Consider the following 57,671-nt stretch of genomic DNA (forward strand, 5'->3'; position numbering starts at 1 on the left):
TCAGTTCACTAGCAGAAATGCGGGAAGTACTGCATGATTACGTTTACTGGTTCAATCATATTAGAAGATCAAACAAACTAAAATACACGACCCCGATCAAATATCGAAATCGTGCATTGAGTCTTGCATAATATTAAAATGTCTAACTTTTTAGTTGCACTTCAATTTAGGACAAATTTGGGGTATTTTTGTGACTTTTTACATTTAGCCTCTTACTTTTGGCCTTTTTATCAATCACATTGTTTTTAATTAGAAAAAGTACTGCACAAACAATCGTACTTTTTGTGTTTACTTCATTGCTATTTTAGCTTTGGTAATATTTTTTTTTTAAAAAATAAAGATTATCGATTTTTATAAAACTAAAACTCACATTATTCTTTATCAAAATTACTTTTTATTCTCTTATTTATAAAAGCCCTTCCAAAATTGTAAGTGCAGTGTTAAACTGTACATGCACAATATTATAAAGTGCTTACATAATTTAAGAAAGGTGTAATTACAATGAAAAGTTTCATGAACGACAAAGTCTTGCCTAAAATAATGAAATTTGTTAATACTCGCCCAATTAAAGCAATTAAAGATGGAATGATCTATCCTATTCCATTTATAATTGTTGGTGCTATTTTTTTAATTTTAGGACAGTTCCCTATACAATCTGTTCAAGATTATTTAAACAAAATTGGTATCGGTCCTGTTTTAATGCAAGCAAGTAATGCCTCATTTGGAATTATGGCACTTTTTGCTGTTTTCGGAATTGCATACTGCTGGGTTAAGGATGCTGGCTTTGATGCTGCACCAGCAGGACTCTTGGCTGTTACTGTCGATATTATATTGCAGCCTGATACAATAAAAACCGTCACTAATATTGCAAATCCTAGTAGGACATCAACTTCTTGGCAAGCAACTAACTTAATAGATAAAAATTGGTTAGGTGGCAAGGGAATGGTAATAGCCCTAATAGTTGGCTTATTTGTTGGTTGGCTTTATTCATGGTTTATGAAACATCAGTTAGTTATTAAAATGCCAGAACAGGTTCCAGCTAACGTTGCTGCTTCTTTTACTGCTTTAGTGCCAGCTGCCGCAATTATTACTATTGCTGCAATTGTTTGCGGAATCTTTAGTCTTGGTTTTCATACCACATTGGCAGAGTGGATTTATAAAGTAATCCAAATTCCACTACAACATGCAACTGATGGCATTGGTGGAATGTTAATTATTTCTATTTTACCGGTTTTCTTATGGTTCTTTGGTGTTCATGGCTCAACTATTGTTGGTGGCATTATGACCCCACTTTTAATGTCTAATAATGCTGATAATTCAGCATTGTATAAAGCAGGAAAGCTTACTTTAGCTAATGGTGCACACATTATAACGCAATCTTTTATGGATCAATGCTTAACCGTTACTGGAGCCGGAATGACAATTGGATTAGTTGTATTTATGTGTTTAAATGCTAAATCAGTTCAAATGAAAACTTTAGGTAAGTTGGAAATAGTACCTGCTATTTTTAATATTAACGAACCAATTCTTTTTGGTCTTCCAATCGTTTTAAATCCATTAATGTTAGTGCCGTTTGTCTTAACACCTTTTCTTTCAGGTAGTGCAACTTATGCTGCAATTGCTTTAGGTATCATCCCACCATTTAATGGAGTTTATGTGCCTTGGACAACTCCAGCAGTGCTTTCTGGATTAATAGTTGGCGGATGGAAAACTGCACTATGGCAACTTTTAATGTTAGTAATGAGTTTCTTTATATACTATCCATTTGCCAAAAATTATGACAAAATCTTAATTGCCCAAGAAAAAGCCAAAGTAGGAAAATAAGTCAAGGAAAATTATGCTAAAGTATGAACAAATTGCTAAAAGTCTTGTTAAGATAATAAAAAACAATCATTTAAAACAAGGCGACAAACTACCAAGTTTAAATGAGTTAGGTATCCAATTTAAAGCAAGTAAAACAACACTGTTAAAAGCATTGTCAGAATTAGAAAGCGAAGGATTAATTTATCAAATTCAAGGTAGCGGAATATATGTAAGAAAGCTACCAAAAGATGATTATATTAATTTCAGCAAAACTAATCATGGCTGGACTAATGAACTCATGAACGAGCAAGTAGAAAATGCTAACGCTTCTTTAGAGCTAATCACACCAAACTTAGACTTAGCTCAGAAATTAAAATGCACAACTAATACTAAAGTATACAAGGTACACAGGAAAAAAATGTTACATAAAAAAATCTTGTGTATTGAAACTTCTTATTACAATTCACAACTCGTACCTTTTTTGAATCAGTCTATTATTGAGGGATCAATTTTTAACTTTTTAGCACAAGCGTATAAAATTCATGTTGGTTTTTCTGATAAATACTTTTACATTCGCAAACTAACAGATCAAGAAACTTCTGAACTCGACCTAGAAACTAATAGTTTTGGCCTAATTGTTGACGAAATCTTTTATTCTACTAGTGGCACTATATTTGACTACTCACAAAATATTTTTAATTATCAAAATTCAAAATTCTATTTGTAATCTTAAAGATAGTTACCATATTTAAAAAAGCTGGAAGTTGTTGTTATCTGGTTAAATCCTATTTATAACCTCCAGATATTGTCAACGACCATGAGATAGCAGATAACAAGTCAATTCAGCCAAGATATGGAAAAATGCAGAATTTTAACTCATTAATAGGTACAATACAAAAACGGGATGAATTTACCATTTTTTCTTCATTTACCTAATTTGGTCATTCGAAACTGCTCCTAAATTTTAAAAAAACAAGTTAAACAAAAACATAATATAAAAAGCTAATAGGTCAGAATAGGCTCTGATTTATTAGCTTTTTTAAATTATAAATATTATAGAATACAGTTAAAACAATATACTAGCCATCATATCGGACTCTTTGCATTTGCTTGATTTGACTAAATACCTGACCGCGACGGCCTGCATCAAGAGTTAAAACAAGAGAATCACCAGCTTTAATTATCGATTGACCGTTAGGAACTACATACTTACCATCACGATATATTGCTTTAACTAAAGTATGCTTAGGCCACTTGATCTGCATGATTTCCTTTCCTGCAAGCTGGCTGTCTTCATAAATAGGCACAGTTAGCTGGTCAGTTTTGCCGGAAACTACAGATGAATGTTTTTTATTTTTTACAGACATTGCGCGAGCAAGCGTACCGTAAATGGGATCACCATTGAGCAGTTCATCAACCAGCAGTGCAACAAAAGCTACCACAGCCAGCGGCATTAAATGAAGCAAAGACCCAACCATTTCCGTAATAAGTATGATGGCAGTAAAAGGAGCCCTAATTACGGCGGCGAAATAGCCAGCCATTGCGAAAATAACCAAATTGATTACCAATTTTGCTGGCAATAAATGTAATTGCACCAAAATAAGACCGTAGCTGGCACCAATTACTGCACCCATTGTCAATATCGGTAAGAAAATACCACTTGGTAGTCCTGAATCGTAAGAGATAATAGAAAACACAATTCTAACAACAAAGAAAAATAAGAGTAAGCCTACTATTTTCCAACTACTTTGTTTAATAATTTGCGGTAACGCTAAAATTAAGCGGTTGCCCGGACCAGTAATTAAGGGGTAAAAATAAGCAATTGGTATTAATAAAGTAAGAGGTATTAGTCCGTATAACCAACTTGGTAAAAAAGTAATTTTCGCATATAATTTTTTCACTTTAAATAAGCCAGTTTTATAAAAATGACCTAGTAAACCCAAAATTAAGCCCAGGATGAGTAGATAACCGTACAGCCTAACGGGAAAAGTATGACGATAAACAAGAGATAGTGATGGCTTTTGACCAAATATATTTGAAACCACAAAATCTGACACTAGCGCACCTGCAAGTGCATTTAGCCACACCCGTGGCGAAAAGTTATGAAATACTTCTTCAAGCACAAATAATGCACCACTTAATGGCGCACCAAAGGCTGCAGCTAAACCGCTAGCCGCTCCAGTAGCTAGTAGTACTCTAGCATTCGTTTTTGACTCTTTAGTACCTTCTCCAACACCTTGACCGATAGTTGAACCGATCTGCAAAGAAGGCCCCTCAGGCCCTAAAAATAAGCCTGTACTGATAACTAAAATGCCACCAATAACTTTGCGCCATAATGTGGGCCACCACTGTAGAGTTAAATTTCCTTCCAGCTGTAGTTTTACTTCCGGTATACCAGAGCCGCCAACGTGAGGATATTGCTTAACAAAATAACCAGCAATTAAGCCTACTAAAATGAGTCCCAAAATGATTGGAATAAACCAGAATGCATTTTGATGTGCCACGTGAAACAGTCTAAGCCACAATTCTGTCATTTTTTGAATACCAAAGCGAAAAAAGCCTACTACTATCCCACTTGCAAGACCCACTAGCATTGCTTCCAACAACAGCTTTATTTGTACTTTTTTATCCCTCATAATACCTCTATTTTTTCAATATAATTAGCACTACTAAAAAACCAGTTAAGTTTTAACTTTAACTGGTTTTTAGTGTTACACGTGTAACAACTTATTTTTCTTCATACCACTCAGTGTGATAAACGCCTTCACGGTCATTTCTAAAGTAAGTATGAGCCCCAAAGTAATCACGTTGTCCTTGAATTAAGTTTGCCGGCAGACTTGGATTAAAAATTGATTCCAAGTAATTCAGTGATGCGCTCAATGTCGGAGTAGGAATACCTGCTCTAGTGGCGAGTTCAATTACTGCACGCAAAGCAGCGATATTCTTATTCATTAAGTCCTTGAAATATGGATCTTGGAACATGTTATCAAGTTTCTTACCTTCAGAAAATGCCTTTTCAATGTCTTTTAACATTGATGAGCGAATGATACAACCTGCTTCCCACGATTGAGCAATTGCTGGATAGCGCAAGTCCCAGTTATAGGCATCCGCAGCCATTTTCAGTTGTTGAAATCCTTGAGCATAAGCTACAGCTTGGCTTAGTTGTAAAGCTTGACCAAGATTATCAATCAAATCTGCTGGTACATCACCACTCCATTTTATTTCTTTACCCTCGCGCGTAGTCGCTTTAGACATAAAACGGCTAATTACAGCTTCTGCAATAACGCTGATTGGAGCACCCAGATGTACACCATCTTCAAGCATCCAGTTACCAGTACCTTTATAAGAAGCAACGTTTAAAATATGATCAATGACATGGTCGGGAGTTAAATTATCCTTTTGCTTTAGCACTTCAGCAGTAATTTCACTTAAATAGGCTTGAACCAATCCTTCATTCCAGTGCGCAAAAATGGCTGACATCTCATCATTTGTTTTACCCGCAACCTTACGCAAAATATCGTAAACTTCGGAAAATTCCTGCATAATGCCGTATTCGATACCATTGTGGACCATCTTGACATAGTGACCACTGCCTTCAGGTCCAATAAAGCTGACACATGGATGGCCTTCGGAATTCTTAGCTGCAATTGCTTCTAATATTGGTGCAACCTTTTTATAGGCATCTTCATCACCGCCTGGCATCAATGCGGGACCTTTTAAAGCACCCTCTTCTCCACCAGAAACACCCATACCAATAAAGTGAATACCGTGTTGTTCCATTTCATGATAGCGCCGATTAGTGTCATGAAAGTTCGAATTACCACCATCAAGCAAAATATCGCCTTTATCTAGTAGTGGCAGTAGTCTTTGTAAAGTTTCATCTACCGGTTTACCAGCCGCAATTTGAATTAAAATCTTTCGTGGCTTCTCTAAAGAATTAACAAATTCTTCCCAAGAATATGTTGGCTTTAATTTATCATCTTCATATTTAGCAAAAGCATCTACTTCCGGCTTATCAATTGAAAAACCGGAAACGGAAAAGCCGTTATTTCTCACATTCAAAGCAAGGTTCTTACCCATTACTGATAAGCCTATAACACCGAACTGTTGCATTTATAGTCCTCCATCATTTAATTTTTTTCTTAATTACTAGTATACCTGTTTTAGCGTGTTTGCGCACAACTTGCTTCATTGACTAGACCTAATATCATCTTTTACCAAAAACTGTAAATTTAATGGTCATTCAACCGCTAACCATTCTTCTGTCATCAATTGCCTTACTTTGTTCCACTTCTTTTCTAAGGCCACATAAATGCCATGATTATGGGAATTAACGTGAAAAACTTTTGCTATTTTCAATTCTTGTTGAATCACTAGTGGTGAAGCAATTATTTTTAAGCTTATCATCGCCAAAATGGCAGCTCCTAAAGCGGATGCTTCAACTGATTCAGGCACATAAACTTTGTAACCCGTTATGTCTGCCAATAACTGATCAAAGAATTGGTTTTTAGCCATCCCTCCTACTAATACCAAGGCATCAGGCTTTTGTTCATTAAATTGATTGAGTTCCTTTATGATCAAATTTATATTATAAAGTTCCCCTTCCAATACTGCTCTGGCTAGATCTTTATTTGTATTAATTGCAGTTAATCCCATAAAGCCACCAGAAGCATCAGGATTCCAAATTGGTGCACGTTCACCAAAAATATAAGGCACAAAGAATAGTCCTTTAGCACCCACAGGGCTTTTTTCGGCTAAATCATTTAGTTCCTCAAAAGTAGCTAAATTGAAAATCTTATCTTTTAGCCACTGCCACACATCACCAGCATTATTAGTGGGTGCACCAACCACCCAATTATTATGGTACTGATAATATGTAAATAATTTACGATTTTGACATAGTTTCAATCTATCAATATTAGTTCTGACGGCCGCAGAAGTCCCACAGCTGACGGTATAAAATCGTTCATCAATTTGCGGATTGCTTAAATTTGCCAGAGTCCCATCAGAACCGCCAATTACAAGGGGTACTTTGATGCTACTTTCAAAATTTGGCACTTGAAAAGTTGTGTCTACTAACTGAGGGAGCTGTTCCTTTTTTATATTCAAATATTGCAGGATATTATCATCCCAATTTTTGGTATAGGCATTAAACAGCCCTGAAGCATTCGCAGTTGCAAAGTCAACATAGTAGTGCTGAGAAAACTGATACAAAATATAGCTTTTAATATCAACAATAAAATCAGTCTTCTCCCATACCTTTTTATTCTTTTCTTTAAGCCATAACAATTTACCTAAAGGGAGCATGGGATGTAATGGTGCACCGGTATTTTTTGTCAGATCAAACAAGTCGTCTTTGATAATATCTTTTTTAAATGTATCCGTTGCCCTATTATCTGCCCAAGTATAGACATTAGTCAGAGGATGATTATTTTTATCAATTAAGATTAAAGTATGCATAGCAGAGGAAAAGCCTATACCTTTAAGTTCAAAAATAGCAATTTTACTTTGTACCTCTGTTAAGCCCAGCTTAACCGCTCTTAAAATATCTTGAGGTCTTTCCTCCGCCTGACCTGTTTCTTCGGTAATTAACGGATAATCGTAGCTAGTTTGATAAATTATATGACCCAGTTCATCAAAAGCAATGGTTTTTGTACTTGTTGTCCCAATATCTACACCTATTACAATGGACATTTGTTACTTACTCTTCTTGATCCCTTCTATTAATCCGTATAAATATTCTTCAGCTAATGCTCGGTCAAATAAGCCGTAACCTGGCATAGCTTTTTCATCCCAGATTGCTCGACCATGATCCGGCCTGATATAGCCGGTAAAATTATTATCAACTAATATTTTCATCAACTCATACATATCTAAGTCACCATCTTCTGATAAATGAGATGTTTCATGAAAATCGTACTTAGAAGTAAATTTAATATTGCGAGCATGAACAAAGGCTACTCTATTTTTTCTAACAAATTTTTCTAAAATATGTGGTACGTTATTTTGAGGATTAGAGGCCAAGCTGCCACAACAAATAGTTAAAGCATTCGCCGGACTATCGACCATTGAAACAATTCGTTCCAAATCATTTTCGCTTTTACAAATTCTAGGTAAACCAAAAATATCCTGGGCTGGATCATCTGGATGAATTGCCATTTTTATTCCTACTTCTTCACACACTGGAATAATTTGCTGCAAAAAATATTTCAGATTATCTGCCAAGTCAGCACTTGTTTTGCCAGCATATGCAGAAAACAATTCTTTTATTTTTGCCAGCCTTTCTGGTTCCCATCCTGGCATCACAAAGCCGTTATTATTGGACTCCACTTTTTTAATCAGTTCCTGTGGATTTTCTTGAACTAATTCTCTTTGAAAAGCTAAAGCAGTCGATCCATCTGGCAGTTTATAATCTAAAGAAGTCCTTGTCCAGTCAAATATTGGCATAAAGTTGTAGCAAATAACTTTAACATCAGCTTTTGCCAGATTACGAATTGTTTCTTGATAGTTTTTGATATATTTTGCTCTTGAAGGTAATCCCAGTTTTATGTCTTCATGTACATTAACTGACTCGATCACGTCCATTTTTAATCCCGCAGCAGTTATTTCTTTTTTTAAATTTAAAATTTTTGATAGAGGCCAAGTTTCTCCAACAGGAATATCATAAAGCGTGGCAACCACTTGGTGAACTCCTGGAATTTGTCGTATTTGCTTTAGGCTTACTGAATCAGCGTTTGTACCAAACCATCTAAAGCTTAATTTCATTGTTTATTCTCCTCAAAGGTTGATTTATACGAATATGCGCTATCATCAGGTAATGTCCTCTTTGAGATAAGATCTGCATACCAATATCCCGACTTTTTCATTCTTCTTTTTAGATTATTTTCTAGGTCAATTTCTACTAAACCATACCTGTTTTTAAACGCATTCATAGGAGATACATTATCTGTAAATGCCCACAACATATATCCTTGACAGTTTGCGCCATCATTAACCGCTTTTATTAGCCAATAAAGATTTTCCCGGATGTAATTAATTCTATAGTCATCTTGAATTATTCCATCAGAGTTCTTATATTTTTGCTCATTTTCTATTCCCATTCCATTTTCACTAATAAACCAAGGAAAATTGTGGTAATCAATTTTCATGACCATTGCAAGATCGTACATCATCGGAGGATAGATTTCCCATCCCCGAGAAGCGTTATATTTTCTACCCGGTAGATCGAAATCACTGTAATATTTTTTAATACTAAATGGTGAATTATTATTCCACTCGTATTCGCGCTGCTTGACCCTGGCTGGTTTATACAGATTTAAACCAATATAGTCAATAGTATTATTTTTAATGAGTTGCTGATCCTCTGAATGATATCTAAACATAATATTATTTTCTTTTAAAAGTGCTATTAATTCTTGAGAATAACTACCCTTAACTAATGGATCTACAAAAATTCTGTTATTAAGCAAATCAAACCTGTGTGCTGCTAAAACATCTGGATCATATGTTTTTGATCTTGGGTATGCAAATTCCCAATTATGAATAACACCGATCTTGCCACCTTGGTTCATTTGATGATAAATTGCTACTGTTTTCGCCGTAGCAAGCACCTTATGATAATTCCACTGCATCCATTGCTGAGGATCAACTATATGTGGGTATCTCACAGCATCTAAATAAATCCTGGTTTGGGGTACTATCGGCTCGTTGAAAGTAAACCAGTCTTTTACTCGATCACCATATCGTTCAAACAAAATTTTGGCATATTTTACATATAGATCTACGACTTTTCGTGAATTCCAGCCACCGTACTTATTCTGTAAATATTGGGGTACATCATAGTGCTCAATAGCTATCATCGGCCTAACGTTAGCTTTTATCAAAGCATTTATTACATCGTCAATATGTTTAGCATATTCTTCATCAACAGTAAGATTGTCATAATCTGTAAAGAACCTTGACCAATTAACCGAAGTTCTGTATGAATTTAAGCCGATTTTTTTCATTAAATCTATGTCTTCTTGATAACGATTCATAAAATCAGTTGCTACATCCGGTCCTTTGCCATCATGCCAAACGAAGTATTCGTTTTTAAACCAATCATCAAGGTATGAGTCCTGGCCATCTTTTTTTCCACTCCATCCTTCTGTTTGCCAAGCAGATGAGGCTGCACCTAAATTAAAATTTTCAGGTATTTTCATTTTTATACTCCTTTAATACAAAAAAGGCTGAATAATTATTCAACCTTTCAACAAATTAATTTTCTACTGAAGGTTTTTGGGTTTCAGAAATTTTAACAAATGGTAAGTAAATTAAAACTGCAACAACAATACATACAGCTTGGGTAATCACTGCGCCCCAATTACCACCAGTTGCCAAAAACCCGCTAATTAATGGCGGTGTTGGCCATGGAGTATAAACATATGCTCTAGCAGCAAAGCCCGTTGCCGTTGCGAAATAGCCAATTGTACCAGTTACTAATGGAGTAACAATAAATGGAATAGCAAGGATAGGATTTAGTACAATCGGCAAGCCAAAGATAACTGGTTCATTAATATTAAAAATACCAGGTGCTAATGACAATTTCGCAATAGCTTTAATATCAGCCCTTTTCTTTGTGACTAAAAATATGGCTATCAATAAACCAATTGTGACACCTGAGCCACCCATGCTCATATACATATCCCAAAATGGCATAGTAATAATATTAGGCAATGGTTTGCCAGCCGCATGTGCTTCTGTATTAGCTGCAATCGCGGCAATTAATAGCGGTTCACGAATCGGTTTAATCATTTGATTACCATGAATACCTATTATCCAGAATAATTGTGCCACTAACATTAACAGTAGGATCCCTGGCAGTCCCTGAACCACATTTTGCAATGGCTTTTGTACCAAACTGTAAATAATATCAAACAAAGACATATGTGTGATTAGGGTAATTATTACTCCAACAGCAGAAATTATAGCTACTGTAATCATTGTCGGGAATAAAGCAGAAAAGCTTCTGGAAACATTAGATGGTACACTATCCGGCATTTTCAATTGCAGTGCTTTTTGCTTACTTAACCAAGCATAAAGTTGTACAGAAAGGATTGCAATTAACATTCCTAAAAACAATCCTTTTGTATCAGTATACTGTTTCGCAAAAACATCTGTTACCTGAATCGTCTGTTTCTTAGCCGTAATAAAATTATAAACACTAGGATTAACTGAAACATAGCTCATTAAAGCAATGATCCCCGGGAAATAGCCCTTTAAATTGTTTTTCTTACCCATTTCAATACCGATAATGAATACAGCATAAATGGTAAAAAAACTTAATGTGGCATAATTAATACCATTCGCAATGGGTTGCAAATTAACCAGCCAGTGCAGTCCATTTATTTGAGCCAAGCCTTGTTTATCATCAAAGACCATACTGGAAAATAAAGTTGCAAACGCGCCAGTAATAATAATCGGAATCAATGAATAGAATGCATCTTTTATGGATGATATATATTTGTTGCCATTTATGACAGCAGCAAATTTATTCATTGCTGAGACAAATTTTTGTCCTTTTTTCATTTTACTCCCTCCAACTGATATATTAGTATATTTGATTACGTTTTCATTATAGTATGCAGCTTTCGTAAAAGTCAACAGAAGTTGTATACTAATATATATGCTTTAAGGAGAAAAATATGTTGCCAGATATTAGAAACATGCAAACAATCGCATATGATAAATTAAAAGAAATGATTGTCACATTGGAATTAAAGCCGGGAGAAAAAATAACTTTAAATAAGATTATTGATACTTTAGGTATTGGTAGGACTCCCATTCGTGAAGCAATTATCAAGTTTAAAGATCAAAATTTAGTTAAAGTTATACCTCAGAGTGGAACTTATATCTCTAAAATAGATCTGAAACAAGCTGAAGATGCAATGTTTGTTAGAAAACTTATTGAAAAGAAAATAGTCGCTATGGCAATTAATAAAGACGATGACGATCTTAAAAATAAACTAGCTAAAATATTGGATTTCGCTAAAGTAAAAGAAAATCAGCAAGATAAAAGAAATTTTTTTCATTTTGATAATGAATTTCATAAATCTTTTTATACTGCCGTTGATAAAGAAGACATTTGGAATTGGATGCAAACTCTAAATGTTCAACTAGAAAGATTCAGATATTTACGTTTATCAGTTGAGGATCTACAATGGTCTACTATAATTGAGCAACATGAATCAATTTTTAATACAGTTATTAATAAAGATATTCCTTTAGGTACTCATGAAATTGAAAAACATCTTAGTATGATGTTTAAAGAAGAAAATGAGCTTATTAGTGCTTATCCTGATTATTTTACAAATTTGATCAAATAAAAAGAACGCCCTATTGGACGTTCTTTTTTTAGGTTTTACACTTAATTAGTGAGCTGAAGCACCTGAAGTTGTGTCAGGTTCTGGTTCTGGCTCTGGCTCAGGTTCTTCTTCAGCTTCTGAAGCACCTGAAGCAGCATCTTCTACTAAGCCATACTTGTCAGCAAAGTAACTAAATGGTTTCAAGCCTTCAGCTTGATACTTCTTAACAAATTCTGGGTCATCAAGAGTATTCAATTCAGTTGAGTAAGGCATATCATGAGTGAACTTAATGTCAACTAACATTGGTCCATCCATTTCCTTGAATTCTTTAACTGCGTCTTCGAATTCTTTCTTAGTACGTACAGTTACACCTTTTACATTCATACCTTCAGCAACTTTAGCCCAGTCGTTGTTTGGCAGAATAACACCTGATAATGGTTGGTGTGATTCATCAACTTGTTCAGCTTCAATGTAACCTAAAGTATCATTAGTGAAGACAACGTTCATAATGTGCATATTGTAACGAGCTTGAGTCAACAACTCTTGGTTCATCATGGCAAAGCCACCGTCACCACTTAAGTTCCAAACTTCACGCTCTGGGTGAGCAGTTGCTGCTGCAAGTGCAGCTGGTGAACCAAAGCCCATAGTTGCGTACAAGCCTGAAGTTGCCCAAGTTTGGTCATCATGCAAGTTTACTAAACGTTGGAAGTCAATGTTAATGTTACCAACATCAATAGCAAATTGTGCATCATCATCAGCATATTTATTGATAATGTCAAAGATTGGTTCACGACGAATTGGCATTTCGTCTGAATCATCAAAGCTGTGTTCCCATTCTTCCCAGTTTTGACGGTCAGCAATAGCAGCCTTGTAAATTGGTGATTCTTCACGAGCTTGACCTGCGTCAATCATAGCTTGTAAAGTCTTAGCACCATCAGCCAAAATTGGAACATCAACAGCGTGACGCTTGCCTAATTTTTCTGAGTCAACATCAATTTGGACAACTTTAGCCTTAGGATCAAAGAAGAATAATGAGAATGGTGAGTCATTACCAACCCAGATAACTGCATCAGCATAAGTTTGGATATCATCACTTGGCTTAGGTGCAACACGACCAATTGAACCCATGTAAGCTGGGCACTTATCTTCAACAACACCTTTAGCCATAACTGAGGACATCAATGGGGTCTTGAATTTTTCAGCGAATTTTTCTAAGACATCGCCATGACCCTTCATACCTAGACCAAAGTAAACAACCGGGTTCTTTGCTTCTTCAAGAAGCTTAACAGCTGCTTCAACTTCATCTTTCTTAGGAGCTGCATAGTTTGGAACAGCTTTCATTGCATTGTAATTTACACGGTAATTGTCATCAATCTTGTCCCAGCCAAAATCCTTAGGAAGAATTAAGACAGCTGGACCCTTCTTAGCATAAGCTTGGCGAATTGCTTCATCCATCATTGAAGGGATTTGCTCTGCACGCTTAATTTGGTGGTTCCAAACAGCAACCGGATCAAACCAAGGCTTCTCGTCAAAAGCTTGGAAGAAGTCCATATCCTGACGACCAGTTGGAACGTTAGCTACAATAGCTACCATAGGAACTTTGTCGTATTTTGCATCGTACAAGCCGTTCATCAAGTGAACAGCACCAGGGCCAGCAGAACCGAAGCATACACCGATCTTGCCAGTAAATTTATATTCAGCTGAAGCTGCTAAAGCACCAGCCTCCTCGTGCCGAACTTCAATATACTTTAACTTACCCTTAAAGTCGTGGATAGCGTTCATTGTTGAGTCAAATGAGCCACCCGGAAAACCATAAATATGATCAATATGCCAGTCCAACAAAACTTGGAGCATGGCATTTGCGCCATTAATTTTTGCCATTTTAAAGTGCATCTCCTTAAATACATGTTTACTTACATATTGTATTAAAACATATAATTTCACAATTTCAAGTAAGCAAAATTAGTTATTAGCACAACATGTAAGCGCTTTGTAAAAATATTATCTTCACAAAGTTAAGCGCTATATTGATAACATTCAGATAACAGCAATAATTCCATTTGTGATTATCTGATCATAACGACCAAATTTGTGCATTTTTTGGTGTATTTAATCCTCAGAAAATATTTTTTATAAAGTTTAAATTTTTACTAAATTTAATGTTGAATTTTCTGATAACGACCATTTTGCACGTAAACGCTTAAAATGGCCATATCTGCTGGATTAACTCCTGAAATACGTTCAGCTTGTGCTATTGTTTCAGGTCTGATTTTGGCAAATTTCTCTCGTGCTTCTGTTGCTAAGCCATCTATTGCACTGTAATCAATGTCCACAGGGATTTTCTTTGCCTCCTGCCGGTGCAGTTTATCAATTTGTTGCTGTTCCTTTTTGATATAACCGGCATACTTAACGTTAATTTCAATCTGCTCTCTGACGTAGCGCTCATTTGAAATATGCATCCCTGTCAAACGCTCTATATCAGTCACCTTAACCTTAGGTCTTCTTAGGAAAACATCGGCCTTCACGCCAGCCTTTAGCTTTTCTTCTCCAATACTTGCAAGATACTCCTGAACTTCTTCAGTAGGATGAACCGTGATCTTTTTAACAGCTTGAGCAGCTTGAGCAATTTGTTCTTTCTTTGCTAAGAACTTAGAGTAACGTTCTTCAGAAATTAAACCAAGTTTAAACCCATAATCCGTCAAACGTAAATCAGCATTATCATGACGTAAAATCAAACGATATTCTGCTCGTGAGGTCAATAAACGGTATGGTTCTTCTGTTCCTTTAGTAACTAGATCGTCAATTAAAACGCCGATATAGGCTTCATCGCGGCCTAAAGTAAATCCCGGCTGACCAGCAGCCCGCAAAGCTGCATTAATGCCAGCAATCAGTCCCTGTCCTGCTGCTTCTTCATAGCCGGAAGTTCCGTTCATCTGCCCCGCAGTAAACAAGTTTTTAATATTTTTGGTTTCTAAAGTATGCTTTAACTGCCAGGGATCAATCACATCATACTCAATAGCGTATCCGGGCCGCATCAATTCCGCATTTTCAAGTCCAGCTACCGAGTGCAGCATTTTTAACTGAATTTCTTCAGGCATTGAGGTTGAAAAATCGCCAACATAAACTTCTTTAGTATTTTTACCCTCCGGCTCCAAGAAAATCTGATGACGCGGCTTATCCGCAAAACGAACTACCTTAGTTTCAATTGACGGACAATAGCGCGGTCCTACACCCTTGATTTCTCCTGAAAACATAGGTGAACGGTTTAGATTTTGGTTAATTATTTTATGCGTGGTTTTATTTGTATATGTCATCCAGCATGAAACCTGATTCTTGAGATAATCTTCATCTTTAGTTTCATAGGAAAAATGACGCGGAATTTTATCGCCAGGTTCTTCCTCAGTTTTAGAATAGTCAATGGTATTACTGTTAACGCGTGGCGGTGTTCCCGTTTTAAAACGGCGTAATTTGAATCCCAGTTTTTCTAAATTTTCTGAAAGCTTAATTGCCGGTATAGTGTTATTGGGACCGGATGAGTAATTCAATTCGCCAATAAAAATACGTCCGCGAGCTGATGTTCCTGTTGTGAGTACAACGCTTTTAGCATGATACCTAGCTCCTGTATTGGTAATTAACCCTCTGCAAACCCCATCTTCAACAATTAATTCATCAACTGTCGCCTGTCTCAAAGTCAAATTAGGGGTATCCTCAATCACTTTTTTCATCTGTTCGTGATACTGCCACTTATCGGCTTGTGCACGCAGTGCCCGTACAGCTGGCCCTTTACCTGTATTTAGCATCCGCATTTGAATATAGGTAGCGTCAATATTTTTACCCATTTGACCGCCCAAGGCATCAATCTCACGCACCACTGTTCCTTTAGCTGGGCCTCCCACTGAAGGATTACACGGCATAAAAGCTACCATATCAAGGCTAATCGTCAAAAGTAACGTTTTTTGACCCATTCTGGCACTCGCCAAGGCTGCTTCACTGCCCGCGTGACCTGCACCAACAACAATGACATCATAATCATTTGAGTCATAATTTTTAATCATTAATTTTCACACCTATTTTCCCAAACAAAATTGACTAAACAATTCATTAACTAACTCATCAGGACTGCTTTCACCCGTAATTTGGCCTAGAGTGTCCCAGGCGCCGTTGAAATCAATTTGGGCAATGTCTAGAGGAACTTCATCTTTTAATGCCTGAACAACGTCTTGAAGCTGCTTTTTGGCCTTTTCCAGTAAACCAACCTGTCTTTGATTAGTTACCATAACCTGGTCATTTGAGTTCTCAATACCCTTGAAAAACAGTTCTTTGATTGTTTTTTCTAATTGGTCAAGATTTTGTTTTTGCAAAATTGATATGGCAATAACCGGACTCTTGGTCAAATTTGTTATTTCAGCGGCAGAAATTTTTTGTCCCAAGTCGGTCTTATTTAAAATAACAATGCGCTTTTTCTCAGCAGTAGCTTCAATCAAGGAATAATCTTCTGGAGTTAACTCCTTACTTGCATCAAACAACAGCAAAACTAAATCTGCCTTTGCCAGTGCTTTTTTGGAACGCTCAACCCCAATTTTTTCCACCTTATTATCAGTGTGCCTGATACCTGCAGTATCAATTAATTCTAAAGGTACACCTTTAACAGAAACATATTCTTCCAAAGTATCACGGGTCGTACCGGCAACATCGGTAACGATCGCCGTATCGCTTTGAGTCAGATAATTAAGTAAAGATGATTTACCCACATTCGGCTGGCCAATAATCGCAGTAGCCAAGCCGTTACGTAACGCCGTTCCTTCACTTGCCGTTTTGAGCAATTTATCTATTTTAGCAATAACAGACTGAGAAACACTCACCATTTGCTTGGCCGTGACAGTATCAGCATCATATTCTGGATAATCAATATTAACTTCGACATTGGCTAGCGTATCCAAAATTTCCTGTCTCATGGCCCTGATTTTCTCAAGCAGACCGCCTTCCAGCTGCTTTTCTGCCACTTGCCGGGCCTTATCAGTTTTAGCGCGCACAATATCCATTACGCTTTCAGCCTGAGTTAAGTCAATGCGACCATTAACAAACGCCCTTTTAGTAAATTCACCGGGATCTGCCATGCGCGCACCATTTTTTAATAATAATTGCAAAATATGGTTGGTGACGACAATGCCGCCATGACAATTAATTTCAACAATGTCCTCTCTGGTAAAAGTCTTAGGAGCCAGCATTACAGATACCATAACTTCATCGACTACTTGTTGATTTTCAGGATCAACTATATGTCCATAATGAATAGTATGAGTCGGTACCTTAGTTAAATTTGCACCCTTAAAAACCTGATTGGCAATTTTAACAGCTTCTTCACCAGACATACGGACAATAGAAATTCCACCTTCACCAATTGGCGTTGAAATCGCTGCAATTGTATCAAACTCCGTTAAAGTTTGTGCCATGATTTTCTCCTTTTCAATAAAAAAAGCGCATTATTCCACCATGAATAATCATGATGGATAAAGCACTTTGACTACTTTAGCTAAATCACTAATTTAGATTAATATTATTTTCTGCGTTTTAACCGTTTATACGTTCTTCTCAGTTGCCGTTTACGTTCACGCTCCTGGCGCTCTTTTTCTTCCTGCTCACGCCGATATTTAATTGGGTTCTGCAGAATAAAAGTCTGAACTACCTGGAATAAATTAGAAATTACCCAGTAAACAACAATAGCTGACTGGAAGTAAATCCCCATTACACCAACCATAATTGCCATACCATAAGTCATAATCTTAGTTGACAAGGTTTGTGATTCTTTTGGCGTAGATAATTGACTGATATAAGTCGATATAAAAGTCAAGACCATAGACAAAATTGGCATAATAAAGTATGGGTCCGGCTTACCTAAATCCATCCACATAAAGTGGCCAGTTTGCAGTTGTGGCGTTTGCCAAATCGCACCATACAAAGCATACATAACCGGTAACTGAATAATTAAAGGCAAACAACCAGCATAAGGATTAATTCCTGCCTCTTTATAGAGCTTATTTGTTTCTTGCGAAAGCAAAGTTCGCGATTCTGTATCACTACCGGGATACTTTTTACGTAAAGCGTCTATTTCCGGCTGAATTTTCTGCATCTTGGTAGTACTCTTAATCTGAATAGCACTAAGCGGATACAAAATAAGACGTACTATAATAGTAAAGATAATAATTGCCCAACCATAGTTGTTGCCCACCAGCTTCGATAGCCACAACAAAAACGTGGACATGTAATAAATGACCCAGCGATTCCACCAGCTGCCGCTTGTATGTGAAACAGGTTCTGGCTTGCCGTTTGATGCACATCCTGTTAAGACAACCGCTAATGCAACTACTGTCAGCAGTACAAGTAGACGCTTGACATTCTTTTTAGTTAAAATGTCTTTCACTCTAATCTTCCTCAACTTTATTCGGTATCTCTTCAATTATATTGGCTAAAAAGAGTGCATGCAAGAGATTCTTATGAACATCATCCCATTTAAAATCGCGCGCATATGGTCTAGCAATGACTAAAAAATCAATATGTGGTTTAATTAAAGGTTTATTTTCAGTAAGAACAGCGCGAATATAACGTTTGAGGCGATTACGCACTACAGCGGTGTGTCCGACCTTTTTACCAACAGAAATGCCAACACGAAAATGCTTGTTTTCCGGTTTGTCCATTTGATAAATCACAAAAGCACGATTTGCTACTGAATTGCCTGACTTAAAAACTGTCTGAAAATCATTTTCTGTTTTAACACGATAAGACTTTCTCAAAACGTTTCATTCCACTCTTAAAAATTAAAAAAACCACTGGGATTTCAGTGGTTTAAGCAGATAAGACTTTTCTACCCTTTGCGCGGCGTCTAGCCAAAACCTTACGGCCATTTGATGTACTCATCCGTTTCATAAAGCCGTGAACTCTTGAACGGTGACGCTTTTTAGGTTGGTAAGTTCTTTTAGTTGTCATTAAACTACACCTCCAATTTTGTATGCAGACTGCACAATTTAATATCTAGGATACCATGATTAAAGTAAAAAACCAAGTAAAAAGAGAAAAAACATCAGGATTAATTACCAATTTAGGAATAATTTGTGACTTGGCTTAAACTGGCCGTGAAAAATTCTTACAGTTTTCTATAACAAATCAGCCTTGGCAATTTCAATTGACGGGTAATGTCCAAGTGCTGGCAAATCGGTATCAGGCGGGCAAGAATAAACCATATAATAATCGCCTTCCGCCTGCTTGGCCGTCAATTCTTCCAACTTTTGTCTGGCACGTTCAACACTCTGCGTAATATAAACTACACTAACAACGCCCACCTTCTCTGCTGCATGTGTACTAATTTCAACACTGCCTTTTAGTATCACCTTTAAGTTGCCGTCGTCTTTTAGCCCCAACTCAACATAATCTTGATAATCCATATTAGTGCCTCACAATAAATAAATATTTTTATTTGTTATTAACCAGGCAATTCAGCACTGATAATGTATCAAATAAAAAGCTTACTCATACCATTACTCCTTCAATTATAATGGTGCTTTCTTTACAATCAAGTTTGATTATAAGCTTTGTATGGACTTTCACAAATTACTTTAAATAATAAGTATTAGGTTATTGTATCGATTCTGAGACTATTTTTAAGATTGCCTTTACGCCGCTGTAATGACACCATACTAAAAGCAATTTGGCTTACACAGCACTTCACATTCTTTACTCTTTTTTAATCATTCTATTACTTATTGATGATAAAATTATCTTTGGAGGCAAGCGCTTTCCATAGCGCTTAATACAATTTTGTTATAATAAAGGAGATTTTTATGGTAAGTGGTGTTTTTAAAGGTGCTGCTCAAGGCTTTCACAGCTTATTAACCAGTAATGTTACATTAAAGGACGGTAAAATAATCAAAGTTGCAGTTGACGGTGTTCAGCCATATACGGTTGGTTCCTACGCAATACCAACAATGATTAACAGAATTGAAAAAGCCGGCAATACTGATGTGGATGTTGTTACATCCGCTTCAGTAAGTACCTCAGCGGTTGTTAATGGCGTAAATAAGGCCTTAGAAGTTGCCCAAGGAAAATTAACTGCAGACGATGCCGTTAATCCAAAAGTAAAGCCAAGTAAAAAACCTAACTATCCGGTTTATGCCAAAGTAAACAATAACAAGTATATCGAATCTCAAGTGCAATTTGACGATACTTATGACGTGATTGTTGTTGGTTCAGGTATCTCTGGATTATCAGCTGCTATTGAAGCAAAAAAGCATGGTAACAGCGTAGTTATTTTTGAAAAAACTGGTATGGTCGGCGGAACCAGTAATTATTCCGCTGGTGTCATTCAAGGATCTGGCGATAAATATCAAAAAGAATTTACAAGCTATCAAAATGACAATCCTGAACTACATGCGCAAGAGTTAATTCAAGCCGGTGAAGGCAGAGTAAATCCTCAAATGATAAAAGAATTGGCCGAGGATTCTGCTAATAACATTGAATGGCTGGCAAGTTTAGGAATAAAATGGACCTCTGTCTATGGCCACAGAGTCATTCCTTATGAAAACAAAGATTACTTTGCGCAAAGAATTCACGTTTATGAACACGGTGGCGGTTTAGGCAGTGGCTGCGTAATGATTGACGCTGTCAGAAAAGAAGCTGACCGTTTGGGAATAAAGATTTTCTTTGATACTCCTGTAATTAATTTAGTAACCACCAGCTATACTGACAAATCAGTTGTTGGCGTAGTAACTAATTGCAAAGGCAAAACTAGTTATTATCGCGCTAATAAAGGTGTAGTCCTTGCTACTGCAAGTATTGACTATAACGAAAAACTAGCTAAAGAATTTGCGCCGCAACAATATCGTGATATTAAAAATCATGCCTTGACTAATTCTAAATACGATACCGGTGACGGTATTTTGATGGGATTAGCACTTAACGCCGCAACTGAAGGCTTAGGCGGCTCTATGGATGTTGATTTCAAGAGCAACGTAGGTGCAGCAGATAATTTGCCGACACCACCAATGTTCTACGTAAATGGCAACGGTAAACGTTACGTCAACGAAGATACTACTTATGGTTATCTAACCCGTGCCACTTACCAACAAGAACTAATTTGGGATAAGCCGACTTGGCAAATTTTCGACTCCTCAACCTTTTCTGCTCCATTTTCACCTTGGAAATCTGATGCAGACACGGAGAAAGATATTAATTCCGGTCAAATGTTTAAAGCAGATTCAGTCGCAGAATTAGCTACTAAAATCAATGTACCAGCTGAAAACTTAAAGCGGCAACTAGAGACCTGGAATGAAAACGCCGCAAATGGTGCAGATAAAGAGTTTGGCCGTAAAGAAGGCCTGCAAGAATTACATGCTCCATTCTATGCTTACGCTCATAAGGACAGCAATTTTGGGGCAATTGGCGGCTTGAAAGTAACTACTAATTATGAAGTAGTTGATCATGATGACCAAAAAATTGCTCACTTGTATGCTATCGGCTGCAACTCCGGTGGCTGGAATGCAAATTATTACCCATCATCAGGTACTGCCTTAGCCGAAGGAATGCATTCAGGCCGCAGAGTCGGCAGAGTCCTGTCTGGTCTAGTAGAAGAAGTTGATGTTACACCTGCAGAAACTGATGTAACAACTGGTTCATCAGAATATTAAAAAACTAATTTTTTAGACAAACAAGAAAAGCGTTCTTACTAAATATAGTTTTAGTAAGGCGCTTTTTCTATGCTCAAGTTAAAAACAACTTCTATGCTATAAAATTAAGCCAGTTCGACGCCAAATAATTATAAGCTATTAATTATTAGTAGCAAGAGATTTTAAAGTAATAAGTGTCGTCTTGTGTTGGCGCTAATTCCTTTTTATTTTATGTTAAGACAAAAGTGAATTTTTCTACTACTAGTTCCAGATTAAATTTCGTCATATTTGTTTAAAAATAATATCCTAAAATTATCCACAAGTGGAAATTCACATCATTTTACACAAATTTATCCACAATCTACAGCCTGTTCATAAAATTATGCACAGCATGTGGAAAATATGCTTGATATAACTTGCATTATACTGCTAATTCAGTAAAAGATTTCCACAAGTAATAATGTAAATAAGATAATTTGTAGTCAATTTTTTTAATTTAAAGTGAATTTCTTTCTAAAAACTATCCACAACTTGTTAATTCTGAATTCTTTTTGTGCACCTGTGGAAAACATTTTTATTAGATGGTAAAATAAGTTTTGCGTAACGTAAGCGGAGGGAAATATTTTGTTTGACATTAATAAATTTTGGCAGCATTTTAATACAGAAATGCGTGAACATTTTAATGAAGTTGCATATAATGCCTGGTTTAAAAATACCAGACCAATTTCATATAATAAAGAAACTCACGAATTAAAAATTGCCGTGCAAAATCCTGTAACTAAAGGATATTGGGAAAAGAATTTAGCTTCACAATTAATTCAATCTGCATATGGCTACGCTAATATTGAGGTTATGCCTGTCTTTCAAATTGAGGGCGATCAAAGTACTGAGCGCATTGTAACGCCTAAACCAAAAAGTGAGACAATGGCCGCAAATTCACGGCCACAAATGGAAAATGCCTTTGTCCGTAACCTTAAGCTTAACGAAAAATATACTTTTGATAATTTTGTTCAAGGCGAGGGCAACAAACTGGCAGCCGGTGCAGCACTGGCAGTGGCTGACAGTCCTGGTAGTTTTTACAATCCCCTTTTTATTTTTGGCGGTGTAGGTTTAGGTAAAACACACTTGATGCAGGCTATCGGCCATCAAATGCTGGCAGAACGACCTAATGCCAAGGTTGTCTACATCCAAAGTGAAACTTTCGTTAATGATTTTATAAATTCAATCAAAAACAAAACGCAAGATCAATTTCGTGCTAAATATCGAACCTGCGACTTATTACTAGTTGATGATATTCAATTTTTTGCTAAAAAAGAAGGTATTCAAGAGGAATTCTTCCATACTTTTGAGACCCTTTATAATGACCAAAAACAAATAGTCATGACAAGTGACCGGCTGCCTACCGAAATTCCTGATTTGTCAGAAAGGCTGGTATCACGATTTACTTGGGGTCTGCAAGTAGAAATTACCCCACCAGACCTGGAAACAAGGATTGCAATCTTACGTAAAAAAGCCGAAGCCGAAAATTTAATAATTGATGATAATACACTCGATTATATTGCTTCTCAAGTTGACACTAATATTCGTGAACTTGAAGGTGCTTTGGTGAAAGTGCAGGCACACGCAACAATTGAACACGAGGATATCAATGTCAATCTGGCTCGTGAAGCATTGGCTGATCTCAAATTAGTCCAAAAAAATCAAGGTCTGCAAATTTCTAAGATTCAAGAAGTCGTTGCCAATTATTTCCAAACTTCAACTTACGAATTAAAAGGAAAAAAGCGGGTCAGACAGATTGTCGTTCCAAGACAAATTGCCATGTACTTATCCCGTGAATTAACTGATTCCAGCCTTCCTAAAATTGGACAGGAGTTTGGCGGTAAGGATCACACAACAGTGATGCATGCTTACGAAAAAATTAGTCGTGAAATTAAGACCAATTCCGACATCAAAACTGCTGTTTTTGATTTAAAACAAATGCTTGACCGCTAAAAAGTTATCAACTGTGGATAAATAACGGACTTGTACACATCTTTTTAACCGCAACAATTACGTTATTTTAAGGCTAATGTATCTTTTCAACAGAAATCACAGGACCTACTAATACTACTAATTAAATATATAATTAATATAAAGAAAACAGACAAAATAACAGGAGGCACCAAATGAAGTTTACAGTTAACAGGAATCTTTTTTTAGATAATTTAAACAATGTAATGCACGCCATTTCATCCAGAGCAACAATACCAATTCTGAGTGGAATTAAGCTTAACTTAACGGAAACGGAATTACTTCTAACTGGAAGTGATACTGATATTTCAATTGAAATCAAAATACCAGTCAGTGAAGACTTGACCGTCGATTCAACTGGTTCAGTCGTATTACCGGCAAGATTTTTTAGCGAGATTATCAGACGTTTACCAGGAAAGGAATTTTCTTTGGAAGTTAAAGAAAGTTTCCAAACACAAATTATTTCTGAAAACAGTGAGTTCACTATTAATGGCTTAGATGCTAATAACTACCCAAGATTACCGGAAATTCCAGACGAGTCCTCTTTTGTTATTTCGGGAAAAACTTTTCGAAAAATTATCAATGAAACCCAATTTGCAGTTGCGACTCAAGAAAGTCGCTTAGTTCTGACTGGTGTTCATTTCACCTTTAGTCCTGACAAAATTCATGCAGTAGCAACAGATTCACACAGACTGTCGAGTCGTGCTTTGACTTTAGAAAATGGACCACAAACAAAAACAGACTTAATCATTCCAGGAAAGAGTTTACTGGAACTTGCACGTATTATCGGAGAAACGGATCCGGAGATTAAAGTTTGTCCGGGTGAAAATCAGGTACTCTTTGAAATTGGCAACATTCTGTTTTATTCACGCCTACTTGAAGGCAGCTATCCTGATACTGAACGTCTGATACCGACTGACAGCACGACAACTGTAGAATTTGACTTAATGGAACTTTCAAGTGCACTTGATCGGGCTAGTTTACTGACACATGCAGGACGTAACAATGTAGTAGATTTGACACTGGATACTGAAAAACAAAGTGCCAAATTGTCTGGTGAATCAGCAGAAATTGGGAATGTTGAAGAAGATGTTAGTTTTAAGAAACTTGAAGGCAAAAATTTAAAGATTTCCTTTAATCCTGATTATTTGCGTGATGCATTAAAAGCTTCGGTGACTGATTCCGTTATTATGGATTTTACGCAACCATTGCGGCCATTTACCGTCAATCCTGATAAAACCGACATTGATTTTGTCCAGTTAATTACACCGGTGAGAACTTTTTAAGCTATCATTCTTAAATAAAAAGAAAAAGTCATCAACTGATGGCTTTTTTTCTACCCAAATTTTTATAATCGAACAAAAAAGCCCGCTAGTTTATTTTTAGTGTCATTCACTATGAAATGTTTGTTTTAAAAAAATCCGTTTATATGGCTCTATATGGGCTTTTAGTTGTTTTTTACTTGTGAAACGAATATACTTATTATAGGTAGTTAATGGTGTGAAGGTGGTTATGATCAAAGAATTTAAAGTAACAAGCGAATATATTACTCTAGGTCAGTTTTTAAAAGAAGAGAGTATTGTTTCTTCAGGTGGTCAGGCTAAATGGTACCTACGAGAAAATCCAGTTTTACTAAATGGGATCAAAGAAAATCGGCGTGGTAAAAAATTGCGCCCTGGCGACAAGCTTGAAATTAATCACGAGACTTATGAATTGCGGTAGCCGTGAATGTATCTCAAGCATTTTATTGCACAAAATTACCGCAATTTACAGCAATTTGAAGTTGAATTTGATCCCAATGTCAACATTTTTATAGGTCAGAATGCTCAAGGCAAAACTAATTTACTTGAAGCAATTTATTTTTTGGCCTTAACTCGTTCTCATAGAACCAGTAATGATAAAGAACTAATCGCTTTTGGTAAGGACTATGCCAATGTTTCTGGTCATATTTATAAAAGTCAAATTGATCTATCTTTACGGGTTTTAATTACCACTAAAGGTAAGAAAGTTTGGGTTAACCGGGTTGAACAGGCGAAATTATCCAAATATGTGGGACAATTAAACGCTATTTTATTTTCTCCGGAAGATTTAGACCTGATTAAAGGGGCACCCAACTTAAGGCGACGATTTATGGATCAGGAGTTTGGTCAAATTAGTGCCGAATACCTTTATTTTGCAGGCAAGTATAAGCAGGTATTGCAACAAAAGAATAATTATTTGAAACAGCTGGCTAAGGGAGAGGCGCATGACACCATGTTTTTGGAAGTGTTGTCGGATCAACTAGCCGGAGTCGCGGCAGAAGTAATAGTCCGCCGCTTTCAATTTTTAAATTATTTAGACCAATATGCTCGAGATGCATACGCTCACATCAGTACCAGCGCTGAAAAGCTGGAAGTAACTTATCAGCCGTCAGTAAAAGAAATTACTGCAAAAGATAGCGTCGAAGAAGTTTATCATAAAGTATTAGACAATTTTCAAAAAAAGCAAAAGATTGAAATTCTCAAAGGCACGACCTTGAGCGGTCCTCACAGGGATGACATTGAGTTTGAACTTGATGGCAAAAACGCACATTTGTATGGCTCTCAAGGACAGCAGAGGACAATAGCGCTTAGTATTAAACTAGCTGAAATTCAACTTGTGCACCAGTTAACTGATGAATATCCGTTATTATTACTTGATGATGTCATGAGTGAGCTTGACCATAACCGCCAAAGTGCCTTACTCAATTACATTCACGGTAAAACACAAACATTTATTACGACGACAGATCTTGAGGGTATTTCCTGGGAAATAATTAAGAAGCCGAAAATATACCGCATTAAATCTGGACAAATTTATTTAGAAGAGGGGAAATTGCATGGCAGATAGTAACAAAGAAAATCTTAAGCAAATTAAGCAATATGAAAAAGAAGCCGATAAATATAATGCCAGTCAGATTCAGGTCTTAGGCGGACTTGAAGCAGTTCGTAAGCGTCCAGGAATGTATATTGGCTCTACCAGCTCTCAGGGTTTGCACCACCTAGTGTGGGAAATAATTGATAATGGTATTGACGAAAGCTTAGCCGGTTTTGCCAGCAAGATTGAAGTCACAATTAATGAAGACGGTAGTGTGACTGTTCAAGATGATGGGCGTGGTATTCCAGTCGATATTGAAAAAAAGACGGGTCGGCCAGCGCTTGAGACTGTCTTTACTGTCTTACATGCCGGTGGTAAATTTGGTGGTGGCGGCTATAAGGTATCTGGCGGTTTGCACGGAGTCGGTGCTTCTGTCGTGAATGCTTTATCAACCAAGCTAGATGTTACAACAATGCGCGATGGTAAAAAGTATTTTATCGACTTTAGCCGTGGTCGCGTAGTTGATGAGATGAAAATGACAGGAACAGTGCCATTATCTGAGCATGGCACCATAGTACATTTTTTCCCAGACCCGGATATTTTTACGGAAACTACTTCTTTTGATGACAAGATCCTCAAAAACCGTATTCGTGAACTGGCCTTCTTAAATAAGGGCTTAAAATTAACGTTTACCGATAAGCGCAAAGACAGCGCGGAAACAGACGTCTATCACTATGAAGGTGGTATTCAGGAATATGTTTCATTCTTAAACCGTGATACAGAAGTATTATTTGATGAGCCAATTTATGTAGAAGGTAATGACAACGATATTAACGTTGAAGTATCTTTGCAATATACAAAAGGCTATAAAACAACGCTAATGACCTTTGCCAACAATATTCATACCTATGAAGGCGGAATGCACGAGGCAGGGTTCAAGACAGCCTTAACACGGGTAGTTAATGATTATGCTCATAAGACTAAGCTATTAAAAGATAGTGACGACAATCTTTCCGGCGAAGATATTCGGGAAGGGATGACAGCTGTAGTATCAGTTAAGCACCCTAACCCCCAATTTGAAGGTCAGACCAAGACTAAATTAGGAAATTCAGATGCTCGAACAGCTGTTGATCATGCTTTTTCTGAAACCTTCAACCGTTTCTTAATGGAAAATCCGCAGGTTGGTCGTAAAATTGTCGAAAAAGCCCAGTTGGCTGAACGTGCTCGAACAGCTGCTAAACGTGCTCGTGAGGTAACTCGTAAGAAATCAGGACTAGAAATTGCCAACCTGCCTGGTAAGTTGGCTGACAACACTAGTAATGACCCCAGCATTTCAGAATTATTTATAGTTGAGGGTAATTCTGCTGGTGGTTCCGCCAAGCAAGGACGTTCAAGGCTGACTCAAGCAATTTTGCCAATTAGAGGTAAAATTTTGAACGTTGAAAAAGCTTCAATGGATCGCATTTTGGCTAATCAAGAAATTCGTTCACTTTTTACGGCTTTAGGAACCGGGTTTGGTGCAGATTTTGATGTTTCTAAAGCTCGTTACCACAAATTAATCATTATGACAGATGCCGATGTCGACGGTGCCCATATTCGGACGTTGCTCTTAACCCTCTTTTATAACTACATGCGTCCGATGATTGAAAAGGGCTATGTTTATATCGCTCGTCCACCTCTATACCAAGTGCGTCAAGGCAAAGTCGTCAGATACTTAGATACCGACGAAGAACTGCATGATTATTTGGGCAGCTTGCAGCCAAGTCCTAAACCCTTGGTACAACGTTATAAGGGACTGGGTGAAATGGACCCTGAACAATTATGGGATACGACTATGAACCCTGAGAATAGACGGCTTGACCGTGTCAGCCCAGAATACGCTAAAAATGCCGATGAGGTCTTTGAATTACTGATGGGAAATGAAGTAGGTCCGCGGCGTAATTTTATCGAGACTAACGCTAAATACGTTGAAAATTTGGATGCATAGGAGGTTTAAATGGATAACGACAATCAAGGTCAGGATCATAGAATAAGAAACGTTGATCTGACAAGCGTAATGAATAGTTCATTCTTAGATTATGCCATGTCTGTTATCGTGGCGCGGGCTTTACCCGATGTGCGCGATGGCTTGAAGCCGGTTCAGCGCCGGATTCTTTATGGCATGAGTGAACTAGGTGTTACACCAGATAAACCATATAAGAAATCAGCCAGAATCGTGGGAGAAGTTATGGGTAAGTTCCACCCTCACGGTGATTCCTCAATTTATTTGGCGATGGCCCATATGGCACAAGATTTCAGTTACCGCTATATGTTAGTTGACGGCCACGGTAATTTTGGTTCAGTTGATGGCGATGAACCAGCCGCAATGCGTTATACTGAGGCACGGATGAGCAAAATTGCCGTTGAAATGTTGCGTGATATCAATAAAAATACTGTTGATTGGCAGCGTAATTACGATGATTCTGAAAATGAGCCAGTAGTATTGCCTGCCAGAATACCTAACTTATTAGTTAATGGTACCAGTGGTATTGCCGTTGGTATGACGACCAACATACCGCCTCATAACTTGTCAGAGGTGATTAAGGGTCTGCACATGTTGATGAACAACCCTGATGTCACTACTAAAGAATTGATGAAGGCAATTCCGGGCCCAGATTTTCCTACAGGTGGTACTATCATGGGTCGCGGTGGCATTTATCGGGCCTATGAAACTGGGCGCGGCAATATTGTTGTTCGCGCTAATACTAATATTGAAACCGAAAAAAGCGGTCGTGAAAGAATAGTCGTTACTGAGTTGCCATACTTGGTTAATAAAGCTGAGCTGGTTAAGAAAATTGCAGACTTGGCGCGAGCTAAGACTATTGATGGTATTACCGGTGTGCGTGATGAATCCGATCAAACAGGGATGAGAGTCACAATTGATATCCGCCGTGATGCTAGTGCCAGTGTTGTGTTAAATAATTTATTTAAATTGACGCAGATGCAGGCCAACTTTGGTATGAATATGGTGGCAATTGTTGATGGCGCACCGCATTTTCTTAGTCTCAAGCAGATGCTGCAATATTACTTGGAACACCAAGAAGATGTTGTTACCCGGAGAACTAAATTTGAATTAGCCAAAGCCGAAGCTAGAGCACACATTCTCGAAGGTCTGCAAATCGCCCTTGACCACATTGATGAGATTGTCCATATCATTCGTCAGAGTCAGTCAAGTGATATTGCTAAGGCTGCTTTAATCAGTCGTTTTGGTCTTGATGATAAGCAATCACAAGCGATCTTAGACATGCGGCTGGTACGGTTAACCGGTCTTGAGCGTGACAAAGTTGAAGCCGAATATAAAGAGTTACAAGCCAAGATTGCTGATTATAAAGACATTTTGGCAAAGCCAGAGCGCATTAATGAAATAATCTATAATGAGCTGCTGGATATTCAAAAACGTTTTGGCGATGCTCGCCGGACTAAGATTGGCGCTAGCGAAGTTGTCTCAATTGAAGATGAAGATTTAATTGAAAAGCAAGACGTTTTACTGACATTAACTCACAGCGGCTACATTAAGAGGATGCCTATTACCGAATTTAAGACTCAAAATCGTGGTGGTAAAGGTATCAAAGGCATGGGCGTTAAGGAAGGCGACTTTATTGCCAACCTGATTTATTCAAGTACTCATGATATGTTGCTGTTCTTTACGAATATGGGCAAGGTTTATTCAAAGAAAGCCTATGAAATTCCAGAATTTGGTCGTACTGCTAAGGGTCTCCCAATAGTCAACTTACTGCAACTGGAAAAAGGCGAGAAGATTCAGACTATCGTTAATATTCCTGAAGATGCGGATGACCAGTACTTATTCTTTATCACGAAGATGGGAACTGTGAAACGCACTCATGTCAGCGAATTTGGCAATATCCGCAATAGTGGTTTAATCGCACTAACCTTGCGTGATGGTGATGAGCTGAATAATGTCTTGGCTACAGACGGTAAGCAAGATATTTTGATCGGTACCCACTTAGGTTATGCAGTGCGTTTTAATGAGCAAACTGTTCGGTCAATGGGACGGACAGCTGCCGGTGTTCGGGGAATTAACTTACGTGAAAATGACTATGTAGTGGGTTCTGGTGTCGTTAAAAATAATGATGAAGTCTTAGTGATTTCTGAAAAGGGCTACGGTAAGAGAACAGCAGCTGCTGAATATCCGACAAAGGGCCGCGGCGGTAAAGGGATTAAAACCGCAAACATTACCAAGAAAAATGGTCCACTTTCAGGCGTGACTGTGATCGATGGCAGTCAGGATATCATGGTTATCACAGATGATGGTATCATGATCCGCTTTAAGACCAAGGATGTTTCTCAAACTGGGCGCAGCACTCTCGGCGTGCGCTTGATCAAGATTAATGACAACAATAAAGTTGCCAGTCTGGCAATTGTTCCGGCTGAAGAGGATCAAGAAGTAGCTGCTTCTACAGAAAATGCAGAAGAGCAAGACTAATTAAGAAACAAAAATATTTAAAAATTATCAGATTATTTTACGTATATATTAAGTAAGGAATGAAAATTTCTTATTGGATCACGTAAAGATAGTTTGGTAATTTTTTGTTTATGTGCTAGAATTAGAGATTGCGAGTAATAAACTTCATTACTCCTTGTTCTTGATTTTTAGCAAGAACCATTTAGTCCAAAAGGAGGTGCACTAGTATGACAACTACTAAGTATGAAATAACTTATATTATCAAGCCTGATATTGATGAAGAATCAAAGAAAGCATTGGTTGAAAGCTATGATAAGGTTATTACCGATAACGGTGGTACGATGGTTGAGTCAAAAGACTGGGAAAAGCGTCATTTCGCATATGAAATTAATAAATATCGTGAGGGTTTATATCACGTTATGACTTTCACTGCTGATAACGCTGATGCAGTTAACGAATTTGACCGTTTGTCCAAGATTGATACTGCCGTTCTACGTTCAATGACCGTCAAAGTTGGATAATTAAGAACAAAAACGTTATCGTTTTCGTGATTTAGGAAAGGGAGGACCTAAAGTATGATTAATCGAGTTGTACTTGTTGGCCGTTTAACACGTGATCCTGAATTACGTACTACTGGGAGTGGAATCTCGGTTGCTACGTTTACTCTTGCTGTAGATCGTCAATATACAAACGCTCAAGGCGAGAGAGGTGCAGATTTTATCAGTTGTGTCATTTGGCGCAAATCTGCAGAAAATTTCTGTAATTTTACGTCTAAAGGCTCACTTGTTGGTATAGATGGCCGAATTCAAACCAGAAGTTACGATAATAAAGACGGGCAAAGAGTATATGTAACAGAAGTTGTCGTTGACAACTTTGCATTGCTTGAATCACGTAAAGATCGTGAAGCCCGTGGTCAAAGTGGTGGTTATACACCAAATAACAATGGCAATTTTGGTAATCAGAATACCAATAATACTCCTAATATGGGAGCTTCAAATCAGAATAACACTGCTAATAATGGTCCGGATAATACCCAAGATCCATTTGCAGGTTCAGGCGATACCATTGATATTTCTGATGATGATTTACCATTCTAAATTAACAGAAAGGACCTAGGATATGGCTCAACAAAGAAGAAGCGGCGGCGCTCATCGTCGTCGTAAGGTTGACTACATTGCTGCCAACCATATTGATTACGTTGACTATAAGGACGTTGATTTGTTGAAACGTTTTATCTCTGAGAGAGGTAAAATCTTACCACGTCGTGTCACTGGCACCAGCGCTAAGAATCAACGTAAAGTAGCTAAGGCAATTGAAAGAGCTCGCATTATGGGCTTGTTGCCATTTGTTACTGAAGACTAAAAAACAAAAACTCTGTTAATGCTTGAAAAGCAGTGAGCGGAATTATTGATAAAGACCTTGAAATTACGATAATTTTGAGGTTTTTTATTATGCATAAATTATCTAAGCAAGAATAAAAGTGACTGGTTAAATTTTGACAGTTAAAGAGAGTAAAAAGAACCAAAAAAGTAATGATAGTTCAAACCTGAACCTTGTGGAGTTTCTTATCTAGTGAATACAATGTATAATAATAATGATGTATTATACATTATTTTAGGAAGGACCTTACATGAAAGATTTTTTACGTAAGCTTGAATTTCCTGCTTTTATTAAAGATTCTAGGCTGACGGCTTCAGTCATTATTATCTTAGCGCTATCGCTTTTGGGCAGCATCGTTGCGATGATCATGAACCCATTATTTGGCTTGGCTATGGTCTTGATCTTTATTTTAACTGTGGCATGCGTCAGTTATGGTGCATATATCTTAGCTGGTAATGCAAACAATTTTGCTGTTAGTTTATCTTATCGGATTAAGCGTAGCGAGCAAGAAGCAATGATTAAGATGCCCCTGGGCATTTTACTTTACGATAAGGATCATCAAATTCAATGGGCCAATCCGTACCTGCAGCTTTATTTAAAAAATGAAGACCTGATTGGACATACAATTGCATCCGTTGATCCTGAACTGGATAAGTTAATTAATGAATCCTTAAAGGCTAAAACTGCTGAAAACCATGTAGTTAATTGGGATGGTCATCAATTTGAGATGGTTATCCAAGACAACCTGGGCGTGGTTTATTTACTGGATATTACGCGTTACGCCAAAATAGAAAAACGATATAAAAACGAATTATTAGCTATTGGACAGATTTTTATTGATAATTACGATGAGTTGAGTGAAACCATGCATGACCAGGAATTGACTGCTACTAGTGCATATGTCCAGAATACTCTGAGTGATTATGCTAAAAACTTTAACGCTTACCTTAAACGCATTGATGAAGATCACTTTTTATTATTACTTCATATGCAAGATTTAGCTAAAATGGAAAAAGATAAGTTTTCTGTTTTGGATAAAATGCGTTTAGAAACAAGTCGTAACAATACACCGTTAACTTTGTCAATTGGAATTGCTTTTGGCAGCAGCTTAATTACTGAATTAGCTGACCAGGCGCAGTCTAACCTTGACTTGGCGTTAGGCAGAGGCGGGGACCAAGTTGTTCTTAGTCAACCCGGTAAAGCAGCTCGTTTCTATGGTGGTAAATCGAATCCGATGGAAAAGAGAACCAGAGTTAGAGCAAGGATGGTTTCACAGGCGATTAGTGAGCTGTTCAAAGAAGCAGACCGCGTTTTTGTAGTTGGTCATGCCAGCCCTGACATGGATTCGGTCGGTAGCGGTATTGGCGTTGTTAAAATTGCCCGTTTGCATCATGTAAAGGCAAATTTTGTCTTAGATGTCAATAAGACCAATTATGATGTCAGCCGCTTAGTTGCTAAAATGGAAAAAGTAAAGGGAGATAATGATATTTTTATCGCACCTGGGGACGCGTTAGAAGCATTGACTGACAAGTCTATGTTGGTTATGGTTGACCATTCAAAATATTCTATTACTTATTCCAAAGAATTATATGAGCAATTAAGAAATAGAATTATTGTCATCGATCATCACCGTCGTGGTGAAGAATTCCCTGAGAATCCAATGCTGACGTACGTTGAACCTTATGCCTCATCTGCCTGTGAATTGGTAACTGAAATGGTAGAGTACCAACAGCCAAGTTCAGGTAAGCGGGTTTTAACCGACCTTGACGCTACAGCAATGCTGGCGGGAATTACAGTTGATTCCAAGGAGTTTTCGCTGCGGACGGGAACTCGGACATTTGATGCTGCCAGTTACCTGCGTTCAATCGGTGCAAGTACAATGGGTGTCAGCGAGCTGCTGAAAGAGGATATTGCTAGTTTCTTGCAGCGCACCCGACTGGTCAGCAGCTTGAAGATGATCAAGCCTAAAATGGCGGTCTTATGTGGGCCAGATGATAAGGAAATTGACCCTATTATTACTGCCCAAGCTGCAGATACGGCGCTTGATTTAGAAAATGTCGAAGCCAGTTTTGCAATTACCAGACGGAATAAGGATACAATTGGTATATCTGCTCGTTCAATGGGTGATATCAACGTTCAGCTTATTATGGAAAAACTTGGCGGCGGCGGACATTTGTCTAATGCTGCTACCCAAATTAAAGGGATATCTGTTAAGGAGGCACTTGCTAAATTGATGGATGCAGTGGATACTTATGAACAAGAAAATGAATAAAAGGAGAGCACAATGAAAGTTATTTTTACTAAAGATGTTAAAGGCCGTGGCAAACGCGGTGATGTTAAAAACGTTCCTGATGGTTATGCCCAAAACTTTTTATTTAAGAGAGGTCTAGCCAAAGCTGCAACTAAAGCAAATATGCATACTTTGGAAAGAGTAGCTGCTAAAGAAAAGGCAACTTATGAAGCTGAAAAAGCTGAAGCGGAAAAGATTAAGTCTGAACTAGAAAAGGATGAAACAGTAGTTAATTTCAAGTCTAAAGCCGGTTCAGATTCCAGACTGTTTGGCTCAATTTCTGGTAAAAAGATTGTTGAAGGCTTAGAAAAGCAATTTGGTATTAAGATAGATAAGCGCAAATTAAGCCTGCCTGAACCAATTAAATCCTTAGGATACACAAATGTACCAGTTAAGTTATTTAAGGGCGTAGAAGGCAAAATTCGCGTTCATGTCACCGAACAGGATTAAACTGTAGTTGAATTCTGAAAAAAGTGGGCGTAAGTAATGGATAATATTGTCTCACAGCAGATACCACATGATGACGAAGCGGAAAAAGCCGTTCTAGGTGCAATTTTTATTGATCCTGCTGCCATAGCTGATGCCAGTGCAGAGGTTCAGCCAGAAGATTTTTATAAGAGAGCAAATCAGTTGGTTTTCCAGGCTATGCTTGATTTATCTGACCGTGAGGATGCAATTGATCCGTTAACGCTGCAGGATGAACTGACTAAGAAAAATCAGCTTGATGATATTGGTGGGATAGCTTATGTTTCCGAGCTGGCTATGGCTACGCCAACGGCTGCTCACGTCACTTATTATGCTAAAATTGTTCACCGTAAAGCTTTATTGCGACGCCTGATTTCTGCCAGTCAAAAAATTATTACGAATGCAATGCAGGATTCCGATGATGTCACCGACATTTTAGATAATGCCGAAAGTGAGATTATGAATGTCTCATCGGAAAATAATGCCAATGGTTTTCGTAATATCAAGGATATCGTTAACTCTACTATTGATGAGATTAACAACATTCCTGAAGACGGCAATATGGTTACGGGCCTGCCAACCGGATTTGTGGAACTTGATAAGATGACCACTGGTTTTCATGATGATGAACTAATAATTGTGGCAGCACGTCCCGGAGTAGGAAAGACTTCCTTTGCACTTAATGTTGCCCAGTATGTCGGCTTGCATACTGATAAAACTGTAGCAATGTTTTCCTTGGAAATGAGTGGGGAGCAGCTAGTTCAGAGAATGCTTGCTTCTGAAGGTTTAATCAATTCACAACACTTGCGTACTGGTCAACTGGATGAAGACGAGTGGCCTAAATTAGTCACCGCATCTGGATCTTTGGCAACAGCCAATATTTATATCGATGACACACCGGGAATTAAGATGAGTCAGATTAGGGCGCAGTCTCGCCGTTTGGCTAAAGAGAAAGGCAATTTAGGCTTAATTGTAATTGATTACCTGCAGTTAATTGAAGGTCCACACAGTGAATCACGGCAACAGGAAGTTTCGGCTATTTCACGGCAATTGAAGAAATTAGCCAAGGAGCTTCATGTACCTGTTATTGCCTTGTCGCAATTGTCGCGGTCAGTTGAACAAAGGCAGGACAAGAGACCTGTCTTATCTGATATTCGTGAATCCGGTTCAATTGAGCAAGATGCCGACATTGTTTCTTTTCTTTACCGTGATGATTACTATCGTGACGAAGAAGAGGGCGAGGAAAATAAGGAAGTTTCTGCCGAAGATGATAATGGCGAAGTTGAGGTTATCATTGAAAAGAACCGTTCAGGTAGCAGGGGAACAGTGAAATTAATGTTTTCTAAACCTTATAATCGCTTTTCTAATCTCGATTATAGTCATGATCAGCCTAATGAATAAGAAAGAATAAAAGCCATGGTGATTTATAGCAAAAAGCTATGGCTTTTTGCTTTTCTACATCTTTTAACAAAAAATAAGGCGTTTTTAATGACAATAATTATACAAAATTGTACTATTAAGGTGTGAATAGAAATTTTTCGCTAATTTTTTGGGAAAGGATCGATTAAGATGGCTGATAAAGGTTTTAAAGATAAAGTAGCTGGCAAAGCTAAAGAAGTCAAAGGCAAAGTTCAACAAGCTGCTGGTGACGTTAAAGACAAAGCACAAGAAGCTACTGAAAATGTCAAAGACAAAGTCGATGATGTTAAGGATAAATTGAAGAATTAATTTTTTTAATTAATAAATAAAAGGAGATTGAGAAGACTAACGGTTTTCTCAATCTCTTTTTTGGGTTACACATGAAACAATTTATCGTAATTTGCGTCGAATACTCTCTGGTAATTTAAGATTCGGTCGATCAGGATCATAAAATTCATAGAACACTGGTGCTTTATTAGAATCATTACTTTTAGGATAAAGATCGTAGTTGCTGGCCATTAAAGGCAAAGTCATATTCTTTTTGTAGGAATTCCAGATATTGCTTAACACTTGAGTTAACAGCTTTCGTTCCTGAGGCTCAAGGGATAAAAAAGCGCGACCAAAGCGGTAGGTTCCTACTATTTTGTTACTAGTTAGTTGGTTTAATTCATCAATGTCATAATTTTCAAAAGCCTCGAAAAGATCAGAAAAGGCATCGTTTCTTTCTTGATCGGGGATTGAATTATTGAAATTAATCAGAGCATGTCTGATCACGCGGCTACTGGAAGAAAGACCATCAGCTAAAGTAAAACTGTCGCGACCTACTGACCAGCGACGAGGGTCATGCTGGTTGCGCATTGGTACGGTACTTTTGACAACCAAAGTTTGTTCTGGATGGTCAAGCATTGCACCAAAGATTGAATTCTGGGGAATGTAGGTTTTCATTTTAGACTTGGAAGAAGTGAAACCAGGGCTTGTATATACCTTATGGAAAAAGCCCGGCCCGTCAAAACTAATCGCCTTGATTACCCGCTTTTGAATTTCAGGCTCAACTGCACATAAAGCAAATTGAGCAAAGTTACCTCCTTTTGAGTGGCCTAAAAGGTAAATTTGTTGGTCACTAAATTTATGTGCTATTTTTGTTAAATATTTAGCTGCCACCTCCTGACCGTAAATTTCGGGCAGGTAATTCATACCCATATCTTCATTTAAGCCAATCATAGTGCCATCAGTTCCGCGAAAAACGACAGCTATAGTTTTGGTATCAATTAGAAAGGTGGCAGCAGTAAATTGTAACGGGTGAGGTTCCTTTTCCAGTCTGTCTGTCCAATCTAGAATCTTGATGTTGCCGATTCTAGGACTTTCCGGTAGCAACATAACTTCAGTTGCAGTCTCGGCATACATTTGATGTTGAAAAGAAGACAAGTTCCGCAATTTTTCCGCTACTTCTCCTAGAGTATGATTGGTGGCAGAACTATCGGCCGGCAAATAAGCAATAGATGACAGCAGTGAAGCATCAACACTATTAAATGGCTTTTCTTTAAAGCTTAAGTCGCCACGCCAGCGTAAATAATCCAAGGGTCCGGCCATATAAATTCTCCTTTCGTAATAAAAGTTGATATTAATATTGTAGTAAGTTTGTGCAATTTAGATAAAAATAATGCAAAAAAAACAATAGAATTAACTATTGCTTAAAAAATATAACTTTATTTATCTATACTAGCAATACTGATCCGCTTGATGTCAGGATATTTGCGCAGAGCCATGATAATATCATTTTCATTAATATTATTATTGATGATGCCGTCTACGAAAAAGATAATTCTTTCATCACTGACAAAAAGAATCTTGACAGAAACATTTTCAACATGATTTGTTTGCAGTTCCTGTTCGATGATATGCAAGATATTAGGTTTATTTACAGCTTCTATTTGAATGTTAAACCTGATATGCATGATGATTTTGTCAATGATAGTATCATCGTGAAACATCATCTGAATGACGAAAAGGAAGGCAGTAGCTAAAATTCCGATAAAATAAAGGCCAGAACCAATTGCCATTCCGATGGCTGCCGTAGCCCAGATACCCGCAGCTGTGGTTAAGCCGGAGATCTGTTGCTTTTTGATTAAAATTGTGCCGGCACCGATAAATGAAATACCTGAAACTATCTGCGCAGCAATTCTGGAAGGGTCCAGAGCAACATCTGACATTTTTAGTAAATCGCCAAAGCCGTATTTTGAAACTATCATAAATAGCGCGGAAGAAAAGGCAACTACAATATGTGTTCGCACTCCGGCACTTTTTCTTTGAATTGCGCGTTCATAACCGATCAGTGCGCCACACAAGGAAGCAACTAAAATTCGTAGTACCCAGGGGAACTCGACGCTAATCGAGGCTAAATTTGCCATTACATCCACTCCATTCTGAATCTATCTTTATATTATACTCTTAAAAAGTTTACCAAAGCTTAGTTATAACAAAAACTGAGAAAAAGTCAAAAAATGCTTGCGTAAACTAGTAGAATATGTTTTAATTAATATCGTTGTCGAGATATGACAATGCTGACTTAGCTCAGTTGGCAGAGCACGTCATTAGTAATGATGAGGTCGGAGGTTCGAATCCTCTAGTCAGCATTCAGTTAAACAACTTAAGAATTTTTAGGTCTGTGATTCAGGTTCAGGAGAACTTAGAATGACAGGCTTTTTTTGTTGCTTTGAACTAGAATTACATTCTTTGAAATAAAAGCAAATTTATTGAAATAAAAGCACGGAGTATCAAATATAGCGATATAAAGGACTTTCGAGTCCTTTTTTTGTGTTTTTAAAATGTTAAAATATTATATAATTAGGATGATTGAATAAATTTAGTTTTGTGGAGTAGTTTATGGTTAAAGAATTTAATGAGATGACTAGAGTACAATTTCCAGCCATCCTCCATTTAATAAAACTTGGTTATACGTTTATTTCAAATAAAAAGGTACAAAAAATAAAAGATGAAGAGAATAATATTTTAACGCCCATCTTTAAAAAACAATTTTTAAAATTAAATCCTTTAGCGAGTGAAAAGGATTTTGATGATGAATATAAGGATATCAAAACCGAATTAACAAATAATGATTTGGGAAGAGAATTCTTTAATAGACTTCAAAATAAAGGCAATTCTCGTTTTAAATTTATTGATTGGAATAATTGGGATCGTAATAGCTTACTTGTTTCATACGAAATTCCTTGTAAAAATGGTGATGATGAATTTAGACCAGATGTTACAATTTTTATTAACGGATTACCTTTAGTTTATATTGAATTTAAGAAGCCTAATGCTATTCGCAATGGTGAAACTGGTATGCAGTCAGAATTCACTAGAATGGAAAAAAGATTTCAAAATAAAAAATTTAGAGTCTTTCATAATGTTACTCAAATAATAGGATTTACTGATAATAAGGACTATACTGAGGATTTTGGTAAGCATACTACAGGTTCTTATTATTGTACTTCTAGTTATGAACAAGCATTCTTTAATTCAATGCATGAAGAAAGATCCGAAGATTTAACCAAAGAAGTGGGTACTATCTCAGAAGGTCAGATTGAAGAAGTACTAAAAGACGCTAACAAAATAGCTATTAAAGATAGTAATGAATTTAAAACAAATTGTGATCCAAATACACCAGCAAATTCATTTTTAACTTCTATGTTTTCTATGGAAAGAATTAGTTTCTTTTTACATTTTGGATTAGCTTATGATCAAATTAGAAATGATGATGGGACTCTAACTTTTCAAAAGCAAATTATGCGCTATCCACAATACTTTGCTACAAGAGCTATTGCAGATGCAATTAATAATGGTGTTAAAAAAGGTGTTATTTGGCATACCCAAGGTTCTGGTAAAACAGCCTTGGCTTACTATAATATTGAATACTTAAAATATGTTTTACAAAAGAAAAATATTATTCCACAATTTTATTTTATTGTTGATCGTTTAGACCTTGCTGATCAAGCGGAGAATGCCTTTATTAATAGAGGGTTAAAAGTCAAAAGAATCAATTCAAAAAGAGAGTTAAATAATCCTTTTACTGAAAATGTAGCGGTTGTAAATATTCAAAAAGTAAACGAAGATACTAATTTAACAGATACATCCGGTTATGAAAATTTAAATAAACAAAATATTTATTTTATCGATGAAGCACACCGTTCTTATAATGCTAAAGGTTCATATTTACCTAACTTATATAATGCAGATAAAAATTCTATCAAAATTGCTCTAACAGGAACTCCATTAATTAATGTTGATAGTAAAGGGAAAAAGAAGATTAGAAAGACTACTAGAGAAATATTTGGTGATTATTTAAACAAATATTATTATGATCAATCAATTCAAGATGGCTTTACTTTACGTTTGATTCGTGAAGAAGTAACTACTGAGTATAAGAAAAAATTTAGCAATATTGTAAGTAATCTACAGGAAGAAGTTAAGAAGGGTCAACTAAACAAAAAAGAGATTTTTGCTCATCCTAATTATTGTGCACCACTGTTAGATTATATTGTAAATGATTTTCAAAATTCTAAAGTAGCTTTTGGTGATGATACGATTGGTGGCATGATTGTATCTGATTCATCCAATCAAGCTAGAGAGCTTTATAAATTATTTGAAGAAAAACAAGCAAATAAGGAGACCACGCTAACTGCTTCTTTGATTCTTTCAGATGAAGGTGATAAAGAGACCCGAGAAAAAGAAGTTAAAGCTTTTAAAGATGGAAAAACTGATTTTCTGATTGTCTATAATATGCTCCTTACAGGTTTTAATGCTCCTAGATTAAAGAAAATATATCTTGGTAGAGTAATTAAAGCGCATAACTTATTACAAGCTTTAACAAGGGTTAATCGTCCATATCATAACTTTGATATAGGGTATATTGTTGATTTTGCTAACATCTCAAAGGAATTTGATAAGACTAATAACGCTTATTTTGAAGAGTTAAATCGTGAATACAAAGATTCAGGCGAAGACTTTGATAAAATTTATGGTTCTTTATTTGTACCAGTAGAAGAGATTGAAAAGAATCTCGACAAAGCAGGATTAGTATTAGCTGAGTATGATACTAACAATTTGGAAAATTTTTCTAGACAAATTGATAATACTCCTAAAAAGGGAGAATTAATCGAATTAGCTAAAACATTACGAGAACTAAAAGAAGATTACAATGTCGCACGTTTATTATCTTATGATGATCTAGTTAATAAAATAAAAGCGAAAGATGTTTCTAAATTATTGAGTATTGTTCAAGATAGAATAAGAACATTGAATTTAATTCAGGATGCCAACTTAGAAAGCAGTAAAGATATTCTTGGTGTTGTAATGAATAATTGGCAATTTGAATTTGAAAAAACTGGTAGTGAGGAATTAAAACTTGTTGCTGATGATTATCGAAAGGAGGAGGAGAAGGCTAGACAAATTATCAATCGTAATTGGGATCAGAAAGATCCAGAATGGGTTAATATTTTTGAAGAATTTAGACGTATTATGAAAAATCAACACGTCAAAGAAATTAGTGTTGATAAAACAAAAGCTAATACTGATAAGATTAAAGAAATAATTTTTAAAATGAATACCTTAAATGCAGAAAATGAAAAACTAGCTAATGCGTTTAATGGGGATACTAAGTATGCCCGTAGTTTTAAAAAGGTAATCTATGACCTTGGTGGCAGTAAAAAGCCTAGTGTCAGAGAAAATCCAGCAATTTATTTTGTGATGAAAGATTCAAAAGATAAGTTAGATGATGAAGTAGCTAAAAATAGTGCTGTCTTAAATAATGAATCTTACTTCGATAAAAAAGCTATTCAAATTTTATTGCAAAATAGTAAAAAAACAAATGGTGAAATTCCAGTTCCAGAAATTAAAGAAATATCTAAATTATTAACTCAAGAGTATCATGATGAATATATAGGAATTAGGTAGTGGAAATGACAAATTATGTAGAAACAGTAGAAAATTTAATTGATAGTATTAAAGGTATTTTAAACAATGCGGGACTTGGTGGTGAAGCTGGTGAATATAAACTAGTTACCCAATCATTTTTATATAAATTTTTGAATGACAAGTTTCTTTATGAAGCTAGAAAATTTGATAAAAAAATTGATTATAAATATATTATGTCTTTAAATGATGATGATTATGAAATGCTTCAGCTTAGTTTAGGTACCGACTCTGCTGAAATTAAACGTCAAGATCTAATTGAAACAATTTACAATAAACAGAATGAAGATAATTTTAGTGAGATAATTGATACTGCATTAAATGATATTGCTATTGATAATAATAGTTTATTCTCTGTTGAAACAACAGGAAATACGCAAGTAAGATTATTTGATGCTCATTTAATTGCAGATAATATTCAAGATGGATCTCAAAGAGATAATGTTGCAAGAGAGCTAATAAAATTATTATCCTCTACAAAATTTGATAATACAATTTATGCTGAAGGATTCGACTTTTTCTCCACAATCTTTGAATATATGATTAAAGATTATAATAAAAATGGTGGTGGTAATTATGCAGAGTATTACACACCACGCACCATTGCGAAAATTATTGCGGACATTTTGGTAGGTAAAGAAAATCCTGAAAATGTAAAAGTATATGATCCAGCTGCTGGGTCTGGTACTTTATTAATGAATGTAGCCAATAGAATTGGTGTAGATAAGTGTACTGTTTATAGTCAGGATATTTCTCAAAAGTCTTCTAACTTACTTAGATTGAACTTGATTTTGAATAACTTGAGCCACTCAATTCATAATATTGTTCAAGGAAATACTATTTTAAATCCCAAGCATCCTGAAAAGATGGACTATATCGTTTCTAACCCACCATTTAAATTAGATTTTTCTAGCTGGCGTGATGAAGTAGAAAGCTTACCTAACTCAAGTGAAATTTACTTTGCTGGAGTGCCTAAGATTCCTAATAAGAAAAAGAATTCAATGGCAATCTATGAACTCTTTATCCAACATATTATTCACTCACTTACTGATAATGGTAAAGCTGGTGTAGTTGTTCCAACAGGATTTTTAACTGCTCAATCAGGTATTGATAAGAAGATTAGAAAGTATTTGGTAGATAATCAATATATTGATACTGTTGTTTCGATGCCATCCAATGTATTTGCGGAAACTGGCACTAATGTCAGTGTTATTTTCTTTAATAAATCCAAGCAAGATGATCAAGTTCAATTGATTGATGCTTCTAAATTAGGTCATAATATTAAAGAAAATGGCAAACAAAGAATAGAACTTTCACAAGATGATATTACAAAGATAGTTAATACAGCAGTTGAAAGAAAAGATGCAGACGACTTTTCTATTACTGTTGGTTTAAAAGACATAAAGAATAAAAATTATTCATTTAGTGCTGGACAGTATTTCCCTGTAAAGATTGAATATGTGGAACTCACTCAAGATGAATTTGCAGAGAAGATACAGAACTATCAGGAAAAGCTGTGTGGGCTTTTTGATAAAAATAATAGTTTAGAAAAAGAAATTAATAAACAACTGGGGAAAACAATTTATGAAACTAAAGAGAGTTAGATTAGGTGATGTGTTTTCTATTAAACAAGGATTTGCGTTTAAAAGTTCCAACTATGTTAATAGGAGTAACTATAGACTGGTGACTCTAGGAAATTTTGCAAATGACAACAGTTTCAAATTTAATAATGATAAAGCTAAATATTATAAAGGAAATTTTCCAAATGATGTAGAATTAAAAGAAATGGATTTAATTCTACCACTTACTGAACAAGTTGAAGGATTACTTGGAAATTCTGCTTTTGTTCCAAATGTTAATAATAAACATTTTAATTTTGTTTTGAATCAACGAGTTGGGAAAATAATATGTAATGATAAAAAAATCGATAAAAAATTTCTTCATTACTTATTATCAACTAATTTAATAAAAGATCAGATGGAAGCTTTTGCTCACGGTACACGACAACGAAATATATCACCAGAAGAAATATATAAAATAGAAGCATACATACCAACTATTTCTGTTCAATCCAAAATAGGCAATTTTTTATATTCTATAGAAAGAAAAATAGATAATAACAACAAAATCTGCAAAGAACTAGAATCAATGGCTAAAACTATTTATGATTATTGGTTCTTGCAGTTCGAATTTCCTGATAAAGATGGTAAGCCATATAAGTCTAATGGTGGCAAAATGGTTTGGAATGATCAACTTAAGCAGGAGATTCCTGAGGGATGGGAAGTTAAGAAATTATCACAAATTGAATCAAATATAATTACTGGCAAGACTCCTTCCACAAAGTCTAAGGATAATTTTGGAAAAGATGTTCCATTTATATGTATAGGTGATATTAGAAGACATTGTTTTATTGAAAATACACAATTATCACTTAGTAAAAAAGGTGCTGAGTCCCAGAAGAATAAATATCTTCAGAAAGATTCCTTATGTGTTTCATGTATTGCTACACCAGGACTAGTGGGATTCTGTAATTATATTTCACAAACAAATCAACAAATTAATAGTATTGTGTTTGATAATAAGATTAACAAGTATTTTCTGTATTTTAATATCAGTGAATATTTTAAAAATACTAAGGGGACTAAAAGTGGCAATACTTTTGCAAATATGAATAAACAAGAATTCTCAAGTATTTCGGTCATATATAATGAATATATAGTAAAAAAGTTCTACGATAGGGTCGATTCATATTTTGAAAAGATCAAGTTGTGTGAAAAAGAAAATCAGCAACTAAAATCTCTACGTGATTTTCTTTTACCATTGTTGATGAATGGACAAGTAAAAATTAAGGGTTAGATAATATTGATTAACTGAATTATTGCTTTACGCCGTATATTAGTACCATCATTCGTTAATGTATTTCTCAAAACTGTAGTTGCATGTTCTATAAAGATACAATTTGGGGATAAATTATCTAATTGGTGTTGAATGTAAGGTAAAATTTTATCTTGATACCTTTTAAAATTGTAATCTTCTTCTTTGGCTGAAGTCATTAAATCTTTATTACATAGTAAGTAGTAAATTTTCGTTATTAAGATCGAAGTTAAAGTGTTTAAATTAGCATCCTCATCACTTAATCCAGTATAAATAGTAGATAAATTTCTATTTTTTACAAAGGAGATAATTTTGTTGAAGGTGAGCACTTTATTAATTTGCTGAGTAGAAATATATTTGAGAAATTGTAAAGTAAAAACATTCAGTGGAAAGTATAATTCTCGTCACTTGTCTTGATTTCCGTATGTAATTAAGGAAATTGCTCTGAGCTCTGGCCCATATGATAAAGCACCATGAGCCCTGTCTTTTACTCTTTTTGTTGTCACATCTATAGGAGTTATGAATTTGAGCGCATGTTCGATATCCTGGGCAAGCTGTGTGTATGAGTTTTTAGAATTTGTAAGAAAATAGGTGATTACATTTTGTTTTCAACGTTCAATAATGGGCAGCGCTGTTCATAGTCTTTTCTTATTTTCATACATGTAATCCAAGTGTACGATGATCTATTTTATTTATCTGCTTTTCTCAAAAACGCAAGAAATCATACATAATATTTATTAAAAATTCTAGTTCTAAAAGTATACTATTTTTCGACTTTTAGAGCTTTTTTATGGACTAACAAGACAGTGATGAAAATGGATAATAGTATTTGAAAGTTAATTAAAGATGTCTTACCTCCTTAGGCTTCTGAATCTGGTTAAAGCATCTGTTCAAATCTTAAATTTAAAAAGTAATCTTTCCAATTTTTATTTTTTGTGAAATGTTTGAATCGATCTAAATTTTTAAAAAAATATAAGCATAATTCAAGTCCTGTTTGGCGTAAAAAATATAAATCATTAGCAGTTACTTTTGGACTTTTTTCACCATGAGTTATTTTAGATCTTTTGTCATTTAGATTCTGTAGCTCGGTATATATTTTAAGCTTTTCTTGTGGATCTGTGCAAAGTAATTCTGCACATCTTTCGCATATTTGATCTGTTATACTTTGATAATAATCTTTTCCTTCAACGAGGGCTTCAATAGCTGTCATTAAGTTTAACAATGATTGATCTTCATTATTATCAATAGTAGCTTTACCGATACTCTTAAGTGCAACATAAAGTCTGTTTTCTATATCATAAAGTTTGTCATCATCGTCATTTTTGTTTTTCCGTTTATCGTTAACAATCTTTTTATTTAGTATGTTTACAAATGCTTTAAAAATTATATTTTCATTATTTTTAAGCGATAAATCAATCTGAAGAGGAATTATTTTATTATTTTGTCTTAAATACTTTCTTCCGATTTTACTATCATTTATTATATATGAAATACGAAATAAATAATTAGTATCTTTTATATCCCCGATGCCAATAATATATGCATTGTCCATATCGCTGTATACACTATGAAGAGCTAATATTAGATCATTTGAGTAACTTAGACTAAGTTGTTCAGCAGTTTCATCATTATTCGCGTATACTTTAATCATTATAAATGATTTTTCTTCATTATTATTCTCAGTGTCATTAAGGTCTATATTGTCATCGTTTGTATCAGTTAAGGGATCAATTATCTTATTTTTATATTTTTTAGAGCATAGAGCTATATTTTTAAAGTTTTGAGGAAAGATGGAATTTACACTGATTCCATAAGTAGGTATAAAAAAAGTATAAGGTACTTTTTTGGTTTTTAGCATTTCAATAATCTTTTGGACTGTATCTTCCGTATTTTCTCCTTTGATATATATATGCTCGTTGATCATGTTCATAAGTTTATCTTCTAAAAAATTTTCGGCACGACCTGAGAAATTTTTTCCATAGTTACTATCTTCAATAATTTCAGTTACTAAGTTAAATAGTTTCTCAGTGTCAAAATAGATAGTATCTCCTTTATTGGTATACGTTATATTATGTCGAATATAAGGGTCACAAGTGTTTTTATGGGTATACTCGTTTATGTAATTTTTCAGATCATTGTATATGCAATTTTTTTCACTTTAGCTATTCTTCCTTCTCTTTATTTTTAATACTATGCGTTTTCCAAAAAGAACAATTACAATTATGGTATACCATTGATTAAGACACAATAAAAGCCAAATAGATTGAATAATACGACTGATAAATGCAAGTATGATAATAGAATTAATTACAAACCTACATGCTTCTAGTCGCATTTAGAAGAATAAAATTAGTCAAATAACCTTGAAATATCAATGTTCTCTGTTGATAAATTAAGGTTATTTTTTGTTCATTAAAGATATACGTTGTGCGGTAAAAACGCGGTATACCAAGGAATTCTTTGAGTTCAGTATAAAGATTGCTAGAGTCTTATTCTTTAGGCATCCAGTTGTGTTAGCAGATGAAGCAACAGCTTCACTTAATCCTGTACTTTCTAGGAAAATTCATAATACCCTTTGCGGGAATATCCTGGAACAGTTACTGAATTAGCATATCATCTTACTCTTGAGGAAAATACGATGTTTAACAAGGTAATTCAGTTTGAAAATTATATTAATAAAAACATGCTGTCACTAGCTGAATAAATAGTATTATTGTTAATTTTATTTTGTTGATTTAAGACTTGTTTAATGCTATTATTAAATAAATATAAATTTATAAATAATAGTTGGTACAAATTTTATAACTAGTAACGTGTTATATGGGTTAATAATGCCAATGGGCTTTCATTTTATTTATTTTAGGATTTTTGTACCGAAAGCTTATGGTAGTATGATGAAAGTATATTTTTTAGCTTATAGCAAGTGTGATAGTTCTTCTGACATTGCTTATAGCAAAAATCAGATTACTGTACATTAACAGTCTTTTTGTTAATTATTTTAATCTTTGTTCTAAAAAAGGGATGTGAAAAATCATGAATTATTATAAAGCCTTTGATGCTGGAAGTAGTATATATCTGGTTGCATTTATGATTGATTATATTATAGAGCTGTTTAGTATTAACAGTTCAGGTATCAAGACTACCGCATTAGGACTGAAAATAATTACGAATATGAATGAGCATTCCTTAAACACTAATTTTTCATTAACATGGGGAATATTAATTTCGTATTTGGTATTTATCTTATTTTTTATGTCTGCCTTTCATTTCTTTAAAAAGATAAAAACCAGATGACTATATGGCAATGTGAGCTTGAATAATAGTCTTATTCAGAAGAATCATTTACTCTGATTAGCCTTGATTTATCAGCATTTCACGCAGATAAGTTAAGGCTGATTTTTTGTGTAGTAATAAATATTTTTCGGTGCAATAAACAAATTTACGGTGTAAAATAATTAAATTTTGCACCGGTAATCTTTTAAATGCACTGATACTTGGTATAATATGTAAGAAGAAACTAGTTTATAAAGGAGACGTAATACTTTGAAAGTTTTTGATTACCAAACTTTAAATGGTTTGAAATTAACTACGAAGATGATTGAAAAACTCAATCTGATCTGTGAGCTAAAAGGTAAAACGGATCATATCTCCTTAAGTGCGAAAGACATAATGGATAAGCTGTTGGTAGTCGCAAAGATTGAGAGTACAGACTCATCCAATCGAATTGAAGGAATTACAACAAGTGATGCACGACTTAAGAAATTAATGAAGCAAAAAACGACTCCGAAAAATCGCAGTGAAGAAGAAATTTCTGGCTATCGTGATGTTTTAGCAATAATTCATGATAATTATAAATATATCAAGATCACTCCTAATAATATATTAACATTACATAAGCAATTATTTAATTTTACTGAAAGCAGCTGGGGCGGTCAATTTAAGGACATTGATAATGCAATTATTACTACCTTTGCAGATGGTCATAAAGAAACTCGCTTTACTCCACCACCAGCATATATCACACCTGAATTAGTCCAAAGTTTATGTGAAACCTATAATAATGCAATTTGTGATAATTCCCTCCCACCATTAATACTAGCGGCAGCATTTATGTTGGATTTTGTATCAATTCACCCATTTAGAGATGGTAATGGCAGAATGTCACGCTTGTTAATGCTACTTGAATTACAACAATTAGGTTTCGGAGTTGGTAAGTATATTAGTTTGGAACGTTTAATTGAAAAAACTAAGGCGCAATATTACCGGACTTTGTTAGAAAGTTCAGGAAAGGCATGGATTAATAATGAAAACGATTATGGACCATATGTTGACTACTTTTTGAGTATCGTATTGCAAGCTTACCGTGAATTAGATTCAAGAATTGACATCACTGGTGATACGGAAAGGGATCCGGAATCTTTGCTATTGAGTAAAATTATTAATAGTTTAAAGCCGTTATCTAGACAGGAACTAATGAATTTGGTACCGCAATATGGTGAAAGTACTATTAAACATGCTTTAGCTAGGTTGCGCAAAGAAGGAAAAATAGGTTTAGTAGGCAAAGGAAAAGCAAGTCGCTATATTGCTAATGACTAAAGCAGTGCAGTAAATAAATTATCGGTGCAAAATTTAGTTATTTTGCACCGATAACTATAGCAACGGGTGAATTAAGCGAGTTCATTGGAGACTTCTTTCTAGAATTGATTGGGTTAATTACATTCTATCAGAGAAGTCCAATGGACTTTTTTTATTTTTTAATCAGGGCAAGTGTTCAACTTCATTTTACAATTTACCATTTTATTTTTTTGTTAGCGCGTATTATCTGAACATGGAAGGAGTTAAGCGCAGATGCCCAGACACCCCCAGGATATCTGCGCATGGACCGATGTCAGGACAGAAGTTTTAGTTTCCTATAGGAAAAATAGGCAAACATAATATGAGTTTATGCTAAAATTAAAATTAAAGAATAACGCTAAAGAGATAAGACGAAGCTATGAAAATTAACGATATAATAATAAAAGGTATAAAGAATAGTGAGAAAATTGATACACCGTCAGTTATTTATTTAAAAGATGCTATTAGATTTAATATAGATGAAGCGTTAAAACAATTATCGGAAGTAAAAACTAATGAGACAAAATTACTTTATTCTATAAAAGCTTGTTATAACTCAAAAGTAATTTCGCTTTTATCAAGATTTGTGACCGGCTTCAGTGTTTCATCTTTACAAGAATATAAAAAATAGCTCGGTTTAATAATAAAATTGTTTCGGCTACCGGATTTGACGGTGTTGATATTAGTATAAAAAAAGGTATGACGGTTTATTATTTGATAATAACTCGTATAAATTAAATAATGGTTCTACTAATTTTTTAAAAATTTGAAGATTTTGCAATCAAATGGATTTATAGTTACAGATTCATTTGGTAGAACAAAAATACCAGGTTTGTTTGCTATAGGAAGTGTAACAATGCCAATATCTGGAGTCCCAGAAGCTATTTATTCTGCACAGATTACTGGATTCTATATAGGACATCTCTTAGAAAAGACAACTATTGCTGATCCTAGTGGTAGATTTCCTTTCCTTCCTAGAGAAAGGAACTGGTCAAATAGCTATCAACATAAAATAGAGCCTGATGAAGAATAACCATAAAAGGTAGATTAGTTATGACAATTGGCGAAGCCTTGAAAGAAATGCAGAAAGAGCTTGGACTAACCGGAAAAGAAATGGCTGCTGGCATTATTACAACTGGTACGTATTCACGTGTGATCCATGGTACTAGAAGAATAAGCAGTGATTTATTAATAAAATTACTACTAAAACACAATATAGACTTATCTTATTTCTTTGATAAAGTATCTGATACTTACATGCCTCCCTCCAATAGGTTAGAACAAAAATTATCCTCTCAATTTGGACTTGCATTTAATAATCATGATATTGTAGCAGCAGTTACAACATTCGAGCAGATTAAAAAGGCTAATGTTAGTATTCATTTTAAAAAAAGAGTACAGATAGCTGTTGCTTTTTTGACAAAAACTACAGATGATTTAGATAATAAGTTTAAGAAATCCATTATAGATGATTTAAATAAAGAGAGTAACTGGATTTTTAATATTCAAGCTTTACTTTTGTTTGCTACATCATTTGAAATTTTACCAATTGAATTTGTTGAAAAAAAGATGGTCTTTTTCTTTAATAAAATATCACGATCTAAAAACATTTCAGAAATTATGAAAGAAAGATTTGCCATCGTTTGTGTTAACTATTTACATTGGAAATATTCTCAAACAATAGGATTGAATGGAAAAATAGGAATAATTGGAGCTAATGTAGTGAATGCTATAAATTATCTTCAAAGCTTAGAGTCAACCACTCATTTTATCATTTATATAATATCAGCTAAATATTATTCGGCATTGTTTTCTGGTAATTTAACTCGTGCTAAGCAGATTAAAGAGAATCTGCTTGATATGGGGTGTACATTAGTTGTTAAAAATTGGCCACTGTGAAATTTTTGTTTATTTAAAAATATAAATTTATTATGGATTTATAGCCAACCGATTATGAGTATTATTAAAAATAAGAAAAGGATTATAATTAAAAAAGTGTATTATGTTATGTAAAAAATATGCAAACGTTTATAAGCTGCTAGTTGGCCGAGTCACGACCAACATCGCAGACAGTCTGTTCTACATGGCGGTGCTCTGGTACTTCAAGGAGACCGGGCACTCACCTTTCATGGTAGCGGTCCTGTTGACCGTTACTTCCGGGGTTGACATGGTCTCGTTCGGCCTGGGCCCTCTGATTGATCGCATCTCAATGAAGAAGCTGCTGAACTATTCCACTATCATCCAGGCCGCAATCAGCGCCGCGGTGGTGGGGGTGTTGCAGCTGGGCCAAGGCGGCATCGGGGCTGACGCCATGGTCTTAATTTTTTACACGGCCTCCACGGTTCTTTCAACCATTATTTACCCGGCCGAAACCAAACTGCTGCCGCTGTTTGTCGCGGAAAAGGATATGCTCCACTTCAACGGCCTGTTCGAGGTGACCTACGGCGTTTTGGACTTAGTTCTGGACGGTTTTGCCACCTTTCTGATTGCGACAACGTCAATCAGCATGACCGTGGTCATCTCCGGCGTGGTTTTTGCGCTGGCCCTGCTGACCTACGGGCGCCTGCAGATTAACGCCCTGGCCAAGGACGTCTTGGAGAGCGAGGAGTACTTCACCGGCTCCTACTGGAAGGACCTACGCATCGGCTGGCAGACGCTGAAGGATGAAAAGAACATCCTGGAACTGATTCTGCCGCTGTGCGTGGTCAACTTCTTCTACGGCATTTTCGACGTGGGCCTGCCGTATTTTGGGCAGAACTACGTTCATGACTCGGCAATCGGCTACGGTGGCCTGCTGATGGCCTCGTCTCTGGGCGGCATCGCTGGTGCCTTCCTGGTGCAGCACTTCAAGCTGGGCAAGAAGAGCATGGAATTGTTCATCGCAATTTGTTTTGTGGGTGCTGGCGTCTTCCGCCTCCTGGTTCCGCTGACGGCGGGCCTGAGCGTCCTGCTCATCCTGCTGAACTCGGCCGTCTCCTCTTTGTGGCTCACCATGATGAACACGGACTTTGAGGCCCTGGTGCAGGTCAGCTTCTCGTCTGCGGTGCTGGGGCGCATCGAGACCATCAACGACAGCATCCTGTCCGTCATGATCCCGCTCGGGACGATGGCGGGCGGACTGGTGGTTGACCGGCTGGGCGCAATCAGCACGCAGTACATTTACGGTGTTACGCTGCTGCTCGCGGCGGTCTACTACCTCGGCGTGGTCAGGCACAAGGCCAAGAAGTAAAAAGAATCCGCATGGCATTAACATGATTATTCATCAGATTCTGTTGCTATAGTTTGGCGATGTTTTGATTGAGCATTCAGACTAAAAATAGATATGCCCCTTGAAATTAAAGTAGTTTAATAATTTCTGGTTAAGGACTAACTTCCGATATTAAATCGAGGTTAGTCCTTTCAGTTTGCTTGTTCCGGTGAAGTTAAGTTCTTGAAGGCCTGTTCAAAGCCGTAGAACATATTCCACTTTAAGGTGCCAAAGAAAGCCTACCATCAGTCCGTTGCCTTTGCGCGGTATGGACTGGTGGATGCCACGGCTTTTAGTTAAGTTTGAAATTGTAAGTATTCGTCTAGGCATCAATTAGTTGATGTGAATCAGTGTCAATTGTTTGAGCCACAGAACAGTGCTGTAGCCCTCCTCATGTAAGCTGAGTGCCTGTAATTTTTGTTCAACGGAAAATTGACCATAGTAAAACCCTCCAGATGTACTTAGGTCCAATTGAAGTGCAACTAAAAAGTTAGACATTTTATCTAAAAAATTCTTGAATTCAGGCCAGTCATAAAGTTCAAACTCTATTTTACAATTTACCGAAAGAAAACAAAGGCAAAACGATTATTTTTGTAACTCAGCGCTTGTCTGCGGTGAAATATGCAGATAAGATTCTCTTTTTACAAAATGGTAGAATTCTCGGCTTTGATACACACGAAAAATTAATCAGACGTAATGCTGATTATCATAATATGTATAATTTGCAAAAGGATACTTATATCTAAATTTGGGTTGGTCTAAAAAGTGCTTTTTGCTACAATTAAACTATTTTAAGTAAGTATTTGCTGTTTACTATAGCGCAATGGAAAGTGTGACAAGTTTGAATTCTATTAAAAAGTTTTTAGATTGGCTAACAAGTTTATTACTGATTATAGTGGTCGGACTGGTTTTAATCACACTTTTTTCCGCATATTATAGTTTTGGCACTATGATTTTTGGAGTCCATGAGGCGAGCGCAATAAAGGATTTTTGGTTCACAGAAATCATGTTAGGTACAGCTTATGTATCTATAGTTATAGTCATTACTATATATACAGCAATAACTCGTTTTTTAAAGAAAAGAAAAAATGATGCTTCTTGTTAAGTAGCATTGATTACAAATATAGCAAGTTGAAGGCAGGTAGTTCATTGAACTAACTGCCTTTTGTTATTCAAGAATTTGATATAGCTGTCCTTAGTAAATATCACTAGTAAGCATATCAAATGCATTATTGTGAATATAGGTAAATATTGCAAATTGTATTTAAAATTAGAAATATAGTTGTAATTATATTTACAGATGCTTCACAAATAGTAATAAGAACGTTATTTGAGAAAAAGAAAAATCAGTTCATATAATATTGAACTGATTGATGAGATATTTAAAAAAATTTTGAATTGTTAATAAGTATTCAAGTTGATTTTATAAGCAATTAGATTCTAATTTAACCCTGATTTTGTAGATCCTTTGTATTGATCTAATGCAGATTTTAAATCTTTGTCTGTAATTTTGACTTTTTGGTCTTTTAAAACTTGGCTGATTACATTTCTCATCACAGTAGAATTTGCCGCCCATTTGATATAAAGATTATTTGTTAGTTCTGCTCTATTGTTTTCAAAACTCCCTTTAGCTGGATGACTAATCATTTTTATTATCTCATAACCATTAGTAACTTTTACTGGAGTACTAGTATATTCACCATTTTTAAGCTTATATGCAGCATTTTTGAAAGTAGAATCCCAATTTTTATTTTCTTGATTAAAAGGTGCTAATTTACCGCCATTAGTGCTGGTAGAACTATCTACAGAATATGTTTTTGCTAAATTTGAAAAACCTTTCCCATTGTCTAATTGATTGATAATTTCTTTGGCTGTTGATTGACTAGTTACTAAAATATGCTGCACAGTAATCTTCGGCTGATATGTTTTCCATTCTGCCTTTAATTGCTTATTTGTTGGCTTGATTTGAGACCTCAATGCAATTTCACTAAGTAGGTTAATTTGAATCATTCTCTTAAAAGATGACTTAGTGTATGAATTTTGTGCTAAAAATTCATCAAATTGTGAGCCATAGCGCTCTTTATAATTATTGTATTCTTGAGTAACTTCTTTAGAATTCAACTTTCCGCCATATTGGGCTTTTAGAGCATCATAAATTAACAAATTAGCTAAAACATTTTTACTCGTAGGGGCTGACTTGAGTTCCCTATAAAATTCTTGTTGCGTAATTTTTTTATCTTTCCCGTATTGAGCAACTTCTGCATTATTTGATTTTGAACAGCCTGTTAAGCCTAGTAAGGAAATACCAGCTACAGTCGTTATTACACCTTTTAATAATTTTTCCATTTTATCTCCTCCAATGAAGATTTTTTTATCTAATTATTAAAGCAGATTGTAACTTTTAATTCAATTAGATTAAAAGCAGTAAGCAAGAACGTACCACAATAGCAGGCAAAGTCGTCATAAATAACAAGAATAAATTAATTAAGATATTAAAAATAAATAATATTATTAATAAAAAGTTGGTTGATTTTTTAATTTACTACTCTATAATATTAAATTGATAATATTATTAATTAATGTTTGGGGGATTATTTATGAAAAAAAGCAAGTATATGGGAGTACTGGTTTGTGCCGCTGCACTATCTGTATTCTCTAATACTGAACAGCAAGTTAGAGCTAGTGTTGACAGTCAAACAAAAACTGTTGCAAAAAGCTCTAAAGCAGCAGAGTCAGCTACAGCTGGCGTAACAAATAAAGCAATTGAAGCACAATTAGCTGCAAAGGGAGTTAATCTCAAGCATCTAACTTCTAACGAAAAGCAAAATGTATATGTTGATGTAATTGTTCAATTGTCTGCTGCACCTGTAGCTACAAATGGTTCAGTAAGCACAAATTCAAGTAGTGCAGAAATTGAGCGGGCTACAAAAAAAGTAATTGCAAAACAGGCTGCAGTTAAAACAAAGGTAAAGGCAATTACCCACCAAGCAATTGGCAAAAGCTATGGTTATGTAGTTAACGGTTTTGCTACTAAAGCAAAGGTTAAAGATATTCAAAAATTAAGAGCTATTCCAGGCGTTAAATCAGTTACTTTGGCAAAAGTCTACTATGCCAATGATTCTTCTGCTGACAATATGGCTAATGTTTCCGCAGTTTGGAATAATTATAAATACAAAGGCGAAGGCACTGTAGTTTCTATCATCGATACAGGTATTGATCCTAATCATAAAGATTTACGTTTGAGTGATGAATCTAAAGCGAAATTAACTAGAGCAAAGGTTAATGCTTTCACTAAAGAAGCTGGTTATGGTCGCTACTTTACTGAAAAGGTCCCATATGGCCATAACTATTCAGATAACAATGACAATATTACTGATAATAATTCTAGCGAACAACATGGTATGCACGTTTCAGGTATCGTAGCTGCCAATGGTACTTCAGATTCTGTTAATTCAGTTGTAGGTGTTGCCCCAGAAGCCCAATTATTAGCAATGAAGGCCTTCTCTAATTCAGCTAGTTCTGCTTCTACTGATTCTACTAGCATTATTGGAGCAATTGATGATTCAGCTAAACTTGGTGCTGATGTTTTAAACATGTCTCTAGGTTCTATTTCTGGTCAGCAAACCGATGATGATCCAGAAGTTGCAGCTGTTGACCGTGCTACTAAGACAGGTACTGCTGCTGTAATTTCTGCTGGTAACTCTGGAACCTCAAACTCAAAGGCTGATGGAGACAACAAGGCATATTATGGCAATCCAGACATGGAAACTATAGACAGTCCGGGTACTGCCAGAACTGCTACAACGGTTGCATCAACGGAGAATAGTAAAGTTACTACTGATGGTATAACTTTTACTTCAGCTGATGGTAAAACTGTAGTAGCTGGTCCAGAAACTACACAACTTTCAGCAGGTACTGATCGTTCATTCTTTAATGACAAGCAATTCTATGTTGTTAAAGATAAAAATGGACAATTAGGTGCAGGTTCTGCAAATCAATATACATCTGATGTTAAGGGTAAAATTGCCATCGTTAAGCGTGGGACCCTTGCTTTTACAGATAAACAAAAGTTTGCACAAGAGGCTGGGGCTGCGGGTTTAGTCATTGTTAATAATCAAGCTGGCCCATTAAATAGCATGCAACTTAATGCTGGTTTCCCTACTGTTGGATTATCAGAGGATGCAGGAAACAAGTTAGTAGAATATGTTGCAAAAAATCCTGATGAAGCGTTAAAGGTAAGCATTGCTGTCCAGCCATTAGATAATTCAGCCCTTAAGACAGATTTAATGTCCAGCTTTACTTC

General features: G+C 35.8%; 47 protein-coding genes and 1 tRNA gene (1 of these 48 running past the window's edge). 31 read left to right on the forward strand and 17 right to left on the reverse strand.

Features of this window, described 5'->3' with window-relative positions; genetic code table 11:
• From AAA915_RS08080 to AAA915_RS08090, 3 genes are all read left to right on the forward strand, one after another.
• Positions 1-131, forward strand: a 131-nt coding sequence (locus AAA915_RS08080; RefSeq protein WP_338201472.1) for an IS3 family transposase, incomplete at its 5' end; no start/stop codon positions are given.
• A gap of 370 nt (positions 132-501) precedes the next feature.
• Positions 502-1,824: a PTS sugar transporter subunit IIC gene (locus tag AAA915_RS08085; protein ID WP_294603961.1), complete on the forward strand. Its 1,323-nt coding sequence runs from the start codon at positions 502-504 to the stop codon at positions 1,822-1,824.
• A gap of 13 nt (positions 1,825-1,837) precedes the next feature.
• Complete coding sequence (locus AAA915_RS08090) at positions 1,838-2,530, forward strand: GntR family transcriptional regulator (RefSeq protein WP_338201346.1); 693 nt, start codon at positions 1,838-1,840, stop codon at positions 2,528-2,530.
• A gap of 352 nt (positions 2,531-2,882) precedes the next feature.
• Here AAA915_RS08090 and AAA915_RS08095 read toward each other — a convergent pair whose 3' ends face one another.
• The 6 genes from AAA915_RS08095 to AAA915_RS08120 all read right to left on the reverse strand — a co-directional run bounded on the left by AAA915_RS08095 (position 2,883) and on the right by AAA915_RS08120 (position 11,370).
• A complete protein-coding gene (locus AAA915_RS08095; protein WP_338201348.1) occupies positions 2,883-4,439 on the reverse strand; it encodes a ClC family H(+)/Cl(-) exchange transporter in 1,557 nt (518 codons plus the stop codon).
• 91 nt (positions 4,440-4,530) lie between these two features.
• Entirely contained in the window at positions 4,531-5,916 is a 1,386-nt protein-coding gene (gndA, locus tag AAA915_RS08100) for an NADP-dependent phosphogluconate dehydrogenase (protein WP_338201350.1), read from the reverse strand.
• 126 nt (positions 5,917-6,042) lie between these two features.
• The gene (locus AAA915_RS08105; protein WP_338201352.1) at positions 6,043-7,497 is read right to left on the reverse strand and encodes a gluconokinase; all 1,455 of its coding nucleotides are present in this window, start codon (positions 7,495-7,497) and stop codon (positions 6,043-6,045) included.
• Between the two features lie 3 nt (positions 7,498-7,500).
• On the reverse strand, positions 7,501-8,568 hold the full coding sequence (locus tag AAA915_RS08110; protein WP_338201354.1) for a mannonate dehydratase: 1,068 nt from the start codon (positions 8,566-8,568) through the stop codon (positions 7,501-7,503).
• Positions 8,565-10,010, reverse strand: coding sequence for a glycoside hydrolase family 1 protein (locus AAA915_RS08115; RefSeq protein WP_338201474.1), 1,446 nt, complete (start codon positions 10,008-10,010; stop codon positions 8,565-8,567). Before AAA915_RS08115 ends, AAA915_RS08110 begins: the two co-directional genes overlap by 4 nt.
• Positions 10,011-10,059: 49 nt before the next feature.
• The gene (locus AAA915_RS08120) at positions 10,060-11,370 is read right to left on the reverse strand and encodes a PTS sugar transporter subunit IIC (protein ID WP_110446849.1); all 1,311 of its coding nucleotides are present in this window, start codon (positions 11,368-11,370) and stop codon (positions 10,060-10,062) included.
• 116 nt (positions 11,371-11,486) lie between these two features.
• Here AAA915_RS08120 and AAA915_RS08125 point away from each other — a divergent pair, with 116 nt between their 5' ends.
• Positions 11,487-12,167 (forward strand): GntR family transcriptional regulator, encoded by a 681-nt coding sequence (locus AAA915_RS08125; protein WP_338201356.1) that lies wholly within the window; start codon positions 11,487-11,489, stop codon positions 12,165-12,167.
• A 45-nt stretch (positions 12,168-12,212) separates the two neighbouring features.
• Here the strand turns inward: AAA915_RS08125 and spxB are convergent, their stop codons facing one another.
• The 7 genes from spxB to AAA915_RS08160 form a co-directional block, all read right to left on the reverse strand.
• A complete protein-coding gene (spxB, locus tag AAA915_RS08130) occupies positions 12,213-14,027 on the reverse strand; it encodes a pyruvate oxidase (RefSeq protein ID WP_046325750.1) in 1,815 nt (604 codons plus the stop codon).
• A 275-nt stretch (positions 14,028-14,302) separates the two neighbouring features.
• Positions 14,303-16,201 (reverse strand): tRNA uridine-5-carboxymethylaminomethyl(34) synthesis enzyme MnmG, encoded by a 1,899-nt coding sequence (mnmG, locus tag AAA915_RS08135; RefSeq protein WP_338201359.1) that lies wholly within the window; start codon positions 16,199-16,201, stop codon positions 14,303-14,305.
• Between the two features lie 12 nt (positions 16,202-16,213).
• Positions 16,214-17,599: a tRNA uridine-5-carboxymethylaminomethyl(34) synthesis GTPase MnmE gene (gene mnmE / locus AAA915_RS08140; RefSeq protein ID WP_338201361.1), complete on the reverse strand. Its 1,386-nt coding sequence runs from the start codon at positions 17,597-17,599 to the stop codon at positions 16,214-16,216.
• Positions 17,600-17,703: 104 nt separating this feature from the next.
• Positions 17,704-18,567 (reverse strand): membrane protein insertase YidC, encoded by an 864-nt coding sequence (locus tag AAA915_RS08145; protein ID WP_338201363.1) that lies wholly within the window; start codon positions 18,565-18,567, stop codon positions 17,704-17,706.
• Position 18,568: 1 nt separating this feature from the next.
• Positions 18,569-18,937, reverse strand: a complete 369-nt coding sequence (gene rnpA / locus AAA915_RS08150; protein WP_046325754.1) for a ribonuclease P protein component — start codon at positions 18,935-18,937, stop codon at positions 18,569-18,571.
• Positions 18,938-18,989: 52 nt separating this feature from the next.
• A complete protein-coding gene (gene rpmH, locus AAA915_RS08155) occupies positions 18,990-19,130 on the reverse strand; it encodes a 50S ribosomal protein L34 (RefSeq protein ID WP_003549412.1) in 141 nt (46 codons plus the stop codon).
• A 167-nt stretch (positions 19,131-19,297) separates the two neighbouring features.
• A complete protein-coding gene (locus AAA915_RS08160; RefSeq protein ID WP_338207484.1) occupies positions 19,298-19,585 on the reverse strand; it encodes a hypothetical protein in 288 nt (95 codons plus the stop codon).
• A gap of 396 nt (positions 19,586-19,981) precedes the next feature.
• Between AAA915_RS08160 and AAA915_RS08165 the strand changes: the two genes are divergently transcribed.
• From AAA915_RS08165 to AAA915_RS08230, 14 genes are all read left to right on the forward strand, one after another.
• Positions 19,982-21,823 (forward strand): FAD-dependent oxidoreductase, encoded by a 1,842-nt coding sequence (locus tag AAA915_RS08165; protein WP_338201368.1) that lies wholly within the window; start codon positions 19,982-19,984, stop codon positions 21,821-21,823.
• A gap of 603 nt (positions 21,824-22,426) precedes the next feature.
• Positions 22,427-23,794 carry a chromosomal replication initiator protein DnaA gene (gene dnaA / locus AAA915_RS08170; protein WP_338201370.1) on the forward strand — a complete coding sequence of 456 codons (1,368 nt, stop codon included), beginning with the start codon at positions 22,427-22,429 and terminating at the stop codon, positions 23,792-23,794.
• 173 nt (positions 23,795-23,967) lie between these two features.
• Positions 23,968-25,098, forward strand: a complete 1,131-nt coding sequence (gene dnaN / locus AAA915_RS08175; protein ID WP_338201372.1) for a DNA polymerase III subunit beta — start codon at positions 23,968-23,970, stop codon at positions 25,096-25,098.
• A 226-nt stretch (positions 25,099-25,324) separates the two neighbouring features.
• Positions 25,325-25,534, forward strand: coding sequence for a S4 domain-containing protein YaaA (yaaA, locus tag AAA915_RS08180; protein WP_294604155.1), 210 nt, complete (start codon positions 25,325-25,327; stop codon positions 25,532-25,534).
• A 6-nt stretch (positions 25,535-25,540) separates the two neighbouring features.
• Entirely contained in the window at positions 25,541-26,680 is a 1,140-nt protein-coding gene (recF, locus tag AAA915_RS08185; protein ID WP_338201375.1) for a DNA replication/repair protein RecF, read from the forward strand.
• Positions 26,670-28,634 carry a DNA topoisomerase (ATP-hydrolyzing) subunit B gene (gene gyrB, locus AAA915_RS08190; protein WP_338201377.1) on the forward strand — a complete coding sequence of 655 codons (1,965 nt, stop codon included), beginning with the start codon at positions 26,670-26,672 and terminating at the stop codon, positions 28,632-28,634. The genes recF and gyrB overlap by 11 nt, the downstream gene beginning before the upstream one ends.
• A 9-nt stretch (positions 28,635-28,643) precedes the next feature.
• Positions 28,644-31,130 carry a DNA gyrase subunit A gene (gene gyrA / locus AAA915_RS08195; RefSeq protein WP_187157002.1) on the forward strand — a complete coding sequence of 829 codons (2,487 nt, stop codon included), beginning with the start codon at positions 28,644-28,646 and terminating at the stop codon, positions 31,128-31,130.
• 206 nt (positions 31,131-31,336) lie between these two features.
• Positions 31,337-31,630: a 30S ribosomal protein S6 gene (gene rpsF / locus AAA915_RS08200; RefSeq protein ID WP_046323979.1), complete on the forward strand. Its 294-nt coding sequence runs from the start codon at positions 31,337-31,339 to the stop codon at positions 31,628-31,630.
• Positions 31,631-31,684: 54 nt separating this feature from the next.
• Positions 31,685-32,206: a single-stranded DNA-binding protein gene (gene ssb / locus AAA915_RS08205; RefSeq protein ID WP_294891638.1), complete on the forward strand. Its 522-nt coding sequence runs from the start codon at positions 31,685-31,687 to the stop codon at positions 32,204-32,206.
• Between the two features lie 22 nt (positions 32,207-32,228).
• Positions 32,229-32,471 (forward strand): 30S ribosomal protein S18, encoded by a 243-nt coding sequence (gene rpsR / locus AAA915_RS08210; RefSeq protein WP_034978630.1) that lies wholly within the window; start codon positions 32,229-32,231, stop codon positions 32,469-32,471.
• A gap of 268 nt (positions 32,472-32,739) precedes the next feature.
• A complete protein-coding gene (locus tag AAA915_RS08215) occupies positions 32,740-34,761 on the forward strand; it encodes a DHH family phosphoesterase (protein ID WP_338201384.1) in 2,022 nt (673 codons plus the stop codon).
• A 12-nt stretch (positions 34,762-34,773) separates the two neighbouring features.
• Entirely contained in the window at positions 34,774-35,229 is a 456-nt protein-coding gene (rplI, locus tag AAA915_RS08220) for a 50S ribosomal protein L9 (protein ID WP_338201386.1), read from the forward strand.
• Positions 35,230-35,265: 36 nt separating this feature from the next.
• Positions 35,266-36,645 carry a replicative DNA helicase gene (gene dnaB / locus AAA915_RS08225; protein ID WP_046323983.1) on the forward strand — a complete coding sequence of 460 codons (1,380 nt, stop codon included), beginning with the start codon at positions 35,266-35,268 and terminating at the stop codon, positions 36,643-36,645.
• Positions 36,646-36,813: 168 nt separating this feature from the next.
• On the forward strand, positions 36,814-36,972 hold the full coding sequence (locus tag AAA915_RS08230; protein ID WP_294605715.1) for a CsbD family protein: 159 nt from the start codon (positions 36,814-36,816) through the stop codon (positions 36,970-36,972).
• Positions 36,973-37,053: 81 nt separating this feature from the next.
• Here AAA915_RS08230 and AAA915_RS08235 read toward each other — a convergent pair whose 3' ends face one another.
• Both AAA915_RS08235 and AAA915_RS08240 read right to left on the reverse strand, forming a co-directional pair.
• Positions 37,054-38,253, reverse strand: a complete 1,200-nt coding sequence (locus tag AAA915_RS08235) for a DUF2974 domain-containing protein (protein ID WP_338201391.1) — start codon at positions 38,251-38,253, stop codon at positions 37,054-37,056.
• A gap of 116 nt (positions 38,254-38,369) precedes the next feature.
• Positions 38,370-39,071 carry an MgtC/SapB family protein gene (locus tag AAA915_RS08240; protein ID WP_338201393.1) on the reverse strand — a complete coding sequence of 234 codons (702 nt, stop codon included), beginning with the start codon at positions 39,069-39,071 and terminating at the stop codon, positions 38,370-38,372.
• A 152-nt stretch (positions 39,072-39,223) separates the two neighbouring features.
• Here AAA915_RS08240 and AAA915_RS08245 point away from each other — a divergent pair.
• From AAA915_RS08245 to AAA915_RS08260, 4 genes are all read left to right on the forward strand, one after another.
• Positions 39,224-39,296: transfer RNA gene (locus tag AAA915_RS08245), tRNA-Thr, on the forward strand.
• A 250-nt stretch (positions 39,297-39,546) separates the two neighbouring features.
• Positions 39,547-42,615: a type I restriction endonuclease gene (locus AAA915_RS08250; RefSeq protein WP_338201395.1), complete on the forward strand. Its 3,069-nt coding sequence runs from the start codon at positions 39,547-39,549 to the stop codon at positions 42,613-42,615.
• Positions 42,616-42,620: 5 nt separating this feature from the next.
• The gene (locus tag AAA915_RS08255) at positions 42,621-44,237 is read left to right on the forward strand and encodes an HsdM family class I SAM-dependent methyltransferase (protein ID WP_338201397.1); all 1,617 of its coding nucleotides are present in this window, start codon (positions 42,621-42,623) and stop codon (positions 44,235-44,237) included.
• A complete protein-coding gene (locus AAA915_RS08260; protein ID WP_338201399.1) occupies positions 44,218-45,489 on the forward strand; it encodes a restriction endonuclease subunit S in 1,272 nt (423 codons plus the stop codon). The genes AAA915_RS08255 and AAA915_RS08260 overlap by 20 nt, the downstream gene beginning before the upstream one ends.
• Before the next feature lie 895 nt (positions 45,490-46,384).
• Here AAA915_RS08260 and AAA915_RS08265 read toward each other — a convergent pair.
• A complete protein-coding gene (locus AAA915_RS08265; RefSeq protein WP_338201400.1) occupies positions 46,385-47,437 on the reverse strand; it encodes a hypothetical protein in 1,053 nt (350 codons plus the stop codon).
• Between the two features lie 645 nt (positions 47,438-48,082).
• On the opposite strand from AAA915_RS08265, the gene AAA915_RS08270 reads away from it, so the two are divergent.
• The 8 genes from AAA915_RS08270 (at position 48,083) to AAA915_RS08305 (ending at position 54,473) form a co-directional block, all read left to right on the forward strand.
• Positions 48,083-48,211 carry a hypothetical protein gene (locus AAA915_RS08270; protein WP_338207486.1) on the forward strand — a complete coding sequence of 43 codons (129 nt, stop codon included), beginning with the start codon at positions 48,083-48,085 and terminating at the stop codon, positions 48,209-48,211.
• An 839-nt stretch (positions 48,212-49,050) separates the two neighbouring features.
• On the forward strand, positions 49,051-50,103 hold the full coding sequence (locus AAA915_RS08275) for a Fic family protein (RefSeq protein ID WP_338201402.1): 1,053 nt from the start codon (positions 49,051-49,053) through the stop codon (positions 50,101-50,103).
• Positions 50,104-50,500: 397 nt separating this feature from the next.
• Complete coding sequence (locus AAA915_RS08280; RefSeq protein ID WP_338201404.1) at positions 50,501-50,752, forward strand: hypothetical protein; 252 nt, start codon at positions 50,501-50,503, stop codon at positions 50,750-50,752.
• 225 nt (positions 50,753-50,977) lie between these two features.
• The gene (locus tag AAA915_RS08285) at positions 50,978-51,154 is read left to right on the forward strand and encodes a hypothetical protein (RefSeq protein ID WP_338201406.1); all 177 of its coding nucleotides are present in this window, start codon (positions 50,978-50,980) and stop codon (positions 51,152-51,154) included.
• A 20-nt stretch (positions 51,155-51,174) separates the two neighbouring features.
• Entirely contained in the window at positions 51,175-52,020 is an 846-nt protein-coding gene (locus AAA915_RS08290; protein ID WP_338201408.1) for a helix-turn-helix domain-containing protein, read from the forward strand.
• Between the two features lie 103 nt (positions 52,021-52,123).
• Complete coding sequence (locus AAA915_RS08295; RefSeq protein WP_338201410.1) at positions 52,124-53,350, forward strand: MFS transporter; 1,227 nt, start codon at positions 52,124-52,126, stop codon at positions 53,348-53,350.
• 632 nt (positions 53,351-53,982) lie between these two features.
• Positions 53,983-54,114 (forward strand): hypothetical protein, encoded by a 132-nt coding sequence (locus AAA915_RS08300; RefSeq protein ID WP_338207487.1) that lies wholly within the window; start codon positions 53,983-53,985, stop codon positions 54,112-54,114.
• Positions 54,115-54,200: 86 nt separating this feature from the next.
• A complete protein-coding gene (locus AAA915_RS08305) occupies positions 54,201-54,473 on the forward strand; it encodes a hypothetical protein (protein ID WP_122037060.1) in 273 nt (90 codons plus the stop codon).
• 335 nt (positions 54,474-54,808) lie between these two features.
• Here AAA915_RS08305 and AAA915_RS08310 read toward each other — a convergent pair whose 3' ends face one another.
• The gene (locus tag AAA915_RS08310; protein ID WP_187156994.1) at positions 54,809-55,714 is read right to left on the reverse strand and encodes a peptidylprolyl isomerase PrsA; all 906 of its coding nucleotides are present in this window, start codon (positions 55,712-55,714) and stop codon (positions 54,809-54,811) included.
• Between the two features lie 251 nt (positions 55,715-55,965).
• Between AAA915_RS08310 and AAA915_RS08315 the strand changes: the two genes are divergently transcribed.
• A protein-coding gene (locus tag AAA915_RS08315; RefSeq protein WP_338201415.1) for a S8 family serine peptidase crosses the window boundary here: on the forward strand, positions 55,966-57,671 show its beginning. It continues 4,054 nt past the right edge of the window; 1,706 of the gene's 5,760 nt are visible here — the first part of the coding sequence; the start codon lies at positions 55,966-55,968; its stop codon lies off the right edge, out of view.

Origin of the sequence: Lactobacillus rizhaonensis (assembly GCF_036246345.1) — a bacterium.
Classification (GTDB): Bacteria; Bacillota; Bacilli; order Lactobacillales; family Lactobacillaceae; genus Lactobacillus; species Lactobacillus rizhaonensis.

Excerpts from the sequence above, each read along its gene's own strand:
- AAA915_RS08085 (WP_294603961.1), top strand. The coding sequence starts at position 502 with ATGAAAAGTTTCATGAACGACAAAGTCTTGCCTAAAATAATGAAATTT.
- AAA915_RS08090 (WP_338201346.1), top strand. The coding sequence starts at position 1,838 with ATGCTAAAGTATGAACAAATTGCTAAAAGTCTTGTTAAGATAATAAAA.
- AAA915_RS08095 (WP_338201348.1), bottom strand. The coding sequence starts at position 4,439 with ATGAGGGATAAAAAAGTACAAATAAAGCTGTTGTTGGAAGCAATGCTA.
- gndA (WP_338201350.1), bottom strand. The coding sequence starts at position 5,916 with ATGCAACAGTTCGGTGTTATAGGCTTATCAGTAATGGGTAAGAACCTT.
- AAA915_RS08105 (WP_338201352.1), bottom strand. The coding sequence starts at position 7,497 with ATGTCCATTGTAATAGGTGTAGATATTGGGACAACAAGTACAAAAACC.
- AAA915_RS08110 (WP_338201354.1), bottom strand. The coding sequence starts at position 8,568 with ATGAAATTAAGCTTTAGATGGTTTGGTACAAACGCTGATTCAGTAAGC.
- AAA915_RS08120 (WP_110446849.1), bottom strand. The coding sequence starts at position 11,370 with ATGAAAAAAGGACAAAAATTTGTCTCAGCAATGAATAAATTTGCTGCT.
- AAA915_RS08125 (WP_338201356.1), top strand. The coding sequence starts at position 11,487 with ATGTTGCCAGATATTAGAAACATGCAAACAATCGCATATGATAAATTA.
- spxB (WP_046325750.1), bottom strand. The coding sequence starts at position 14,027 with ATGGCAAAAATTAATGGCGCAAATGCCATGCTCCAAGTTTTGTTGGAC.
- mnmG (WP_338201359.1), bottom strand. The coding sequence starts at position 16,201 with ATGATTAAAAATTATGACTCAAATGATTATGATGTCATTGTTGTTGGT.
- mnmE (WP_338201361.1), bottom strand. The coding sequence starts at position 17,599 with ATGGCACAAACTTTAACGGAGTTTGATACAATTGCAGCGATTTCAACG.
- rpmH (WP_003549412.1), bottom strand. The coding sequence starts at position 19,130 with ATGACAACTAAAAGAACTTACCAACCTAAAAAGCGTCACCGTTCAAGA.
- AAA915_RS08160 (WP_338207484.1), bottom strand. The coding sequence starts at position 19,585 with ATGGATTATCAAGATTATGTTGAGTTGGGGCTAAAAGACGACGGCAAC.
- AAA915_RS08165 (WP_338201368.1), top strand. The coding sequence starts at position 19,982 with ATGGTAAGTGGTGTTTTTAAAGGTGCTGCTCAAGGCTTTCACAGCTTA.
- dnaN (WP_338201372.1), top strand. The coding sequence starts at position 23,968 with ATGAAGTTTACAGTTAACAGGAATCTTTTTTTAGATAATTTAAACAAT.
- yaaA (WP_294604155.1), top strand. The coding sequence starts at position 25,325 with ATGATCAAAGAATTTAAAGTAACAAGCGAATATATTACTCTAGGTCAG.
- recF (WP_338201375.1), top strand. The coding sequence starts at position 25,541 with ATGTATCTCAAGCATTTTATTGCACAAAATTACCGCAATTTACAGCAA.
- gyrB (WP_338201377.1), top strand. The coding sequence starts at position 26,670 with ATGGCAGATAGTAACAAAGAAAATCTTAAGCAAATTAAGCAATATGAA.
- gyrA (WP_187157002.1), top strand. The coding sequence starts at position 28,644 with ATGGATAACGACAATCAAGGTCAGGATCATAGAATAAGAAACGTTGAT.
- rpsF (WP_046323979.1), top strand. The coding sequence starts at position 31,337 with ATGACAACTACTAAGTATGAAATAACTTATATTATCAAGCCTGATATT.
- ssb (WP_294891638.1), top strand. The coding sequence starts at position 31,685 with ATGATTAATCGAGTTGTACTTGTTGGCCGTTTAACACGTGATCCTGAA.
- rpsR (WP_034978630.1), top strand. The coding sequence starts at position 32,229 with ATGGCTCAACAAAGAAGAAGCGGCGGCGCTCATCGTCGTCGTAAGGTT.
- AAA915_RS08215 (WP_338201384.1), top strand. The coding sequence starts at position 32,740 with ATGAAAGATTTTTTACGTAAGCTTGAATTTCCTGCTTTTATTAAAGAT.
- rplI (WP_338201386.1), top strand. The coding sequence starts at position 34,774 with ATGAAAGTTATTTTTACTAAAGATGTTAAAGGCCGTGGCAAACGCGGT.
- dnaB (WP_046323983.1), top strand. The coding sequence starts at position 35,266 with ATGGATAATATTGTCTCACAGCAGATACCACATGATGACGAAGCGGAA.
- AAA915_RS08230 (WP_294605715.1), top strand. The coding sequence starts at position 36,814 with ATGGCTGATAAAGGTTTTAAAGATAAAGTAGCTGGCAAAGCTAAAGAA.
- AAA915_RS08235 (WP_338201391.1), bottom strand. The coding sequence starts at position 38,253 with ATGGCCGGACCCTTGGATTATTTACGCTGGCGTGGCGACTTAAGCTTT.
- AAA915_RS08240 (WP_338201393.1), bottom strand. The coding sequence starts at position 39,071 with ATGGCAAATTTAGCCTCGATTAGCGTCGAGTTCCCCTGGGTACTACGA.
- AAA915_RS08250 (WP_338201395.1), top strand. The coding sequence starts at position 39,547 with ATGGTTAAAGAATTTAATGAGATGACTAGAGTACAATTTCCAGCCATC.
- AAA915_RS08255 (WP_338201397.1), top strand. The coding sequence starts at position 42,621 with ATGACAAATTATGTAGAAACAGTAGAAAATTTAATTGATAGTATTAAA.
- AAA915_RS08260 (WP_338201399.1), top strand. The coding sequence starts at position 44,218 with ATGAAACTAAAGAGAGTTAGATTAGGTGATGTGTTTTCTATTAAACAA.
- AAA915_RS08265 (WP_338201400.1), bottom strand. The coding sequence starts at position 47,437 with ATGAACATGATCAACGAGCATATATATATCAAAGGAGAAAATACGGAA.
- AAA915_RS08280 (WP_338201404.1), top strand. The coding sequence starts at position 50,501 with ATGAAAATTAACGATATAATAATAAAAGGTATAAAGAATAGTGAGAAA.
- AAA915_RS08285 (WP_338201406.1), top strand. The coding sequence starts at position 50,978 with ATGCCAATATCTGGAGTCCCAGAAGCTATTTATTCTGCACAGATTACT.
- AAA915_RS08290 (WP_338201408.1), top strand. The coding sequence starts at position 51,175 with ATGACAATTGGCGAAGCCTTGAAAGAAATGCAGAAAGAGCTTGGACTA.
- AAA915_RS08295 (WP_338201410.1), top strand. The coding sequence starts at position 52,124 with ATGTTATGTAAAAAATATGCAAACGTTTATAAGCTGCTAGTTGGCCGA.
- AAA915_RS08310 (WP_187156994.1), bottom strand. The coding sequence starts at position 55,714 with ATGGAAAAATTATTAAAAGGTGTAATAACGACTGTAGCTGGTATTTCC.